Genomic DNA, 45,834 nt, shown 5'->3' with positions numbered 1-45,834 from the left:
AAGTTTGGAGCGGGAAACGAGATTCGAACTCGCGACCCCAACCTTGGCAAGGTTGTGCTCTACCAACTGAGCTATTCCCGCAAAACTTGGAGCGTATTATATATATGTCTCCATTACCGTCAATACTTTTATTCAAAAAATCCAAAAAAAATCATTAGGTTAGCCTACATACCTGCTTTCAGTGCCGGCCACGCAGCGTTCAGATACAAAACCATTGACCAGATCGTTAGAATTACGGAGACGTACAACACAGCGACCCCCGCATAAGCTATAGTCGTTCCTGCGGGCACTGCCAATAAAACAAAAATACCCAGCATTTGGAACGCTGTTTTCCACTTTCCAACAGACGATACTGCAACAGTTGTTCTCTCGCCAACTTGCGCCATCCACTCCCTGAGAGCAGAAATAATAATTTCACGCCCAATAATTACCAGGGCGGGCACGGTCATGAGCCAGGAGCCATGAGCTTCAATCAACAAACCCAGGGCAACGGCAACCATTAACTTATCTGCAACGGGATCTAAAAAAGCACCAAAACGAGTAGTTTGATTCCATTTACGGGCCAAATAACCATCCAGCCAATCAGTCCAGGCTGCCAAAGCGAACAATGCCGCTGAATAATAGAAGTTATACTCAACTGGAAGATAAAAAAAGAGCACTATCAAAGGAATAAGACAAATACGAAGAATCGTGAGTAGATTGGGAAGTTTCATGTACTAACTACTGTTCCGGGTGTAAATGATAATAAATTTGTTCGGCCAGACTGGCACTAATGCCTGGCACTTTTGACAATTCCTGCATACTGGCGTTCAACGCTTCTCTCTGGCCTCCAAAGTATCTCAAAATAGCCTGACGCCGTTTCGGCCCTATACCTGGAATCGATTCGAAACGTGAGCGTTTACGGCTATTATCACGTCTTTGTCTATGACTGGTAACCGCAAACCTATGGGCTTCATCACGCACCTGCTCAATCAAATGCAGCGCTTTTGAGTCTCCCGAAAGATCAAACACCTGATCACTGGTTTCCAAGTAAAGAGTTTCAAACCCTTGTTTTCGGGTCGCACCTTTTGATACAGCCAACAGGGTAACACCTGTCACCTTCAATTCTGCAAAAACCTGCTGCGCCTGAGTCAGCTGCCCCTTGCCGCCATCTAAAACCAAAATATCCGGCTTTTTACCCTCACCACTTTCCAATCTCTTATAACGGCGGGTAAGCGCCTGCTTCATCGCCGCATAATCATCCCCAGGAGTAATACCTTCGATATTAAACTTTCGGTACTCACTCTTAATGGGGCCATCTCTGCCTAATACAACACAAGAAGCCACTGGAGACTCACCAGCGCTATGACTGATATCGAAACACTCCAGTCTCTCTGGAGTAAAATTCAGCCCCAATGTTTCTCTCAGTGCCTTAAAACGCCCTTCCAAAGTGCCTTTGCGGGCCAAATGACTGATCAGAGCCTGCTCTGCATTAGTGGTCGCCAACTGCAGCCAACGTGCCCTGTGAGAGCGAACATTACTACTGAGCTGCGTTTTTTTACAGTAGAGACTGTGAATCGCATCCACCAAAGAGTCCGTATCCTGCAACTGTAGATTACAAATCACTTCTGAGGGTACTTCACGATGATTACCCGCCAAATAATATTGACTGATAAAAGCCAATAATGTCTCAGAATCACTCTCTGACAACTGGTCACTGGGAAAATAATGCCGGGAACCCAACACCCGTCCGGCCCTCACGAACAGCACTGACACAGCCAAACCACCTGGACGAGAGACCAAAGCAAAAACATCTGCGTCTCCCTGCTCACCGTAAACGTACTGCTGTTCCTGTACCTTTCGCAGCTGAATAAGCTGATCGCGCAGATGAGCAGCCAATTCAAACTCTAAACCTGCTGCCGCTGAGTCCATCTGTGACTGAATCTGCTCCAGAAGATCATCGCTACGCCCCTGCAGAAAGAGCTTGGCCTTAGCCACATCCTGCTGATAATCCTCAAGACTAATCAGATCAACACAGGGAGCACTGCAGCGCTCAATCTGATGCTGCAAACATGGACGACTGCGATTATTAAAGAAGTTGTCGTCACACTGCCTGAGACGAAATACCTTATGAATCAGGTTCAGTGTTTCTTTGACAGCCCCAGAATTAGGGTAAGGACCAAAAAACTGCCCCGAACGTTTTTTCTTCCCCCGGGTATACTCAATCAGAGGATAGTCGCCACTGCTGATAAAGATATAAGGGTAGGATTTATCATCCCTCATCAGGATATTAAATGAAGGACGATACTGTTTAATCTGAGTCTGCTCCAGCAGCAGAGCCTCAGTTTCACTGGCAGTGACTGTAAATTCAATACGGGCTATCTGTTGCACCAGAGCCTGAGTTTTCATACTCAGACCACTGCTACGAAAATAGCTACTGACTCGATTTTTTAGATTCTTTGCCTTACCAACATACAGGAGTTCATCCTGCTCATCATACATCCTGTAAACACCTGGATGAGTTGATAGAGTTTTCAGGAAGGCTTTTGCATCAAAACTGGACATGCCTAGATAGATTCAGTATCCAGCATATTATGTCGGATCGCCAGATGGGTTAACTCAACATCACTGGAAATTTTTAACTTATCGAAAATTCGGTAACGGTAGGTATTCACTGTCTTAGGACTCAGAAACAGTTTGTCCGATATTTCATTCACTTTATGGCAGTTAACTACCATCAGAGCAATCTGCAATTCGCGGTCAGACAAAATATCAAAGGGGTTCTGGTTACCCGGCATCATCTGCTTAAGCGCCACCTTCTGAGCCACCTCTGAGCTGATATAGTTCTGGCCACGGCTCACCTGACGGATCGCCTGAACCATTTCAGCAGGATCCGTGCCTTTTGACAGATAGCCTGATGCTCCCACCTCAAGAGAACGCACCGCATAAGTCTCTTCAATCAAAGCGGATAACGCGATCACCTTACATTCCGGATGCATACGTACAATCTTACGGGTAGCCTCCAAACCGCCGATGCCCTGCATCTTAATATCCATAAGAACAACATCAGGCTCGGTTTCACGCACCATCTGCACAGCATCTTCACCACTGGCAGCTTCTCCGACAATATCAATCCAATCTTCATCCGCCAACATTTTAGACACTGCTGCTCGCACAATATGATGATCATCAACAATTAGCAGCTTAACCATGCGGACCTCAACTGGAACAAATATTTTGAAAACATAGGCTTATAGATAACACCCGAATAAATGAACTGCAATGACGTTATCTTATTTTTTGCACACAATCGTGAATAAAAATTAACTACCCGACTTCACTGCATGAATGAAATATATGTTAAGCCATAGCGAAAAGAAAGCTCAACTTAACAATACTTTCTCTTGAACCAGCCAGGCAAGCTCCAAATATTATTGATTACCGATCCCATGCTGGCGCAGTTTGTTAGCGATAGTGGTATGAGAAACCCCCAAACGTTTAGCTAACAGTCGTGAACTAGGGTAATCTGGATAGAGTGTAGCCAGAATCTGCCTTTCGATACGCCCGGTAATCTCCCCCCAGCTTCCAGTCATATCCAATTCACTGCTCATACCTGAGTGCAGGGCTGGTAGACGAATATCAGACGTTGCGATTTTTTTACCATCACTGATGGAAACCGCCTGATAAAGCACATTCTCAAGTTGACGTACATTGCCAGGCCAATGGTAGTTTTTCAGTAAAGCTTCAACCTCACTACTCATTGCAGGCAGCTCACAACCTATCTGCTGACACGCTCTGTCAATAAAGCGCCGACTCAAATCAAGAATGCCTTCTTTACAGCTTCTCAGAGCGGGAATAGAAAGGGTTAACACATTTAAACGATGAAACAAGTCCTCTCTAAAACCACCCTGATCACATAACTCCGACAGGTCTTTCTGAGTCGAACAGATAACACGGACATCCACCTGAATTTCATCATCACTTCCCACCCGACGAAAGCGGCCATCCTGAAGAAAACGTAACAACTTAACCTGTAAGTGCGGGCTCATCTCCCCAACTTCATCCAAGAAAATCGTGCCGCTGTTAGAAAGATCCAGTAATCCCAGCTTACCCTCATTGCGAGCCCCTTCAAATGCCTTCGGCGCATAGCCAAACAGTTCACTCTCAGCCAAATTATCAGGTAAGGCTGCACAATTCAGTACCATAAAAGGCGCTCTGCCACGAGGGCTACTCAGATGACAGGCTCTGGCCAGCATCTCCTTACCTGTGCCCGTTTCTCCTTGAATCAGCAAGGGGGCATCAAGGGGGGCCATTCGCTTAGCTTCCCGAATCAACGTCATCATCTTTGGAGCCTGAATCTGCAATGCATCAAAGCCATAATCTTCCGGTTTCTGGATGGCATATAACTTAGCTCCCAAAGATTCAACCGGATGCAAAGAGATCACAGCACCTGCCGCCTCTTTCCCCAATAGCTTATCTTCCAGATAAATAGGGCTGATATCTGCAAGGTAGACATCCCCACGCACCTCGACCCGCACACCATTAAGGCGAGATTCCAGCTTAGGTAACAATGTTTCCAACTCGAGATTTTTAATGCGTTTGCTTAGAGACATACCGGGCGCTTCATCAACCCTAACACCCAGTACTCGACCCGAAGCCACGTTAGCCACTACAACACGGCCATCACTGTCTACGGAAAGCACGGGAATATCCAATGATTGAAGCAAGATATCCAACTCAAAGTGGCGCCGCTCACTGGGAATCAGGTTGATACGACGTACTTTATAAACACCAGCAATCTTTTCCAATCGGACACGCACGCTTTGCAGCTGCATATTCAGCATACCAGGTGTATACAGATAGATTGCATTAACCTTTTCACCACCTGCTTCTGCCCTTACCACATTAATACGGAATTCAACAAAAACTTCCAGAATATCCCGCATAATACCGACACGATTTTGACAAACGATCTCTAAGCGCATAGGTGTTGATCACTCTTTTTCTCATTGTGTAAATCATTTTATACACTATGACCAAGAAAAACATCTTTTGCTTGCTAAAAGACATTACACATTAGAAAAAACCCATTAATCAAACAATGACAGACAAAAAAACTAAATCATAAGGACAAAAAAGGCATACCACTGTGGATATACCTTTTCTCAGAATAACCGTATTTTATAAAATACAGCTGACACCAGTACCTTTCAGGCCACAATAGCCCCCTGGATTCTTTTCCAGATACTGCTGATGATAGGGTTCTGCAAAGTAGAATTCTTTTGCTAATTCAATTTCCGTGCTGATCTCAGGATAACCCTGAGCAGCCAAGCCAGCCTGAAACTGCCGTTGACTATTTAAAGCAACGGCTTTATCAGCCTCATTAAACAGGTAAATAGCTGAGCGATACTGAGTCCCTACGTCGTTACCCTGGCGCATTCCTTGAGTAGGATCGTGATTTTCCCAGAACATTGCCAGCAACGCTTCCAATGTGACCTGATTGGGATCATAAGCTATAGCAACCACTTCTGCATGCCCGGTTTGTCCGCTACAAACCTCATCGTAGCTGGCATAAGGCGTATAACCACCACTGTAACCAACAGCAGTCAGCAACACCCCTTTTTGTTGCCAGAACAAACGCTCTGCCCCCCAGAAGCACCCCATTCCAACCAGCAGCTTATGAGGGTAATGCTCAAAATCGGCTAGCGGTACAGAGAAGAGGGCATGCTCAACCAGTTGAAACGGATAAGCACCTCGGCCCGGCAGAGCGGCCTCTCTGGTCACCATTTTTGTTTTTTCTATGTGAAACATGAATCAGACTCCAGTATGATTTGCAAAAAATTGAAACGAGATAGTGATATGAGTCTAGTGTTAAATGATCAGACAACCTGCCCATGCCAATCAGGACAAAATTTTGATCGATGTTGCGCCCCTTTTATTTCTGGAGAACAGTTACCTGAGACTCCAGGTCAGTTAATGCGTTCCCGTTATACCGCTTACACACAAACCAATATGGATTATCTGGAACAAACAACGCAACCAGCTATGCGCAGCCGCTATGACTTTGAAGACCTGAAAAAATGGGCACAAGACTCGGAATGGCTAGGCCTTAAGATATACGAAGAAAGTCACGAAGGAGATTCAGGCCGTGTTTGTTTTACGGCCCGTTACCGCCAGAAATCCGGTATTATCAATCACTCGGAAGACTCACAGTTTATCCTTGAAGAAGGGCGCTGGTATTTTGTGCATGGCAAGGAGTACACTCCTCCAGCTGAGAAAAGCCAAGGCCGAAACGATCCTTGTTTATGCGGTAGCGGCAAGAAATTTAAAAAGTGCTGTATGAACCAGTAGTTAGAACTCTGTTATCTTTCAGAAACAAGAAACGGAGCTTATGCTCCGTTATTACTATACAACCTAATCCAACACTCAAACGCTCGCCACCATCAAATACCCATCGCCTTTTACCTGCTATAAAAGCGCATTTACTAATATAGCTTAACGCTTCTTATATAATCTGTGACACGCTTTACACGTTTTAGCCGCCTGATTCACATACATGGCTGCATCTTCACGATTGACATAACGTAATGGCTCAAGCACACTGTTGGAGGCGTTACGATAGCTATTCATCTGCTTAACGAAGTCCGGCCAATGATCCCACACTTGACTGCGCGCTTTGGTTTTCCCTTGGTCAGAACGCTCCTCAAACATTGTTAATAAAGGCTTATTCAATTCGATCAATTTTAGCGCATACTGCCTGGCTTTGCGCTCATCAAAGTTGGGATTGATAACGACTTCATATCGTAACTGCTTAAAAGTGGACTTAATCTCTTCAAACTGGTCCTGGCGCGCCTGTATCTGTTTCTCTCTATCCGATATTTGCACCGCATGAGCGGCACTGAATACCGACAATAATGTTATCGTCAGGAAAAATGACTTTAACACGGTAAAGCTCCTCTTAATCGCTCTATCAGCTAACACGCATCAACTTCAAACCCCAGAGAATAGATGGGTTGATATTGCCCAGCTGCTCTGGCTTTACATCCCCTTTAATAGCATAACGCTTATCACCTGAGTCCCGCATAACAGGGTGCATAAAACGCACACCAAAACGATCTTTAATAGAAGAGACTACAGGCTTACTGGTATCAAGAGACTTACGTTTCACAACAACACCTATCTCACCATTTGCCAACTGGACTGTCGCACCGGGAGGATAAATACCAAGCTCAGATAGCACCAGATTAGTCAAAGAAGCATCAAAGAAACTTCCACGCTGCATAAACAGCTGTTTTAGACTTCTCTGCGGTGTTAACCCTGGTCGGTAAGGGCGACTTGAAACCATCGCGGAATATATATCAGCCAAACCAACGATCTTAGCTTCAGTTAGAATATCTTCATCTATAAGCCCGTTAGGATAACCGCTGCCATCTACTTTCTCGTGGTGTTGCAGCACAATATCCAACCACAACTGATTAGTGATACCTGCAGCTTTCAGCATAAGCACACCTTCTTCAGGGTGCTTCTTAACCCGTTCAGCCTGATCTCGAGTCAGAGGCCCTTTATGCTTTTGTAACGAATCCTGATAACTAATCATTGCCACATTGGCTGTAAGTGCAGCACCAACAATGGCTAATTGATTATCCTGAGGCAGTCCCAGTGAATTAGCGATTATCGTTGAAATAATAGCAACATGCAGAGGGTGCTTAATGGAGTAGTTAAACTTGTTGGACAGGTGAATAGACCCCAGCAAAGCATCAGCATTGAGGTTACATAAGCCCTGAACCTGGGAGGCAGTATCGTAGAGACGTTTCTGTAAACGGCCTTCTTTTAAACTTCCCTCCCCTCCTATCGCGCCAAAGGCTTTCTCAAGCTCATGGCACATCTCCTCTAATTCATTAAAGGGATTGGTATCTTTTGCATACTGATAGGGAGCAGGTAAATCAATGACTATATCTGACGTTGCTTCCACTGAAGAATTGGCCTCTTCCCTTATGCGATAACCTGAAGCTACGATAGAATTCAATCTTGACTGGGATGAAACAACGTTACCCACATCCATCAACAAACGACCAGTCGCATCAAAGACGGTCCAAGGCAGGCTGTCGCCAACCATTAACTCATCTGCGGTGACCTTTACCAGGTCCTCCTTGTCACTTGCGCCCATCTCTGTACCCTATCTTCGTTCACAAATGTTGAGTTTTATCTCAAGCAGTTATAGAAAAAAACATTACCTGTCATTATGTTACCGTGATTTTACCAACTTAACACTAACAAATCCTGACCCAGAGCAGATTAGCCGACTTTATAATACTTTTTATATTTAGGGTTTGTGCGTAAAGCTTTTATCACGTTAAACTCTAGCAAAAGTTACTAGGAATTGAGCAGATGAAAGGTATCCGACTAATCAACCGGGTCAAAATTCTGAATATTCTGGACCGCTTAGATTTCTTTAGCGCCTTTAACCCCGGCGAAAAAAATATGATTGCGGACACACGCAGTCGCTTTGTAGCCGCAGAAAGTGGTGAATATATTATAGAACAAGGTCAAACGGACTGTGCATTTTATATTCTCCTTCATGGCTCAGCCACAGTTTGTCTCGAAGAGAATGGCAAAAAATTGGCCACATTAAAGCCAGGGGATTTTTTTGGAGAGGCCACATTTATGACAGGCGCTCCACGAACAAGCAATGTAATTGCAGAAGAGACCTGTATTCTGTTCCGCTTCGACAAGACGGTAATGAATAAACTTCCCACATCAACTAGAGAGAAAATTAAAGATAAGATTATTGCGAAGCTGGTATACCTGCTAACAGAGAAAAACGAAAGCCAGAAGGCGTAGTTGCCAGCCTTGTATCATCATAGATACTCTCGTCTAATCAGGCTGCATCAATAAACTTAAGACAGGAATGACAGAAAGTCACTCATCATAAAAAAACACCATGCTCGCATTAAGAGCACATCGTTATCATCAGATGAATAATAGTTATACTACTCAGAAATGACTAACCAGCCATAGTCACTCTGCTCGTTTCCCTTCGTTTTATATTCAGCAGACACAACCCCGGTGTAGTCACTTGCAGCAATAAGCTGAAAATATTCACCTAATGGCAAATCACCACTACCAGGCGCTCCTCGACCAGGACAGTCCGCAAACTGTATATGAGCTATTTTGTCACCATGATACCTGATCTGCTGGGCAATTTTTTCTCCCATACGCGCCATATGATAAATATCATACTGCATACCAGCATTAGGGTGAGCAACCTTATGATAGATATCTAACATTTCATCAAAGCGACTATACAGATAACCCGGCATATCTAGATTATTGACCGCCTCAAAGCTCAGCATAATACCTTCAGATAAAAATAACTCCGCAGCATAACGCAGATTATCAATATAACAGCTCAAGCAGGCCTCACGATGAGAATCATCATAAACGTTACCTGCCAGGACATTAATTTTTTCGACCGATAGCGTTTTGCCATATTCTAATGCAAGAGCACAAGCCTTACGAAACTCATCCTGCTGCTCATCATAACAACTTAAGCCTTTACCACCTTGCAACAGATCGCCTGCAGGAACGTTAATCAGATGAACACGCACACCCGCGTTATCGGCAGCACCCTTCAACTCTTGGGCACACCACTCATACGGAAACTGGATCTCGACACCGGAAAAACCATATTCGGCGGCTGCAGAAAAGCGTTCAAGCATAGGTCTATCAGTATATAGCATAGACAAATTGGCGATTAGCTGATTATCCATCATGGTCGTTGGCTGCCTCCGTATAGAGCCTGATAAGTGTCGAAGGATCTTTATCCGCAAACCCCTGACAAGCATGCAAGCGCATCAATTGAGCTGCTAAAGCAGACATAGGAGTGCTTGAAGCCACAATTTTGGAATGCTCAATAGCCATATCCAGATCTTTACTCAGAGTTTTGACATGCCATTTGATGGGATCGAAACGCCGCTCAGCCATCTCTGGAGCCAAAATCTGCAAGGGCTTTGAGTCAGCAAAGCCTCCCGCGAACGCTTCCGCTAATTTCTGACTATTGACACCGGCTTTTTCCGCTAACGCTACGACTTCGGCAATAACCAATGCATTGCAGCCAACTATCATCTGATTGCATATCTTAGTATATTGCCCCGCACCATTAGGCCCCATATAGGTCACTCGCGATGATAGGTGAGCTAAAACTGGCCTGAGCTGATCAACAATCACTTCTTCACCACCGGCCATCATGGCCAAGGTGCCTGCAGCAGCTCCAGCAACACCGCCAGAAACAGGACAATCAACCCAAAAAGCACCTTTCTGTTGAACCTGGCTAGCCAATCTACGAGTAGAAATGGGGTCAATACTGGAGAAATCGACGACAACCTGCCCTTGAGTAAATTCTGGCAACACCTTTGCAACTACCTGCTCGACAGCCATGGTATCGCTCAAACATAAACAGATAACATCACATGAGGAAACAACGTCGTTTACAGAGGCAGCCTGTTTGGCACCGTCATTAACTAAAGGCAAGCACTTTTCAAAACTTCTGTTCCAGACTGTAAGTGAAAAGCCCGCGCCTAACAAACGCGAGGACATTGGCCTACCCATGAGACCAATGCCAATAAAACCTATTGTCTTCATTATTCTTAAACTAAATGATCTAAGGTGTAATCAACGGTAACGGAACTGCCGGTTTCGCTGTATTTCATCCCCCGGCATAACTGCTGAACCAGCTTAATACCACGCCCATGCATCTGCACACTTTCGCCTGCATTCTCCAATACTTTCTTGTGATCAAAGCCTTTACCGCTGTCTTCAATAGTTAGACGCAGAATAAGCTCATCATGCAAACGTATCTTGCGGGCACTGATAACAATATACCCTTGAGTCATAGCAGCCAAGCGCTCGTGACGAGCATTCAGATAGGTTTCAAACGCATCAGGTCCTGTTTTTAGAGAAGAATCCAGCTCGAGTAACCCGTGATCCAGCGCATTGTTTAATAGTTCAGACAAAATAAGGAATAGCTTTTGATTATGAGACTCCACACCTTTGAATTGAGTAATTACACTAAGAAGCATAGGCGTCAGGTCAAGGTTTTTAATCTCTTCGGCTCCCATATGGAAACTGGTCTGCCACTGAATATCATCAGTTTCTTCGATACCAGCCTGAGGAGTTGCTTGCTCCGATCGCGCCTCTATTGCATAGCTACTGATTTGATCCTGGAATGGCATATCAATCAATGCCAAAGTTACATCATCATGAGGCTTCTCATCGCCCAGAAACTCTTCCAAAGCATGCTTAATATCATCCATACGGTTTTCGGGATGGTTCAGGCAAGATAGCAAACGCTCAACACCGAAAAATTCTTGCTCACTATTCTCTGCCTCAATCAATCCATCTGAGAAAACAACAATCTGATTACCAGGCATGTATGGCACAATTTGGCTCTCAACCTCATATTGTGAGCCAGACAATACCCCAAGAGGTAACTGACTGGACTCAAAGGTATCCATCACATTGCCAAAAGAGTCAATACAATAGAATGTCGGCAGACCAGCATTCCAAACTTCAACATAAGACTCCATAGGATCGACCATGACGATACCACAAGCTACAAAACAACCTGTCGGCATGGTTTCCTTGATCCGGCGATTAAGCTCGCGACCTATGGTCGGCAGCTCAAAGCCTTTATAGACCATAGGGTAGAATGTCCCTGAAATTGGAATAGTATTGATTGCAGCGGCTAAACCATGACCGACTGCATCTCCGATCAACAGGTAAAGACGGTTACTGGGCGAGCGCGCTGCACACAGGACATCGCCACTAAACTGCTCTGCAGGTGAGAGCATATATTTAATCAGAGGATCATCCAGCCCCTTACTTTCCGCCATATGCTCCATGATATGACGAGATATACGACGCTCCTCTTCGTCTTTTTCAACATACTCCTGCAATACCTTGTTTTGATTAGCTAACGTATTTTGCATGTCAACAATACGTTTAATAGCCTCTATCTTAGTATTAAGAATAACCTGATTAATTGGCTTAAACAGGTAGTCAGCGCCACCAGACTGATGACCCTTGATATAATATTCTTCGGTAGCAGCGGCTGAGATGAAAATGATTGGCACCCAACGCGGCGAAGCCATCTGCTGAAGTCTCTGGGCTGCCTCAAAACCGTCCATTCCAGGCATCATCACATCCATCAACACCAAATCAGGAGCCTCTATCTCGAATACTTCAAGAGACTGCTCTCCATTCTCCGCGGTGACCACCTCATGCCCGGCTCTTTTCAGCATTGCTTGCAGTAAGACCAGGTTTGCACGAGTGTCATCTACAGCCAAAATACGCATATACTAGTCCTGATCAGGAAATATCAAACAGCTTGTCAAAGTTGGCTATCGCCAGCACATCTTTAGCCAACTGCGAGCAATTTTGCAATCTGATCACTTTATTCAAAGCATCTGCTTTCTCTTTAGGTTGTAGCAGCATCCCCAAAGCAGAACTGTCCAAGTACTCAACCTGGCTCAGATCCAGAGTCAAACTCTTAACTGCACTGTTATCCAACAGTTGCTGGTAGGTTTCGCGAAAAACTTTATGGGCATTAAAATCAAATCGCCCACTCATACGCATCAGGCTCTGATCATGACTAATTGAGGTTTGAATATTCATACACTCTCCATCTTGAAAAAACGCTAGGTGTTCATAATTTCTGCAATCTTTGCTGGCATATTCTGCAAAGACTCAACAAACTCTACTGCACCAATTTTTGCTGCAGCCTTAGGCATACCATACACAACACAACTGCTTTCATCCTGCCCCAGTGTGCGAGCTCCAGCCTCTCTCATACGTTTGAGGCCTTCGGCCCCATCAGCCCCCATTCCAGTCAAAATCACACCAACAAAGTCTTTTGCAAAAGGCAGAGTCGAATCGAACAATACTTCGACTGAAGGCTTGTGTCGGTTAACCAAGGGGCCATTGTCCAGTTCAATTTTTAGCCCACGGCTACAACGAACCACTTTCATATGACGATCACCAGGAGCTATATAGGCACAGCCCGGCTTCAATATATCACCCTCTTCTGCTTCTTTAACGGATAAACGACAGATATCGTTCATTCGCTCCGCAAAGGTTCGGGTAAAACCAGGCGGCATGTGCTGAGTAATAACGATTGGAGGCGTTGTTTCAGGCAGCGGCATCAGGAACGACTTGATCGCCTCCGTTCCTCCTGTTGAAGAACCAATAGCGATATATTTCTGCAGTGCTCTGGGCTTGAAATGAATCTCTTTCTTCGGGGCAGCTGTCGCTCTACCGCTTTGCTTTCTAACCTTAGCTAAGCGAGGCCCTGCTTGAGCCGCAACACGGATTTTTCCGCATATCTCTTCTGTATAAGCTTTAAGCTCTCCGACCACACCAACTTTAGGCTTAGCCACAAAATCGATTGCACCAAGTTCTAATGCCCGTATAGTTGTATCCGACCCCAGCGTTGTCAATGTTGAAATCATAACAACAGGTGTCGGCCTCAGGCGCATCAATTTATCCAGAAAATCCAATCCATGCATTTTCGGCATCTCTACGTCCAATGTAATGACGTCAGGATCAACCTGACGAATAATCTCCCTTGCCTCAATGGGATCATTAGCCAGACCTGTCACCTTCATATCTGGCTGAGAGTCAATAATCTCCCGTAGCAGATTTCTTATTAAGGCTGAGTCATCAACAATTACAACCTCAATCATAATTAAACCCATCTCGTCCTTAGATCAGTCAAACAGTTCAATATCATTAGAGACAGGCTCTGCGCCAATTGTTTGACTATAGCGATTCTCGACCGCCACAATCTCACGATCAATACGCTCATTGTGCAGTCGCTTCATTAAAACTCTCCCAGTGTTTGGAAAGAAAACTACTTTCCTGGGACAGCTATCCATTAAATCTTGTGCAACGATAGGAATCGATTCAAAGCCTAAATAATCGACAACAAACTTAGCATTCCGTTGCCCCACATTACTTGTGGTAATTGACTTGATCACATTACCACCGCCGAACACTTTAGCTTCAAGGTTTTCTCTACTGGCACCACGTTTAAGAATTTCATTGATTAAAATCTCCATGGCATAGCTACCATAACGCGCTGAAGCACTAAGAGGATTATACACATCCGAATTGCCGGGCAACATAAAGTGATTCATGCCCCCAATATTCAAGCGTTTATCCCGGATACAAGCAGAGACACAGGAACCCAGTACAGTACTGATGGCCATATCTGCTGAAGTCACATAAAATTCACCCGGGAGAATTTTAGCAACCTGGCAGTTGAACTGACGATCAAAATAAACTTTTGGCTGTGCCGCTTCATGTAACGTTTCCATAAAATCCGCCTCAACACCCAAGCTGCCGAAATATCATATTTCGCTTTATACTAGCGGGCTTTTGTATAAACCGTATGCCTACGAAGAGTAAAAAGGTCTGATGCTTGAGGAAAGCTCTCCGAGTGTCCCGCAAACAACAAGCCATCATCTTTTATATGAGGCAGAAAATTTGTCAGCACATTACGCTGCGTCGGTTTATCAAAGTAAATCATGACATTGCGACAAAAAATGACATCAAACTGCTCATTAAAAGGCCATCGTTTATCCAACAGATTTAGTTGGAAAAAACGAATCATATCCTGTAACTCTGATTTTACTTTAACCAGTCCTAAATTATCACCTTTTCCACGAAAAAAGAATGCTTTAAGCCTTTGATCTGAAAGCCTTTCTACTCTATCAAAAGAATAGATACCTTTTTCGGCTTTAGCCAGCACCTTTGTGTCTAAATCTGAAGCCCAGATTTCAACCGGAGGACGAAAGCTTTGATAGTGCTCTGCACATGCCATGGCGATGGAATAAGGTTCTTCTCCCGTAGAAGCAGCACAGCACCAGATCTTTACTGGCGTTTTCCTATCCTGAAGAAACTCTTTGAGAATATCAAAATGATGGGCCTCACGAAAAAATGAGGTTAGATTAGTCGTTAAGGAGTTAACAAACTCTTGTTGCTCATCACCCTTGGGATCATTCAGCAGTGCGAGATATTGCTGGAATGTTCTTAGTTTGTTTGCTCTCAATCGACGTGAAAGTCGACTATAAACCATATCCCGCTTAGAAATTGCAAGATTGATACCCGCCCGTTTATATATCAAATCCTTGATTATGAGGAAGTCATCCTCTGTAAAATGAAACTCTCTACTCAATTGATCAGCCTGCATCTCACTCTTCCTAAAAAATAGGCTGCATAAGCAGCCTATTTAACGTCTAAACAAGGTAGTTACTTAGAACTCTTCCCGGTCATCGTCATCCCTTAAACTAGCTGGCTTAGTTGAGCCAGGTGACATGCCTTGATGTGCACTCTTCACAGGAGAAATAACTGGTTCAGATTTAATTTGGCTTTGAGTTGCCACAACCGGAGACTCTATTGCTGCCGAGTAGCTGGCATTAGCGTCCAGCTTAAACAAGCTCACAGAGTTAACCAAGGAGCGCGCTTGCTCTTCAGTAGACTCAGCAGCAGCAGCAGCCTGTTCAACCAAGGCCGCATTCTGCTGAGTCACTTCATCAATCTGGGTAATTGCGGTATTCACTTGCTCAATCCCTGAACGCTGCTCTTCAGAAGCAGCAGAGATCTCAGTCATGATACTGGTTACCTGGCCAATCGCATCCACAATATCTTTCATTGTGGTACCTGCATCATCAACCAACTTGGAACCTTCATCTACAGTATCAACAGAAGTAACAATCAACTCCTTAATCTCTTTCGCAGCACCCGCACTGCGTTTCGCCAGGTTACGGACTTCTGTAGCCACCACTGCAAAACCTCGACCCTGCTCACCAGCCCTTGCAGCTTCAACAGCAGCATTCAATGCCAGAATATTAGTTTGGAAGGCGATACTGTCAATGACACTAATAATCTCTTCTACTTGTTTTGAGTTATCACTGATGGTACGCATTGTACTGACCACCTGGCTAACAACATCACCGCCTTTCTGAGCAATTCTACTCGCGCCCTGAGCCAAACTATTTGCCTGAGAAGCATTCTCAGCATTTTGCTGTACCGTAGAAGTCAATTGCTCCATAGAAGCCGCTGTCTCTTCCAAACTTGAAGCTTGCTCTTCCGTGCGCTGGGATAGATCGCTATTACCCGCAGCAATCTCACTGGATGCTGTGTTAATCGCATCAGATGCTTCCTTAATGCGAGTCACAATACCAGACAGCTGATCAATAGTAGCGTTGGCATCGCCCTTGAGCTGACCAAACATGCCATCAAAATCTTTATCGATTTTCTGAGTCAAATCACCTTGAGACATAGCCCCCAGCACCCGGGCAAGCTCAGATAAACCGTCAGAGGTGGTTTCCATTACATTATTAATGCCGGTTGCCAGCTCCTCAAAGAAGCCGTCCTTACCCTGAGTATTAATGCGGCGGTTAAAGTCACCACGACTTGCACCTTCTACAATATCCGCAATCTCAGCCTGAGCCTGGGTTTCACTTGTCGTGTCAGACCATTCCACCACTGTACCCAAACGCTCATTATTCTCGTTGAAAATTGGGTTAGCAATAAATGCAAAGTGTCGGCCAGCAATGGAAAGCTTGGCATGGTGAGTACCTGTCATACCAGCGACCATACGACGCTGATGAGAGGGATCTTTGTGGAAACCATCAAAGTTCTGACCAATTAGATTATCTACATCAAAATGCGGATAAACCTGCTGAATTTGGCTTTGAGATGCACGGAACATCTCTTTTAATGCCTTATTCACATAGATAAGCTTACCGTCATTATCCGCCATCATCACATTACTGGACACATTATCTAAAGCATTGCGTATACGATGATTAGCTTCTGCAAGCTCAGTCTGCTTTTTCAAAGCTTCTTTTTCTGCGGCTTCTCGGCGCAAAACTTCTGTCATATCCCGCCATTCAACTACAAATCCCTGGCGATTATTCGGCGTACCAATCGGATTAACCTGAAGCGCAAAAGTGCTGTCACCTATTTTCAAAGTGGCGTTATGAGTGTCTTGCAAGCCTGCAAGCATCTTACGTTGCATTTCAGGGTTTTTATGAAAACCATCAATATTCTGACCAATTAGGTTATTTGCATCAAAATGAGGCAGCTCTTTTTGAATCTCGCTCTCATTATGTTTCAGCATTTCCTGAATTGAATCATTAACATAAATAATATTCAGATCAGCATCCGATATCATCACATTGGTATTAACAACATCCAAGCCGCGACGTATGCGTTGCGTTTCCTCCAATATCTGCTTCTGCTCTTCTTTAAACTGAGCCTCTTTAGCCTCCATAGCCAAAGTCTCAGTCATATCTTTCCATTCAACAACAAACCCCTGACGATTATCCCGACCGCCTATGGGGTTAACTTCAAGAGCAAATGAACTGTCACCAATCGCCAAGGTTGTCTTATGAGTCGACTCCAACCCTTTAAGCATCTTGCGCTGCATTTCAGGATTTTTGTGGAAACCATCAATGTTCTGACCGATCAGGTTGCTAGCATCGAAATGAGGCAGCTCTTTCTGAATCTCTGGCTCATTACGCTTAAGCATGACCTGAATAGAATCATTAACATAAATAATGTTCAGATCAGCGTCGGAGATCATCACATTGGTATTAACTACATCTAATCCTTTACGAATACGCTGAGTTTCTTCTAACAGTCGAACTTGCTCATCACGTAACTGAGCTTCTCTTGCCTCACGAACCAGAGTGTCAGTCAAATCTTCCCACTCAACAATGTAACCCTGACGCTCGCCATTACTTCCGATAGGGTGAACTACCAGGGAAAACGTAGTATCTCCAACATTAATTTTGGCCTTGTGGGCATTTCCCAGGCCAGCCAACAGCTTGCGCTGGTAATTTGGGTTGCGATGAAATATGTCAATATTCTTCCCAATTAAATTACCTGCATCAAAGTGCGGAAGATTTGCCTTAATATCAGCTTCACGTTCTCTCAACATGCGCTGGATTGAAGCATTAACATAGATAATGTTAAGTTCAGCATCTGCAATCATTACATTTGTGTTGACCACATCAAGGCCGCGCTTGATACGACTCAAAACTTCCAGCTGACGGGCCTCTTTCTGTCGCTGCTTTTGCTGTTCTTCCAGGTCATGCTGGTATTTTTTCTGCTGGCCATCCTGAGAGTCACTCAGTATTCGAATGACAGCACCAATCTCATTATCAATGACGGGCACAGTATCCGTTGGAGCTTTGCCATCAGCCATCTGCTTAGCCACTGCCATCAACTGATGTACAGGCTGGTCTACTTGATTGAGCACCGAGCGCGCACCCGCAAATAAAACCAATAAAGCTGCAGCTTCCAGAGCCAATGCGATATATATAATGTTTTCGCCCTGACCTAAAACGGTGACAAGAGCACCTGCAGCAACCAGTGCACCTGCTGAAAAGGCTACACTTAGCAGCTTGGAGCGAATCGAAGTTTTATTACTCATTTGCCCGTTCTCCAACTGAACCCGCGTGTTCTATACGAAAATTCTTTTATGCTCATTCCGCTTGCATCCGACTTTTATCAACCAGAGCCATCTCTTCACTGGACATCAGTCTTTCAATATCCACGATAATCAGCATCTGCTCATCAACAGTTGCCAGCCCCAAAATGTACTCAGAATCAAAGTTAGCGGAAAAATCCGGTGGATTCTTAATCTGTTCGCCACCCAAACTAACCACATCTGACACACCATCAACGACGATACCCACCACACGATCAGCAAGATTAAGCACAATCACGATAGTAAACTCATCATAGTGAGCGTCACCTACGTTAAACTTAATCCTTAGATCAATAATCGGCACGATCACACCACGCAGGTTGATCACACCTTTAATGAAGGAAGGCGCATTAGCAATTTTGGTAACTGCACCATACCCCCGAATCTCCTGCACTTTCAGGATATCAACAGCATAGTGCTCTTCGCCCAGAGAAAAAGTCAGGTACTCCTGGCCTAAAAGGCGACCAAACTCATTGCCTTCTTGGCTATCTACAACTTGCTCAGCCATGCTTCCCCCTACGCAAGCACACTCTTTAAATGTTTTTTAGCCCGCTTTTTATGCATGCTAATAATTTCAGCAACATCCAGAATAAGCGCCACACGACCTGTGCCTAATATGGTTGCCCCTGATACACCATCTACCTTGCGATAGTTGGCCTCCAGACTCTTAATTACCACTTGCGATTGCCCAACCAGATCATCTACAAACAGGGCGACTCTTTGACCGTCAGACTCAAGAATCACCATAATTCCCTGTTCAAAATCGGTAAACTGACCAGGCATATTCATCAGGTCACTGAGGCGAATAATTGGCAGATATTCATCTCGAATAGCAATTACCGCACCTTCACCACTCACACTTTTAATATCTGTGTGTTCTGGCTGCATTGAGCCTATAATACTGGTCAGTGGAACAATATAAATCTCATCCCCTAACGCCACTTGCAATCCATCAAGAATGGCAAGAGTCAGCGGCAAACGAATACTAATACGGGTGCCGATACCTTCAATTGACTCAATTTCAAGCCGCCCCCCCAAGGATGTAATATTTCTTTTTACAACATCCATGCCAACCCCGCGACCTGACACATCAGTTACTTCAGCCGCAGTGGAAAAACCTGGTGCAAAAATCAGCTGCCACACATCACCATCGGGCATGGAATCTGATACAGGGATTCCCTTTTCAACCGCTTTAGACATGATGCGTTCACGATTCAGGCCCGCTCCATCATCCTGTACCTCAACAACAATATTACCGCCCTGATGAGATGCTCGAAGCAAAATCGTGCCGGTAGAGTCTTTACTTGCCGCTGTGCGGATATCTGGTGCCTCAATGCCATGATCAAGACTATTTCTGATCAGGTGGGTCAGCGGGTCAGTCAATTTCTCAATCATACTCCGGTCAAGCTCAGTGTTTTCCCCCACCATTTCAAGCTTAACCTTCTTGTTTAATTTACTGGCCAGATCACGCACAACCCGAGGAAAACGACTAAACACCAAACTAATAGGCATCATGCGTATAGACATCACAGAATCCTGAAGATCCCGGGTATTACGCTCCAGTTGCGCCAGTCCATTTGCCATACGCTCATGTAGAATAGGATCAACCTCTGATGCCATCTGTGTCAGCATTGCCTGCGTGATCACCAACTCACCAACCTGATTGATCAACTGATCAACCTTTTCCACACTGACACGGATTGATGACTCGGTATTAGCTGCTTTAGCCGGAGCGGAGGCTTTTCTTGGTAATTTATCTGCAGATGGAGACTTTGCCGTAACCTGCTCCACTTTGGGAGATGGAGTTTTTGCCCCTGCCCCTACAGTTGAACTTTTCTGTTTCGTGCTATCACTCTTGTCATCGATAGCTTCAAAGAAACCATAGCCATCGAACTCGCTGCCTTCTTTCTGAGTAGAGGCTACTGCCCCCCTATCCTGCGTATCAGGGACCGAGGGACCTTCGGATGCCACACTCACTGCATCGTTAATAGAAGCGGCATCTTCCAGCGCGCTTTCGTCATGAGATGGCGTATCATCCTCATCCTCGCTATCAAAGAGGCCAAATCCTGGATCTTCTTTAGCGGCTTCACTTTTATTCTCTTCTACAGAAGCACCCGACTGATCACCATCTACACGATCAAGATCATTGAAAAAGCCATAACCAGGGTCATCTTCTTTGGGGTCTGGTTCATCAAAAAAACCGTATCCAAGATCATCTTCTTTGAGATCAATATCATCAAAGAACCCATAACCCAGATCATCTTCCGTTACCGCCGCAGAATTATCGCCAACGTCTTCAAAAAAGCCAAAGCTACCATCATCCGCAGCCAACTCTTCTTCTATTGAGATGCCTTCCGGTGAAACAAGAAAAGCTAATAACTCTCTTATATCGTCTTTTGCAGACTCAGTCTGGAGGGAAAACAGCCAGTCATCACCGCCATTTTCGGGAGAATCGATGATATTTAGTTCACCTAGCTCACGCAGGGAATCAAATAACATACTGGTATCATCACCAGGGTTGGGAAAACTGATAATAAAAGACTGGTTAATATCAGTCTGACTGGATTCAAGGCCAGAATCACTTGGTGAGACCAGCCCGGCACTGCTTGAATTATCAGCACTCTCGGGGATAGAACGCAACGCTGTTTGGTTAGCTGGCTCCAAAACAGCAGCTTCTTCGCCCTTAGCTTTTGCAAGCTGCACATTTAACTCAGCAAGGACCAACCTGGAAGGTTCAAGGTCAGGTTCACCACCTTCCTGATGCGCTTTAAGCAACCCGTTAAGCACATCGCCAGCCTGAAGGGTGACATCCACCATCTCATCAGTCAGATCTGCTTCACCTTTACGTACCAGGTCAAGTAAGGTTTCCAACTCATGAGTGACATCTGTCATGTCATGGAAGCCAAAAGTACCGCTATTCCCTTTAATGGAGTGAGCAGCACGGAATACGGCATTCAAATCATCCATATCCGGCTGCTGAACATCCATATTCAGCATCAAGCTTTCCATTGTCGCCAGATGCTCGGCAGTTTCTTCAAAGAAAAGCTGATTAAATTGGCTTAAATCAAATGACATGGCAAACCATCCATTTTACTGGGGCCTTGATCAACCCACTACTTTTTTAACAACTTCAAGAAGTTTAGAAGGATCAAACGGCTTAACCAGCCATCCTGTTGCCTTAGCTGCGCGCCCTTTAGCCTTCATATCATCACCAGACTCTGTGGTCAGCATCAGAATTGGTGTACTGCGATACTGAGGCATTGAACGTAGCGATTTGATCAGGGTTAAACCATCCATCTTCGGCATATTTTGATCGGTCAGCACCAGATCAAACTGTGCTGTCTTTGCCTTATTCAGGCCATCTTGACCATCTACGGCTTCAACCACCTCATAGCCAGCACCTTTCAGAGTGAAAGCTACCATCTGACGAATTGAGGCTGCATCATCTACCGTCAGAATTTTTTTGGCCATAAATTCCTCCAACCAAAAATTACATTAAAATCACATTAAAAAAGTTCAATATCTCCAGAGCTCATATTTTCATGAGCCACTGGGTTATGCTTCATACTATTAATTTTTTCACGCGTCTCTTTTAGACGGCCACGAATATGCTCAAGAATTTCATGAGAGCTCTTGGCACTGTCTTCTCGAGTCATATGCCCCAGCTCTTCCATCAAATCATGGATCACTTCCAGTCGAGTATTAGTATGATTCAGTAACTGAGAGGTCATATCCTGAAACTGCAAACCAGTGGTCGCCTGATTAATATTCTCATCAACCTCACTTGCTAGGGCCCTTTGATTTTCAAGCGCCAGAGAGGACTCATGATTAATCTCTTCCAGGCGCCCCATAACGCCCTCTATACGTTTTTTCGACTCACTGGCAAAGCCCATATCGACTGAAGAAATACGCTGAATCGACGTATCAGCACTATTAAAAGATGCATGTAAATCGGACATCAGTGACCGAATCTGATCACTGAAATGGGTCGTTTTCTGGGAGAGAGCCCTTACCTCATCGGCTACAACCGCAAACCCCCTGCCAGCTTCACCAGCTCGCGCGGCTTCAATCGCAGCATTAAGCGCCAGTAAATTTGTTTGATCGGCGATATCATCAATCTCATCCAATAGCTTAACAATACCACCAATTTTTCCAGCCATCTCATCCATGATATCCACCAAACCCATCGCAAACTTACTGGCCTGGACTGCATTATCCATAAAGACCTCAAATGTCTCGGTGGTATCATTAATAAATGTGGAGAAGATAGAATCGACACTCTCACCACCCGCAAGCTGATTAGTAATCCTATTACTCAATTCCTGCTGCTGCTGAGTCTTATTATGCACTTCGGTAAAGTTGACAATCAGCTGACTGATTGCTTCATCGAGTAGGTTTTTAACTTGTTCAATCTCTTCTTTAGACTCTTTAAACTCCACAGCAAGACTGATTGAAAAGTCATTAAAGGTTGCCGAGGTGTCTTTTGCTAACTGCTCAGCAGGGCTACTGAGATTACCAGCGGGACTTTCACCGTTCTGCAAAAGGCCACTAACAAAGTATAAAGCACCAATAAAAGCAAGCAACGCGATGACAAAACAGGCATGGGGATTAAGTTGAAAATAGTTGCCTGCACCCCAGATAACCAGGGCAGCAACCACGCCGGCAAAGATAGCCATTGCAGGAGGTGTAGCAACTCCCTGACTCCTCACTTGACTCATTTAATACTCCTGTACCCGTTCAAGCTCATAACAACAATACTGTGATAAGGTTTAACATTCCCTGGAAAAGCATCCTGAAATCCCTGATCCTAGCCAGTGAATAACGCTAGATTCGTAAACAGCTTTTCCTCAAGCACTCAGCCAGCATAAATAATGCAATAAATATACTGAATTCAGTTACGAAAGTCATTTTATCCTTTGAATCTACAGGATTTTTCATAACTTTACCCTAAGCATATACCCTAATTAGCATATCGCAAAGAAACTTATAAACACCTTAGCAAAACGGTTAAAGATTACCTGACCCAAGATGGATAGGTCAGCTTAATATATGAGCGCATACAACCCAGTCAGGCTTTTATTTTATCTCGCAGCCACTGTTCAGCACTCAAAGACGGTAAGGGTTTACTAAACAACCACCCCTGATACATCTCAGTCCCTTTCTCCCTGAGATAATCGGCCTGCGATTGAGTTTCAACCCCTTCAGCCACAACCTCAAGCTGCATACTTTGGGCGATAGATAAAATCGCATCGACAAGAACACGATCACCTTCAGCTTTATCAAGATCCGAAACGAAGGCTTTATCAATTTTAATGATACTCAACGGCAGCTTCTTCAGATAACTCAGAGAAGAATACCCAGTACCAAAATCGTCAATAGCTATTCTAAATCCCTGCTCCCTTAACAACTCCAGTTTTTGCACTGAGTCTCCGGTAGGGTCCAAAAATAAGGATTCTGTCACTTCAAGAGTAACCGCCTCTGAAGGGAGATCATATTGATGCAAAATATCAATAAAGTGCTCTGTGTGACTATCATCTGTAGATATCTGTTTTGAGGACAAATTAATCGCCATACATAGCTCAGGATATGACTTACGCCATAACGCCAGCTGACGACAAGCCTGCTGAAACACCCAGCTCCCCAAAGGAATAATAAAGCCTGTTTCTTCTGCCAATGGAATAAACTGGTCTGGCGAGATCATACCTTTTTCCGGATGCATCCAACGAACCAAGGCTTCAAACTTCACAGGCAGAGAATCACTATTAACAATAGGCTGGAAAAACAGCTCGAACTCGCCATTAACCAACCCCTGCCTCATATCATTTTGCAACCCCTGACGCTGCTCAACTTCTATTTGCATCTCAGGAGTAAAGTAGCGATAGGTATGCCGACCTGCTGATTTTGCTGCATACATTGCCTGATCTGCATTTTGCAGTATACGCTTTAGCTCTGAGCCATCATCTGGAAAAACAGTAATACCCACACTGGCAGAGATGTGTGCACTGTTCCGCCCCAGACGATATACTTTTGAAAGATTATTAATAATCTTTTCCGCAACCACACCCACATCGTTAATGTGATTGAAGTATGGGATCATCACCGTAAATTCATCACCACCCAAGCGAGCAATAGAATCCGACTCCCTGACTGTTTTCTGCAAACGAGCAGCCACTTCTTTCAGCAGCTCATCACCAGCCTCATGCCCCAAAGTATCATTCACTTCCTTAAAACGATCCAGATCGATAAACATCAACGCACCACGTTGGTTCTGCCTATTTGCGGATGAAATAGCCCTGCTTAAGCGATCATGAAACAGTACCCTATTAGGAATACCCGTCAAGGCATCATAATTGGCCTGATACTGAATCAGCTCCTCTTTTTCCTTACGGTCGGTGATATCGGTAAAGACTGCAACATAGTTCTCAATCTCACCATCATCACTTTTTAATGCGGTGATGGAGAGCCACTCGGCATATAACTCGCCATCGCGCCTTCTGTTCCACACCTCACCCTGCCAGCGACCATATTCCTGCAAGGACACCCACATCTCGCGATAAAAAACACCTGACTGCCGACCAGAGCTAAGAATACTGGGATTCTGTCCCTTCACATCAGCTAATTCATAACCCGTAATACGCGTAAACGCCGGGTTTACCGAGACAATACTGTTCTTAGAATCAGTGACGACAATAGCTTCAGCTGTATTATCAAACACCGAGGCCGCCAGCTTAAGATCCTGATTGGCCAGATATGTCTCTGTAATATCGACCAGATCAACCACAAAGCAGGCTTCATTTTCAAAGTTAATCTTCTGCAAACCTGCAAGAAAAATAACTGTCTGCTGGTTATCACAGCGCTCCAGCGACAATTGATAACTTCTGACATAACCCTGTGCACTCACCTGATCACATAAAGCCTCGTAACTGGCAGCATCTGCAAAAAAATCATAAAACGAGCGCCCGACCAGCTGATCAGGATCCACCCCTAACAAGTGTTTGGAAGATGGATTAGAGAAACGCACTACACCGTCTGAAACACGTACAATCATGATCAGGCTTTGAGCGGCATCCGTTACAGCCGTCAGTTGCGACTCTCTCTGCTTTAGCTGACGCTCAATACGCTTACTGCTGGTGACATCCTGAAAAGTACCAAATACCCTTAACGGCTTACGGGCAGCACTGAGTTCAACCTCCCCCTCACTGTGGACCCAGCGCATCTGACCATCAGGTCGAACAATTCTGAAATCAATCTGATAGCGACCACCAACATTCATAGCGTGAGTGGTAACCTGACGCACCTTAGTCAGATCATCCGTATGAACAAAGTTTAGATAATCACTCTCTTTGAATAACTGATCATTTTTTTCCAAACCAAATAAGCGCAGCGCCTCATCGGACCAAAAGATCTCGTTTGACGGTATATGCCAGGACCAATTGCCGATGCGACCAACTCTTTGCGCCTGATCCAGCATCATTTGTTGTTTTTCTATCAGATTAACCGAATGTAGCTCACGAATTCTTAGCCATTGAATGACCAGAATCACGCTAATTACCAGCCCTGCCAACACATAGACCCAGACACGAGCACTTAGCGCTGATTCAAAGTAATCAAAGGGCGCTGCCGCCAGCTGCCAACGACTTCCCGGTAAATCGACACTATAGACCACATGATCGCGCTCAAATAATGCAGGATCACCATAAAAAACCTGACCGGTAGAAAACTCATACAAATGACGGATACTGACCCGATAATGCTCACTGAGCTGAGGGATTTCAACCTGCTGATACAGCCGTTCCAGCAGGATAGGAAAAGACAACAGACCAAAAACATAGCCGCTATGAGGATCAAAAATGGGAATACGTACAATAAAAGCATCCCCCCCCTGAACAAGCTTAACGGGGCCAGAGAACTGGACCTGCCCAGAGTTCATGGCCTCACGAGCAGATACTGCCTGAGCAGGCAAGTCTAGCAGGTTTAAACCTAATACGGCTTGATTACCCTCTGCAGGATAGACCCGAACCATGGTGTAGCTTTCGTCAGATACACCCAGGTTATTAATCATGGGGTTATTGGATAAAAATAAACGTGCTAACTGTTGAAACTCTTGGTCATCAACCGCTGGATTAGCGGATAGATAGGCCGCGAGCCCTCGGACACTGACGATATTGGAGTGAATATTACTTTCTATACGTGCAGAAATTTCTGAAAGACGGGACCGAATCTCTAACGCTTGCTCCTGCTGTTTTTGCGCTTCCAGGTTGTTCTCCAGATAAACGGCAGCAACAAGCACACCGATTACGGCCAAAAACATAACCATCCAGTTTACAAAGTATGTTCGACTATTCACTAAAAAAACCTTGAGCAACAGCACATTAGCGTAACGACGAGCAATATAACTGATATTACAGATCAATACCCGGCACTTGTGTAAATCTATTGTAAATTCTCACCCCACAATAGTAACCATAGGCTTATTACAGGATAAAATGTCTTATAACAGCGCCCGAAAAAGCGAGACTATCCAAAATGAACCACGTACTTATTGTTGATGACGATCAAACCTTATGCCAGCTCTTAACTGAGTTCCTGGCCATTGAACAATTTGAAGCCTCAAGTGTACACGACGGCGCTCAGGCTTTGCCGCAGATACAACAACACTCTTATGATGCAGTGGTACTCGATATCATGCTACCTAATATCAGCGGCATTGAGCTACTGCAACAAATACGAAAAACCAGTGACATTCCCATACTGATGCTAACAGCCCGTGGGGAGGATATGGATCGTATTCTTGGTTTAGAACTGGGCGCCGATGACTATCTGCCAAAGCCTTGCAACCCACGGGAACTGGTTGCCCGCTTGAAAGCTATTTTGCGTCGAACTAAAAGTCATCTGAATATCTCTTCAAATGCCTCTTTCAGTATTGATCTACCAGAATTAGGCTGCTTTAGCGTGGAGCATCAGGCGCGCCGGGTTCTACTGGCAGGGCAAGAGATAAAACTAACCGCTACAGAGTTCGACTTACTGGAAAGCCTGATAAACCAACCCGATACAACACTAAGCAAACAGGAACTATCCATCCAGGTATTAGGCAAACCCCTAAGCAGCTATGACCGTAGCCTGGACATGCATATCAGCAACCTCAGGAAGAAACTTCCCCCACCGATCGCCGCTGCAATTGATACTATTCGCGGCATTGGCTATCGCTATACGCCCAGTGAGATTCGATAAATGTTACGACTCTTTTTCAGAATATTCTTAATCTGCCTCTCTGCACTGGTAATCATTAGCCTGATGACCACGCTCTGGCGAGACAACCAGATTAACCAACAAGGCCGTAGCTTAAGCTCCCAACACCAGTCTCTCGCTCAGGAAATTTATAACGAGCAAGGCTTACAAGGACTAAAAGACTGGCTAAACGCCAGCAACCAGCACTCACCTTTTAGAATACGTCTGGATCGTGACAGCCCTGCCCACAGCAACGATAAAGAGCATAATGACTCACACAATGAAGTCAGCATGATCGGTAGCAAAATCCGTGACTGGTTATCTTTTAAACCTCACATAAAAAATAATTTTGTCATCAAAACCTTAGAACACGGTGAAATCACCCTATGGGTAGAGCCCCGGCGCCCGCCCAGATTCCACACCCCGCCTCCGAGACCAGATGGACCGATATGGCCTATTTTGGCCACCATGATAATGATCAGCCTCTTGGTCGCACTCTATATCCTCAAGCCGATTAAACGTTTGCACCAGGATATTAAACTCTGGCACGAGAAAAGTTTCGTTGGCGGCATCGACACAAGCATTGCCAAGCGCAAGGACTCACTGGGTACTCTGGGCAAGGAGCTCAATAATCTCAGCACCAACGTGTATGAGCTACTGGAACAACAAAAGCAACTGCTAAGAGATGTGTCTCACGAATTTCGCTCCCCTATGGCTCGAATTAAAGTGGCAACAGCACTATTAAAACATCCCAAAAGCCAGAATAAGGATAAACTAGCAGAACGAATCGACCAGGAAATTGATAGCCTTGATTATTTGGTTGAAGAACTACTCACACTGCAACGCTGGCAAAGACCTGACAACCCAGTACAGAAAGAAGCTATATTTCTGGAACAGATGATCATACAACTGCTAGAGCGACTTCGCTTTGAAGCAGATCAAAGAAGCATCACGCTTAATTTCGTCCATCACAGGGAAGCCAACATGAATAAAGCCACTCTTCTTGGCAGTCGCAAACCTCTGGAACGGGCGCTGGAAAATATCGTACGCAACGGTATACGGTTCTCACCTGATAAGGGCACGCTGAACATTCACTTGGAATACCAGCAGAGTCAGCCTAAAAAGTGGTATATAAGAGTCTCTGACCAGGGGCCAGGCGTTGCAGATAAGGCCGCACTGGAAAAGCTGTTTGACCCGTTCTTCAGATTAGATAACGCTCGCACTCCTGGGGAGGGCAGCTACGGTGTCGGGCTGGCTATTGCCAAGGAAGGTATCAAAATCAATCGCGGTAAAGTTTATGCCAATAACCGAAAACAAGAGCAGATAATTATTGGCCTAGAAGTAGTGATTGAGCTACCGGCAACTGCCCCTTAAATTGTAAAAAGACAACCGAAAAGCAAACCCTTAAAAGCTATTCACTTAACGCATCTGCGATCAAAGAGCCTATACGACTACCATGAATATGTAACTTAACCGAGTCGTGCACCAGGGTATCTCTTAACCAACCAGATTTCGATAACACAACCAGTTTAGTTTTATCTAAAGCTCCGGCTTCGGTTAAATAAGCAATCAACTCTTCAAGCGGGATATCATTAACTTTTTCGTCCAACAACAACAGCTGATAATTACTCTGCAAAGCATGCTCCAGAAAATTCATAGCACTGGATACAAAACAAACATCCTGAGCGATCAGCTCTGGCTCAAGTTCAGGACAACACTCACCGACAGAAGACTCTTTAGCCGCAAACAACACTCTCTTTACGTTTTCTGCCTCACCTTCCAGATAACCTACCGTTTTCCCCATCAAAGACTGAGAGCCATCAGCCTGCACCAGACAAACATAAAAGCAGCTTCCGACGCCTTCTTCACTATCAAAATAGAGCTGCCCTTGCATCAACTCGGTTAAACGCTTACTGATTACCAAACCCATACCAGTTCCTTCAATATCACTGCCTTCCGCATGCAAGCGATTAAATGATTCAAACAAGTGCTCCTGCTCCAGCCGACTGATACCAACCCCTGTATCCTTGACAGACAACCGACACTTGCCATCTTCAAGGAGCACATCGATGATAACCTGACCTTTATTCTTATTGTATTTAATAGCATTAGAGAGAAGATTCAGAAGCACCTGACGCAAGCGCATATCATCTGCTCTAACATAAGTATTAGGAATATCTGCTAATCTATTCTGCAGCTCTATTCCAGCCCTCTGAGCCACGGGCTCAATCACTTTACAACACTCGTTGACCAGCTGGACCAGGTCCACTGACCCGATATCCAACTCCACCCGACCCGACTCAATACGCTCCAAATCAAGCACCTCATTAATCAGAGACATAAGATGCTGGCCAGCCTTATCTATCTCAAGCACAAACTCACAGGCCTCAGGATTCGAGGACACCTGATCCTCAAGCAATCGGGCAAAGCCCAGAATAGCATTCATAGGAGTCCTGAGTTCGTGACTCATGCGGGAGAGAAATTCGGTCTTGGCCTGACCGGCCTTTTCTGCTGCTGTCTTGGCGCTTAATAACTGATGCTGGGCCGACTCAATTGCCGCATCATTCTGCAAAGCAATGATCAAATTAGAACAAGTTGTCAACATCGGTCGTAAAAAATCTACCTGTTCATCCCGATACCCCCCTTCTCTATTAGCCAAACCTATCATACCAATCATGTCATCCCCCTTCATAAGAGGCACACCCAAATAAGCATTGAGAGGAGGATGACCAGGGGGCAAGCCTCCTGCTCTATCATCAACTGCTGGCGCATTACTGATCACAATCTCAGCCGTTTTCAAAGTGTAGCCAAACAGGGTATCCAGATTAAAGAATTCAAAGCCATCTTCAGCTCGCTCTTGGAACAGTTTCTGAGTTTCCTCATTCCACGAGATATCGGTAATCGCAAAGGTACGCAGATAAGTTTGACCATCAGGAGTCAAACACACCTCACCAATAAAACCGTATTCGCTATCGGTTAAAGAGATAATTTCATCCAATATATTCTGAAAAATCTCCCGCTTACCGACATGAGCAAAGTAGCGCAGCTGAGTGGTATAAATAGAGGCCAACAAACGGTGATGCTTACGTAGATTTTCCTGAGCCTCAATGCGCTCAGTCACATCAGAGTAGACCCCCAGCACACCAACCGGATTGTTCGCTGAGTTTTTAATAGGCAAGCGGCTGATTTCGATATGTCGCTCCCGGCCGTCGTTCATATAATATAAGCCATGCTCACTTAGCTTCTCCTGCTGGGTTTCAAGTACCCAATGGTCCAGAGTATCAATTAGCGAAGCCTGTTTCCTATTCTGGTAAATTTCATAATCAGTCTTGCCCAGAATCTGATCTTCAGGCAAACCGATGTCCTGAGCAAAACGGCTATTAATACCCGCAATTTTAAGCGAACTATCTTTCCAGTACACACCTGACGGAATGGTATTTAGCACCATTGACAACATGTTACGCGCATTCTCTAATGCTGCAGCATTATGTTTCTGTTCAGTAATCCTCTGAATATGACCAATGATACGCTTTGTAACTTCACTATCCATAATGGGCGTGCCTTGTATCAGCAACCAATCAGCCTTATCAAAGCCCTCCTCCCCAGAGCCACTTAATCCCGAGCTTTCTCTATCAACCCCTTTAATCTTAACGCTCTCTTTTAAACGGCACTCACAACTAAAAGAGCGATTCTCAGCAATAGCATCATCCATTTCCTGCCGCAGAGCGACGCCATCCTCTTCCTCCAGGTGACTAAAAAAGAACGCCATTGATACCTGACCAGAATCAACCGATACGCCCAGTAATGACAATGCCATATCCGTCGCCAACACCAGGTCAGTTTTTAGCGACCATTCCCACGTGCCGATATGAGCAAATGCCTGACTCAACTCCAGTCGATGACGAATAGCACGAATCTCTTCTTCGTTCTTTTTCTGTTTACTGATATCACGCAAAACAACCGTATAAAAAGAGTTTTTACCTGAATTGGTTCGACTGCTGGAAACCGCTACCGGAAAATAAGAACCATCACAACGAATACCAATAGCTTCAAAGGACTGACCGTAATGGCGGGATAGCACCCCGCCTGCTTCACCTTCAACATTCTTCACTTTCAGAATATCCGACAGCGGAATTCCCAAATAATCCTGGGCTCCACGACCAAAGATTCTCCCTACAGCAGGGTTTAATGACTGAATAATGCCATTGCTGTCTACAGCAAAAATGCCATCCCATGCGGTATCAATAATTGCTCTGTAGCGTACTTCGCGCTCTTCAATCTGAACTGTTTTATCACGGTGTAACTCCTCTAACCGCTGCGTTAATTCTTTACGCGCCTGACGATCCTGACGACTGCGAATTGATGACTGATAAACAATAAATGAAAAGAAACTGACTATAAGAAAAAACACCACGCTGGTAAAAGCGATGAATACTGTACGAAGTTGATCAATAAATTGCTTGCCTTCAGCCGCACTCTGCTCAACAGCTAAACCAATATTCAGTTGGGAGTCCCATAGCCATGCACCTATTACAGCTTCTCCCTGATATCCGGTATAACTTTCTTTCACTCGAACTCCTGACCTGTGAGCCAGGGCCTCATGAGCCAGATAAGTTAACGGCTGAATATCTTCACCCCCGTGCTTGTAGGAACGTCTGATATAAACCCTAATATCACCCGTGCGATTAGGGTTTAACATCAAGGCATCGCTGTTAAATATGTAACTCTCACCGGTCAATCCAAATGAAGCCTTTGTTAGAATATCCAGAAACCCCTGCTCTGGATTGAGTTCCAGAATAAGCACGGCAATCGATCGCTCTTGCCCTCGCCCAATACCTGCAGCAATAAATTGCTGTAGTTGATTATGCTTGTTATTGATGAAACGTGGCGCAGTAACCGACGCACCTCCCCTCCAGGCCACTTTCAAGGCCTCTTTATCGACAGCCAAAGGAGTAACCTGACCAATGCTCGACGGTTGATTACTGGCTAAAACCTCATTCCCTGCGCCTAATAGGTAGTAAGCTTTTATCCCAGGATTGGATATCACCGGCCTTAAATAATCATCCAGGCTATAGCGGGCTAGTTTGACGCTGGTTTCATTAGTATTGCGAACAATCGGTAGACTTATCCTCAACAGTTCAGGTTGACTTACCCAAGAAGCAATAACTGACTTTTTAGCCCTGTTCCAGGACAGAATAGATTGATGCACTGCTCCTAAACGCCCCTGGAAATCACTCTGTAAACGTGTGTGATACTGCTCCTCTAGTTGATAAAAGCTGAGCATGGCAACTATCAAAATCAATGCACTTATCGGAAACAGCATTAATAAATGCCTGCTCCATTGTAAAAAGGGTTGTCTGAACAAGTTGAGTATCCTTTAATGGTAAACTCTGCTTACAGGGACACTAGAGTATCAATACAAATATATACACTGCATCTAAAAAGTGATAACAGATTTTACTAATAGCACTATCCTGACGACCTGGAAAATCTAACAATAACAGCAGATTGCACCTGTACTGCACAAGCGACGATCAAGGCTATATATACTGCAATGCACAAGCACTTATCCTTCACCTGCATCAGACACAGAGCACCCGAGGCCAAACATCGTCAAATTCAGCAATAGCGTAATTTGATGTTAATTTTCTATATTTTTTATTTCCAGCTGAGTGCAAAGCATGGCTATAATGGGAGCATAAAAACAAGTAAAGCTGAACGTAATCAATAGATTGCGGTCGAACGCCCCTCCTAATAACGAACGACTAACAGATTGAAAAATAAGGCAACATGGATATAACAGGAGTTTCCCTTGCTGAATAACCTGATTTGGATCCCCTTGCTGCCCTTGTTGGGAACGCTGGTACCCCTATTTGCATCTAGGTTCAGCCGTAGCGCTTGTGCTTTTCTAACTGCAGGCCTGCCCGCATTGGCATTAATCCTTGTGTTTCAGAATACTTCAGCCGTTTTTGACGGTGAGGCTCTATTCACAAGCTACGAATGGATACCCATTATCGGTCTGGAACTTGCTTTCAGATTGGATGGTTTGGCGCTGCTGTTCGCCATCCTGATTCTGGGTATCGGCCTTCTGGTGATTCTGTACGCCAGATATTATTTGTCTGAGAAAGACTCTATAGGCCGTTTCTACAGTTATCTGATCCTGTTTATGTTTGCCATGCTCGGCGTGGTGATGTCGGATAATCTGCTGCAGATGTGGATGTTCTGGGAACTGACCAGTATCAGCTCTTTTCTGCTGATCAGTTTCTGGGGGCACAAGACGGAAGCCCGTAAAGGTGCCCGGATGGCATTGACTATCACAGGTGCAGGTGGCTTAGCTCTGCTGGGCGGCATCCTGCTGATTGGTGAAGTCGTAGGCAGCTATAACCTCTACGATGTACTGAACAGCGGTGACCTGATTCGTGAACACACCCTCTACCCGGTTATTCTGGTACTGGTGCTGGCAGGTGCGTTTACTAAATCCGCTCAATTCCCGTTCCACTTTTGGCTGCCCCATGCAATGGCGGCACCAACCCCTGTCAGCTCCTATCTGCACTCTGCCACCATGGTAAAGGCAGGTATTTTCCTTATGGCACGCCTGTATCCGGTATTGTCCGGTACAGAGCTGTGGTTCCTGATTGTGAGCCTGACAGGTCTGGCGACGCTATTATTGGGTGCTTATACCGCACTATTCAAACATGACCTGAAGGGCCTGCTGGCCTACTCTACCGTGAGTCACTTAGGCCTGATCACCCTGTTATTGGGTATGGGCACAGAGTTGGCTGCCGTTGCAGCAATTTTCCATATCATTAACCACGCTACCTTTAAAGCCTCTCTGTTTATGGCGGCAGGTATTATTGATCATGAATCCGGCTCCCGGGATATGCGTCAGTTAAACGGTTTGTGGAAATATATGCCCCATACGGCCACGCTGGCGATGGTCGCTGCCTCATCGATGGCTGGCATCCCTCTACTAAACGGTTTCTTGTCAAAAGAGATGTTCTTTGCCGAAACCCTGCACCAGGACTCTCTGGGTTCACTATCGTGGATGGTTCCGGTTTTAGCAACTCTTGGCGGCGTGTTCTCGGTAGCCTACTCCACTCGCTTTATCCACGATGTATTCTTTAACGGTGAACCGATCAATCTACCCAAAACCCCCCATGAGCCACCGCGCTATATGAAGGTTCCGGTAGAGATTCTGGTTGCCCTGTGCCTACTTGTGGGTGTTTTCCCGAGCCTGGTCATTGGTGATCTGCTCTACACAGCCTCCAGTGCGGCACTGAACGGCACACCACCTGAATACAGCCTGGCAATTTGGCACGGTTTTAACTTCCCTCTGCTGATGAGCTTCCTCGCTCTGGCCGGTGGTTTGATCGTTTATTACAACCGTAAGGAGCTGTTCCAATTCCAGGCCCAGTTCCCCGATAGCGACCCTAAACTGGTCTTTGAAGCAGTTGTTCAGCTACTACAGCGTCAGGCCACCACATTTATGGCTCTGGTCGAAAACGGCTCACTGCAACGTTACAGCTATATGATGCTCAGCATGTCCTTTGCCATGATGGCCTGGCCGTTACTGGATCTGAACGCCACTACGGGTTTACGACCGGAACTACCGGTGGATGCAATCTCCATTACGGGCGCGGTTCTGCTAACTATTGGTGCTATTGCCACTGTGGTTTGGCACCGTGAACGTATGGCGGCACTGCTGGCACTGTCCATTGTAGGCCTGATCGTTTCTCTGATGTTTGCCAAATTCTCAGCACCAGATCTGGCGCTGACTCAGCTGTCGGTAGAGGTTGTAACAGTGATCCTGCTGATGCTGGCACTGTTCTTCCTACCTCAGCAAACGCCAAAAGAATCCTCACCTCGTCGCGTGGTACGGGACCTGGGTATCGCGGCAATGATCGGCGGTGTAATCGGTACTATCTGTTACGCGCTGATGACTCGTCCATTGGATACCATTTCCACCTTCTTCCTGGAGAACAGTAAAACCGGAGGTGGTGGTACCAACGTGGTAAACGTTATTCTGGTGGATTTCCGTGGCTTCGATACCCTGGGTGAGATCACCGTATTGGGTATTGCCGCACTGGGTATCTTTAAACTGATCGCCCGCATGCGCTTGTATATGCCAGCCAGTGATGAATCCGGTCGCCCATGGACGCTGGACAGTCACCCCATGATGCTGGCGGTGGTATCGCAGAGTCTGCTGCCATTGGCACTGCTGGTTTCCGCTTACATCTTCCTGCGGGGACACAATATGCCGGGCGGCGGCTTTATCGCCGGTCTGATTACTGCCGTGGCCATTATCCAGCAATATATTGCACACGGTGTTAATTGGGTTAAACCACGTATGAAGATCGATTATCAAATATTGATTGGTAGCGGTATTTTTATCGCCGCACTGACTGGTCTCGGTAGCTGGGCATTTGATCGTCCGTTCCTGACCTCATGGTTTGACCACTTCCATCTGCCTCTGGTGGGTGAGTTTGAGTTGGCCAGCGCCATGATGTTTGATCTCGGTGTTTACCTGACCGTAATTGGTGCCACCATGTTGATTCTGGCTAACCTGGGTAAACTGACAACCAGTGAACGCCCTGTCGCTATGGAAGAGGATGACTAAAATGGAAGGAATTTACGCATTTTGTGTTGGCCTTCTAACGGCCTGCGGCATTTTCCTGGCACTACGGGGACGCACCTTCCCCGTAGTGATCGGACTCACGTTACTTTCTTACGCTGTGAACCTGTTCCTGTTTGCCAGCGGACGCTTAAAAGTCAATGCGGCCGCGGTATTGGGACAATCCGAGCAATACAGTGATCCTCTGCCTCAGGCATTGGTACTGACCGCGATTGTAATTGGTTTTGCAATGACAGCCTTTGTGGTCATTCTGGCCATGCGTAGCCGTGCCGACTTGGGTAACGACCATGTGGATGGTCGTCTGCCTAACGTGCAAGCACAAGCACGCTTACGTAACAGGAAGTTAAGGAAGTAATCATGCATCTACCGATTTTACCCATACTGATACCTCTGATTACGGGTGCGTTGCTGCTGCTGCCACCCTTTCATACCACCATTGCCCGACAACGGCTATTGGCACTGATCTCAGCTTTCGCTCAGATTATTGTTGCCTTTGGCCTGTTGAGCGTTGCAGACCAACAGGGCACCCAAATGTACGTCCTAGGTGATTGGCAGCCGCCGTTTGGCATTGTGCTGGTGGCGGATCGCATCTCCACATTGATGGTACTGCTAACCTGTATTCTGTTTACCGGCGCTCTGCTTTACGCCTGTGCGGGTCAGGATAAAGGTGGTCAGTACTTCCATCCGCTGTTTATGTTCCAGGTGATGGGCATCAATGGCGCCTTCCTGACCGGTGATGTGTTTAACCTGTTTGTATTCTTCGAAGTACTGCTAATCGCTTCCTATGCGCTACTGGTTCATGGGGGTGGTAAGCAGAAAACCCAATCTGCGGTCCACTATGTGATCCTGAATCTAATCGGTTCCAGCCTGTTCCTATTTGGCTTGGGTATCCTTTATGGCACCTTGGGCTCTCTTAATATCGCGGATATGGCCGTACGTGTACGTGAACTGGAAGGCGCGGAAGCCATTCTGGCAAAAACCGGCGGCCTGCTACTGCTACTGGTATTTGGCCTGAAGGCCGCTCTACTACCATTGCATTTCTGGCTGCCTAAGACCTACTCTTCGGCCAGTGCCCCGGTGGCTGCATTATTTGCCATTATGACCAAAGTGGGCGTGTACAGCATCTTACGTGTGCATACCCTGATCTTTGGCCCTGAATCTGGGGAGCTTGCGGACATTGCCTTGCCATGGCTATGGCCGCTGTCACTGCTGACTCTAGCGATTGGTACCATTGGCGTTCTGGCCAGCCCTGGTCTTAAACTTCTGACCGCCAACATGGTCGTTGTCTCAGCCGGTACACTTCTGATCGCCATGGCTTTGCAGTCCGAAGTTGCCACCAGCGCAGCCCTCTATTACATCCTGCACAGCACATTGATTGCCGGAGCTATGTTCCTGCTGGCCGACCTGATTGCCCGTCAACGGGGTAAAGCCGAGGATCGTTTTGTAAAAGCCCGTGCAGTGGCTCAACCACGTTTACTCGGCATCGCCTTTTTCCTGTGTGCTTTGAGCATCGTAGGTATGCCGCCATTATCTGGCTTTGTTGGCAAGGTGATGCTGCTTCAAGCTGCTGAAGAAGCCTTTGATAAGTTCTGGATATGGCCTCTGATACTGATCAGCGGTCTGGTCTCTCTGGTAGCACTGTCCCGGGCGGGCACTACTATTTTCTGGCGCACCACCGCTCCGTCAGGTTCAGATGAGCGAGTCCATCTGTTTGAGCTGATGGGCGTTGGCTTGCTACTGCTAGGCTCCCCGATTCTGGTGATCTTCGGTGGTGAAGTGACCGCAATCACCTCGGAAGCCGCGGCACAGCTGTTTAACTTCAGCCAATCCGTTGATGCGTTGTTACCACAGCAGAATATGGGAGGCCAATAATGACGCAACGTAAAGGAAAATCCCGATTCCTACCTATGCCGATTCATAGCCTACTGCTGTTTGTAGTATGGCTGCTATTGAACAATACCCTGGCCTTTGGTCATATCGTGCTGGGTGCTTTTTTGGCGATCACTATACCTATGTTGGTCACAAGCCTGGCGCCAGAGCAACCGTCGATTAAAAAACCTGGCCTGGCATTTCGTTACTTCATGCTGGTGATGTGGGACATTCTCACCGCCAACTTTGAAGTGGCGCGCAAGGTACTCAGCCCAATGAATAAGCTAAGCCCAGGCATGGTCGCAGTACCATTGGATATCAAGTCCGAGCTGGGCATTACGCTGTTTGCCAGCACCATCTCTTTGACGCCTGGTACCGTGAGTGCCGAAATATCAGAAGATAAGCAATGGCTTTATGTACACGCCCTGGATATCGACGATGAGCAAGCCCTGATCGACGAGATGAAACAGCGTTATGAGGCACCACTGAAGGAGATTCTGGGATGTTAAGTTTCGCGATCACTGTCGTGGCCGTTTTAATCTCAGCGGCTCTGTTTATCAATTTGTGGCGTCTGATTATTGGCCCTACTGTACAGGACAGGATTCTTGCGCTGGATACTATGTATATCAACAGTATCGCCCTAATCGTACTTTATGGCCTGCATGAGGGCACATCACTTTACTTTGAGGCAGCCCTGTTAATTGCCATGCTGGGTTTTGTCAGTACCTCAGCGCTGTGCAAGTACATACTACGTGGCGATATTATCGAATAAGGTGCACTATGGATTACATTATCGAAGCTATCGTAGCTTGCTTTCTGCTATTAGGTGGCGTGTTTATGTTTATCGGTTCGGTAGGCCTGGTTCGCCTGCCTGATCTATACACACGACTACACGCGCCAACTAAAGCGACTACTCTGGGCATCGCCTGTATTTTGCTGGCATCAACCATTATGTTCAGCATCAAAAATGGCACCCTATCTGTTCATGAATGGCTAATCACTCTGTTTCTACTGATCACTGCGCCGGTTACGGCCAATATGATCGCTAAAACAGCACTACACCATGAAATCAAGATGCTTAAACGCTCCAAAGGTCACGACCTGATGGAACCCGCACGCCATCGTGCAGCCCCCTGTCAGAAAAAAGAACAAGAGTAACTCTCTATTTCTTTTACTGTTACCACCAACTCACAAAAAACCGGCTCAGGCCGGTTTTTTGTTATCAGCAGTATTACACTTATTACAATACAGCCTGACAGCCGATACTTATTCATTTGGAACAGATAGAGTAGCAAATAATCGGGGCACCTAGACCAAAGGGTCTAATTAGTGCAAAATCAAACGTTTGATTTAGTTAAAACTTTCATATTCGGGTGACAGAATGAGCAAACAAAAAGTGGTGATTAGCGGTGCCGGTCTCTGGAACCCTGAACATACTATCAGCAATGAAGAATTGGTCGACAGCTACAACCAGTTTGCTGAGCTGTACAATCAGCAACACGCCGCAGAAATTGAAGCAGGTGAACTGGAAGCAAAGCCTTTCTCCAGTGCCGAATTTATCGAAAAAGCTTCAGGCATCAAGTCGCGCTACTCGTATAGTAAAGAGGGGGTTTTAGACCCGACCCGTATGCGTCCTCAGCTGACCGAACGCTCTGACGAAGAGCTGTCCCATCAGGCAGAGATGGCTCTGGCCGCAGCAGAAAAAGCACTGACCGAAGCCAATAAATCTCCAGAAGAGATTGATGCGGTGATTGTATCTTGCGCTTATACACAGCGCTCCTACCCTGCCATTGCTATTGAAGTACAAGCTGCACTGAATATTAAAGGTTTTGCCTTTGATATGTTGGTCGCTTGTTCTGCCGCAACTTTTGCCCTGCACCGTGCCTATGAGATGGTTGCCGCAGGCACAGCAAAAGCAGTGCTGGTGATCAACCCAGAACTGACGTCTCCCCAGGTCAATTATAAGGATCGAGATAGCCACTTTATCTTTGGCGATGTGGCCACAGCAACGATTATCGAACAGGCTGAAACCTGCCAATCCGAGCACAGCTACGAGATTCTGGGTATCAAAGCGCAGACCCAATACTCCAACAATATTCGTTCAAACTTTGGTTACCTGTCCCATGTAACGGATGTTGATCCTTACTCTGCGGACAAGCTGTTCCATCAAAATGGCCGCAAGGTCTTTAAAGAAGTGTGTCCAATGGCGGCAGAGCACCTGACCAACCACGTGACCGAAACAGGCCTGAGCAATGAACAGATCACTCGCTGGTGGTTACATCAGGCCAATATCAATATGAATGTTTTGATTGGTAAAAAACTGATGGGCCGGATGCCAACACAGCAGGAGGCGCCAATCGTGCTGGATGAGTACGCTAATACAGCCTCAGCAGGCTCCCTGATCGCATTTAACCTGCATCATAAAGATCTACAAGCCGGTGATTACGGAGTGATCTGCTCCTTTGGCGCGGGTTACTCTATCGGCAGTTTAGTCATTCAGAAACGTTAATCTTTTATATTAAAGGTCAACACTTTTATCTTACAGCTCAGTAACTTCACGGGCCTATTTTCTGGAGACTCTCTTTATGTTGCGCTATTTGGACCCCGCAGAACACTATTTCTGGCTACTGGACCAAGTCTCCAGTATGAACTTCGCTGTAATGGCCGAGCTTGATCAACCCCAAGATATTAATAACCTGCACAATGCACTGAATTATCTGCAAAAAGAACAGAATATCTTCCAGTTAGCCATCAATCGCGATAATCAGGGTCAACTGTTTTTACAGACACATCCACACAGTATCCAAGTGGAGCAGTTCACAACCCGTGATAACTGGCAGCAAGTCATCGGTAAAGCGTTGGCCCAGCGTTTTAACTTTGAACAACCACTGATCAGAGCCCTCTACATCCAACATCTGGATAGTACTCAAGCGAAACAGAGATCCTGTGTGGCGCTGGTATTTAACCATGCTATCGCCGATGGCCGCACCGGAGCCGAGCTATTAAAGCAGTGGCTGGATATTTCGGCTGACCACCTCCCAACTCATTTTGACACAGGAAGCAGTGATCAAGCCCCTATTGCGGCACTACATAAAAAACTGCCTGCTAAACTAAATATTATTGGGCAGGATGAAGAAATTACACGTCGTCTTGAACAGAAAAAAACAGAGATTCGCCGCTATGGACGTCCGCAACAGCTACCGACATTAAACCCCGTATCGTCAACCAAATCAGAAAGTAGCTCACCGCAAATTCTTAGCTTTGAGTTAACACCAGATCAAAGCTCTCGTATAAAACAAGCTTGTAAGCAACATCAAGTGAGAATTCATAGTGCCCTGACAGCCGTGCAACTGATGGCAATTTATCAGCACGAACTGAATCAGAATAACAAGCAAAATACCGGAAACGACAATTCTAAAGATGTAACACTTTGTCTAACCAGCCCGGTCGATATGCGTCGTTACTTTGACGATGAACAGCCTGCACTAGGTATGCACACCACGCTACTGTCTTCTGTTTACCGGCTTACACCAGAGAGCGATTTCTGGTCTCTGGCGCAGCAGGCGGATAAAGAACTACACCAACAACTACAGCGTGATGATGCCGCTTTCTTTTATCAGTTTATCCGTCCTGAACTGATCCCCTGTACAGATGAAGTTATGGCAGAGTTTAGTACAGCAACCTTACGCTCAGCACCACAAACGCTGATCAGTAATCTTGGTATTGTTACACCCAGTGCCAATTCAGATGTACAACGTATTAGCTTTGCCCTCTGCCCAATGCCATTTCAACCACTGTTTACTGCTGTGACTCACTACAAAGGCAAACTCCATCTCAATATTACCTACGATAGAAGCAGACTGGATGATCAGAGCGCACAACAAGTGGCAGAGGGTATCTTGCAGCAACTGATACAGCTCTAAATTGCTCCAAAACCTTTAACCCACAAAATCAAAACTAAAACCTGACTACAAATACTGAGCACAGATACAAGATAAAAATATTGGGCATAAAAAAACCGGAGCCATTGGTCTCCGGTTTTTTTATTGACTTATTTCATGCGGCTTAAGCCGCTGGCTGACTCACTCTTCTTCGAAGAAGAATTTCTCAGCACCAAACGCAGGCTTCAGATGGTGCAGCCAAGTGGCTTTTTCATCATACTGAGCAAAGAAAGGACGCTGAACCCAATCAGGATTACGGCCCTGAATAAAACGCAGAACAAAGACCTTCTCGCCGTTGACCTCGGCAACTCCCTGAATCTCAACCTTACCCGGCATCGCACTCATAGAAGGACCACGGGCCGTACGCGCAATACCACTCACCTGCTTCATCGCATCACGGTACGTTGACCAAGCCTGCGCCAGCGGAACTTCAAAGTAGTGCTGCGCACCCGTATCACGCTCAACAAACATATAGTAAGGCTGAATCCCCATCTCAACCTGAGTCTGCCACATCTTCGCCCAATCATCAGCAGAAGTATTGATGTGGTTCAGCAAAGGCCCCTGGCTACGAATCTGAGCACCTGTCGCACGGATACGCTTCACTGCCTGACGATGAATATCCGTTTCCATCTCACGCCAGTGATTATAGTGCGCCATAAACGCCAAGGTTTTACCCGCCGCGATCACTTCTTCAAATAGCGCCATCAGATCATCAGCATCGGCATCAGTCACAAAACGATAAGGCCAGAAGGTCAGTGCCTTGGAACCGATACGAATGGTACGGATATGATCAAACTCAGGTGACAGCAGCGGTTCCAGGTAAGCACGCAGGTTCTTGGTCTTCATAACCATAGGATCACCACCTGTGATCAGAACATCCGTCACTTCCTTATGTTCACGCAGGTAATCCTGCAGTTGACCAGATTCTTTCGCCGCAATCTTCAGCGAGTTATCACCGACAAACTGTGCCCAACGGAAACAGAACGTACAGTAGCTGTGACACACCTGACCAGAGCTCGGGAAGAACAGTACAGTTTCATTATACTTATGCTGAATACCCTGAACCGGCTCACCGTTTACCTTAGGGATATTGTGCTCCAACTGGCCCGCTGGATGAGGGTTTAACGCCTCACGCACTTCAGCAATCGCTTGCTTAAGAGCCTCTTTATCCCCAGTGTCTTTAGCTTGTTTAACCAAGTCAAAGTGCTCCGGCTTCAACATACCCCGCTGAGGGAATGTCAGTTGAAACAGAGGATCTTCAACTGGATTGTTCCAATCGATCAGTTCATCGATCACATACTGATTTACCCTGAAAGGCAGCACTTCTGCAACAACTTCCATTTCATCTCTAATTGATTCTGGCAGCTTGTTCAGCTGTTCAATCTTTGATAGATGACGAGCGGTATATACCTTGAATTTTGGTGCGAGATCGGCGTTAACAGCCTGTGTAGTATCGATAATTTCCTGACTTGTCATAGGCCCACTTTAAGCTAATTATGGTCTGTTTTAAAAACTTTTAGGGACCTATTATACAAGAAAACACCCAATCAGATAGCACCATAAACATTAGATGGCGAAACATATAGCAAAACACACATAATTATTGGAAAAAAAATGTGACACTGATATATCTTTGTAAGGATGTGCAACAGCTTCACCAGACATAATAGAAGTAGTTGATTTTCGTCAGAAAAGTGTCTATTCAATTAACAAATCCAGTGCCTTTATCTTAAAATATGGGCAGATTTGTTCTCCCAGCTAGCACGGCAATTTATGAAAAAATTATTATTAGTAGAAGACAGCAAACTCTTCGCCAAAGCGTTAAAGCGCCAGCTGGCAGAAAATAACCTATATGATGTTTATCATGCAGACTGTTATGCCGAAGCTGTAAGGCTCTTAAACGAGCACGATTTCTTTGTTGCGATAACCGACTTAGTGCTGCCTGATGCTTGCCGGGGCGAGATCGTTCATACCGTGATAGGTAAAGGTGTACCAACCATTCCACTGACGAGTTCTATGAACGAAGCGATGCAACAGCAGATTTCTGTTCTGCCCATAGTAGACTATGTCGTCAAAAGCGGGATCAGTGACCTCTACTATGCCGTGCGTCTGGCCGAACTCCTCTTAATCACAGACCATATGCAAGTCCTGATTGTGGATGACTCAAGATCAAGCCTTTCCTCTATTGGCGCTTTACTGCAGCCACTCATCTTCAACATACACACAGCCGCTTCTGGCGAAGAAGCTCTAGAACTATTGAAAGCTCATCCAGAAATCTCTTTCATTGTTACCGATTATGAAATGCCCGAGATGAATGGGCTGGACCTGGTACGTGAAGTTCGTCGAACCAGAGATGCCTTGGAATTGCCAATTATCGCAGTGACTGCCCACCGTGACCCCGTGCTGGGTGCCAGCTTCTTAAAAACAGGTGTGAATGACTTCCTGATCAAACCCTTCTCACGGGAAGAGTTTATCAGCCGTATCGTCACACTGATCAGCAGTCGGGAACGCTTTAAACAGATTGATCGTTACGCTGAAACAATCGACAATTATGTAATTAGCTCCAGCACCGATGAGAATGGCATTATTCGTTCAGTAAGTAAGGCATTTTGTGATATTTCAGGTTACAGCAGGGAAGAATTAATCGGAAAAAACCACAATATTGTACGTCATCCAGATATGCCAAATGAGATTTACGATGATCTTTGGCAGACTATCAAGAGTGGGCAAGCCTGGAGTGGTGAAATAAAAAACTCAAAAAGAGATGGCGGCTTTTACTGGGTTGATGTCAACATTGACCCTAAATTTGATCAACAAGGCAATATCACAGGCTATACCGCTGTACGCCAGGATATTACCAGTAAGAAGCATATCGAAGAGCTTTCTGTTACCGACCCAATGACGGGGTTATACAACCGTCGCCACTTTAATCGTCAGTTTGACCAAAGTTCTCAACAAGCATTCGAAGCCCAGCAACAACTGGCCTTCCTTATCTTTGATGTAGATAAATTTAAGCAGTATAACGACAACTACGGCCATCAGGCTGGCGATGAAGTGCTTACTTCTATTGGTAATGCTATGAAAACCATCGCCAAAAAGCATGCTGCCTTTGCTTACCGTTTGGGCGGAGAAGAGTTTGCGCTCCTCTTCACCTGTACAGATATGAAACAAGCAACCCAATGCGCTGAAGATATGCGCCAGGCGATTGAGCAACTGGGCATCCCCCACGATTACAACGAAGCGGCCAAAGTAGTCACGGCTTCCTTCGGCCTTTATCTCTCCTCCGGTAGCTCAGAACTGGAAACTTGCTACCAAAAAGGTGATGAGCTGCTCTACCAGGCGAAAGAAGGTGGCCGTAACCGTGTTATCTGCGAGCAAAATAACAGCTAAAAAATCTAGCAGCCTGTCGGACTATTAGCCCATTTCATCCAGATCTAGGATAATAGCCCTTTTCAGGTTCCAGCAGGATATATCATGAGTCGCTTTCGTACCATCGATCGTCAAACGCCTTATCTACTTCCTCCATCTATTGATGACTGGCTGCCTGAAGATCATTTAGCTCGCTTTATTGTAGAGGTTGTCGATAGTCTGGATTTGCAAGCCATCCAGGGAGCATATCGCGGGAGAGG

Annotated in this window: 35 protein-coding genes, 1 tRNA gene and 1 pseudogene; 14 read left to right on the top strand and 23 right to left on the bottom strand. The window is 45.7% G+C overall.

Annotated features, from left to right (window positions below):
• Positions 1–5: 5 nt before the first annotated feature.
• From H579_RS0121220 to msrA, 6 genes are all read right to left on the bottom strand, one after another.
• A tRNA-Gly gene (locus H579_RS0121220) sits at positions 6–81 on the bottom strand.
• A gap of 83 nt (positions 82–164) precedes the next feature.
• Positions 165–713 carry a CDP-diacylglycerol--glycerol-3-phosphate 3-phosphatidyltransferase gene (pgsA, locus tag H579_RS0121215; RefSeq protein WP_028302328.1) on the bottom strand — a complete coding sequence of 183 codons (549 nt, stop codon included), beginning with the start codon at positions 711–713 and terminating at the stop codon, positions 165–167.
• A gap of 7 nt (positions 714–720) precedes the next feature.
• On the bottom strand, positions 721–2,544 hold the full coding sequence (gene uvrC / locus H579_RS0121210; protein ID WP_028302327.1) for an excinuclease ABC subunit UvrC: 1,824 nt from the start codon (positions 2,542–2,544) through the stop codon (positions 721–723).
• A 2-nt stretch (positions 2,545–2,546) separates the two neighbouring features.
• Positions 2,547–3,191, bottom strand: coding sequence for a UvrY/SirA/GacA family response regulator transcription factor (gene uvrY / locus H579_RS0121205; protein ID WP_028302326.1), 645 nt, complete (start codon positions 3,189–3,191; stop codon positions 2,547–2,549).
• Between the two features lie 219 nt (positions 3,192–3,410).
• Entirely contained in the window at positions 3,411–4,964 is a 1,554-nt protein-coding gene (locus H579_RS0121200) for a sigma-54-dependent transcriptional regulator (RefSeq protein ID WP_028302325.1), read from the bottom strand.
• Between the two features lie 196 nt (positions 4,965–5,160).
• Complete coding sequence (msrA, locus tag H579_RS0121195; RefSeq protein WP_028302324.1) at positions 5,161–5,790, bottom strand: peptide-methionine (S)-S-oxide reductase MsrA; 630 nt, start codon at positions 5,788–5,790, stop codon at positions 5,161–5,163.
• A gap of 48 nt (positions 5,791–5,838) precedes the next feature.
• On the opposite strand from msrA, the gene H579_RS0121190 reads away from it, so the two are divergent.
• Complete coding sequence (locus tag H579_RS0121190) at positions 5,839–6,330, top strand: YchJ family protein (RefSeq protein ID WP_028302323.1); 492 nt, start codon at positions 5,839–5,841, stop codon at positions 6,328–6,330.
• A gap of 144 nt (positions 6,331–6,474) precedes the next feature.
• On the opposite strand, the gene H579_RS0121185 is transcribed toward H579_RS0121190, so the two are convergent.
• Both H579_RS0121185 and H579_RS0121180 read right to left on the bottom strand, forming a co-directional pair.
• Positions 6,475–6,924 (bottom strand): c-type cytochrome, encoded by a 450-nt coding sequence (locus H579_RS0121185; RefSeq protein WP_028302322.1) that lies wholly within the window; start codon positions 6,922–6,924, stop codon positions 6,475–6,477.
• A 25-nt stretch (positions 6,925–6,949) separates the two neighbouring features.
• Entirely contained in the window at positions 6,950–8,146 is a 1,197-nt protein-coding gene (locus tag H579_RS0121180) for an HD-GYP domain-containing protein (RefSeq protein WP_028302321.1), read from the bottom strand.
• Positions 8,147–8,367: 221 nt separating this feature from the next.
• On the opposite strand from H579_RS0121180, the gene H579_RS0121175 reads away from it, so the two are divergent.
• Positions 8,368–8,820: a cyclic nucleotide-binding domain-containing protein gene (locus H579_RS0121175; RefSeq protein ID WP_028302320.1), complete on the top strand. Its 453-nt coding sequence runs from the start codon at positions 8,368–8,370 to the stop codon at positions 8,818–8,820.
• A 149-nt stretch (positions 8,821–8,969) separates the two neighbouring features.
• Here H579_RS0121175 and H579_RS0121170 read toward each other — a convergent pair whose 3' ends face one another.
• The 13 genes from H579_RS0121170 to H579_RS28215 form a co-directional block, all read right to left on the bottom strand.
• Positions 8,970–9,698: a hydroxypyruvate isomerase family protein gene (locus H579_RS0121170; protein ID WP_157834681.1), complete on the bottom strand. Its 729-nt coding sequence runs from the start codon at positions 9,696–9,698 to the stop codon at positions 8,970–8,972.
• 43 nt (positions 9,699–9,741) lie between these two features.
• Complete coding sequence (locus H579_RS0121165) at positions 9,742–10,620, bottom strand: NAD(P)-dependent oxidoreductase (protein ID WP_028302318.1); 879 nt, start codon at positions 10,618–10,620, stop codon at positions 9,742–9,744.
• Positions 10,621–10,625: 5 nt separating this feature from the next.
• Positions 10,626–12,332: an ATP-binding SpoIIE family protein phosphatase gene (locus H579_RS0121160; RefSeq protein WP_028302317.1), complete on the bottom strand. Its 1,707-nt coding sequence runs from the start codon at positions 12,330–12,332 to the stop codon at positions 10,626–10,628.
• A 13-nt stretch (positions 12,333–12,345) separates the two neighbouring features.
• Positions 12,346–12,651, bottom strand: coding sequence for an STAS domain-containing protein (locus tag H579_RS0121155; RefSeq protein ID WP_028302316.1), 306 nt, complete (start codon positions 12,649–12,651; stop codon positions 12,346–12,348).
• Between the two features lie 23 nt (positions 12,652–12,674).
• Positions 12,675–13,730, bottom strand: a complete 1,056-nt coding sequence (locus H579_RS0121150; RefSeq protein ID WP_028302315.1) for a protein-glutamate methylesterase/protein-glutamine glutaminase — start codon at positions 13,728–13,730, stop codon at positions 12,675–12,677.
• A 12-nt stretch (positions 13,731–13,742) separates the two neighbouring features.
• Positions 13,743–14,351: a chemoreceptor glutamine deamidase CheD gene (cheD, locus tag H579_RS0121145; RefSeq protein ID WP_028302314.1), complete on the bottom strand. Its 609-nt coding sequence runs from the start codon at positions 14,349–14,351 to the stop codon at positions 13,743–13,745.
• 50 nt (positions 14,352–14,401) lie between these two features.
• Positions 14,402–15,226 carry a CheR family methyltransferase gene (locus tag H579_RS0121140; RefSeq protein WP_036567110.1) on the bottom strand — a complete coding sequence of 275 codons (825 nt, stop codon included), beginning with the start codon at positions 15,224–15,226 and terminating at the stop codon, positions 14,402–14,404.
• A gap of 63 nt (positions 15,227–15,289) precedes the next feature.
• A complete protein-coding gene (locus H579_RS29965) occupies positions 15,290–18,478 on the bottom strand; it encodes a methyl-accepting chemotaxis protein (RefSeq protein ID WP_051228144.1) in 3,189 nt (1,062 codons plus the stop codon).
• A 52-nt stretch (positions 18,479–18,530) separates the two neighbouring features.
• The gene (locus tag H579_RS26940) at positions 18,531–19,043 is read right to left on the bottom strand and encodes a chemotaxis protein CheW (protein WP_051228142.1); all 513 of its coding nucleotides are present in this window, start codon (positions 19,041–19,043) and stop codon (positions 18,531–18,533) included.
• An 8-nt stretch (positions 19,044–19,051) separates the two neighbouring features.
• Positions 19,052–21,610 (bottom strand): chemotaxis protein CheW, encoded by a 2,559-nt coding sequence (locus H579_RS0121125; protein ID WP_028302312.1) that lies wholly within the window; start codon positions 21,608–21,610, stop codon positions 19,052–19,054.
• A 30-nt stretch (positions 21,611–21,640) separates the two neighbouring features.
• A complete protein-coding gene (locus H579_RS0121120) occupies positions 21,641–22,006 on the bottom strand; it encodes a response regulator (RefSeq protein ID WP_028302311.1) in 366 nt (121 codons plus the stop codon).
• A 35-nt stretch (positions 22,007–22,041) separates the two neighbouring features.
• A complete protein-coding gene (locus H579_RS30185; protein ID WP_245583336.1) occupies positions 22,042–22,722 on the bottom strand; it encodes a methyl-accepting chemotaxis protein in 681 nt (226 codons plus the stop codon).
• Positions 22,723–23,603: 881 nt separating this feature from the next.
• Positions 23,604–26,846, bottom strand: coding sequence for an EAL domain-containing protein (locus H579_RS28215; protein WP_051228140.1), 3,243 nt, complete (start codon positions 26,844–26,846; stop codon positions 23,604–23,606).
• A gap of 215 nt (positions 26,847–27,061) precedes the next feature.
• Between H579_RS28215 and H579_RS0121105 the strand changes: the two genes are divergently transcribed.
• Together H579_RS0121105 and H579_RS0121100 are read left to right on the top strand one after the other, a co-directional pair.
• Positions 27,062–27,766 (top strand): response regulator transcription factor, encoded by a 705-nt coding sequence (locus H579_RS0121105; protein ID WP_028302309.1) that lies wholly within the window; start codon positions 27,062–27,064, stop codon positions 27,764–27,766.
• A gap of 63 nt (positions 27,767–27,829) precedes the next feature.
• Positions 27,830–29,137, top strand: coding sequence for a sensor histidine kinase (locus tag H579_RS0121100; RefSeq protein WP_169449732.1), 1,308 nt, complete (start codon positions 27,830–27,832; stop codon positions 29,135–29,137).
• A gap of 37 nt (positions 29,138–29,174) precedes the next feature.
• Here the strand turns inward: H579_RS0121100 and H579_RS0121095 are convergent, their stop codons facing one another.
• Positions 29,175–33,086, bottom strand: coding sequence for a PAS domain S-box protein (locus tag H579_RS0121095; protein WP_028302307.1), 3,912 nt, complete (start codon positions 33,084–33,086; stop codon positions 29,175–29,177).
• Positions 33,087–33,578: 492 nt separating this feature from the next.
• Here H579_RS0121095 and H579_RS0121090 point away from each other — a divergent pair, with 492 nt between their 5' ends.
• The 8 genes from H579_RS0121090 (at position 33,579) to H579_RS0121055 (ending at position 42,187) form a co-directional block, all read left to right on the top strand.
• Positions 33,579–36,380, top strand: coding sequence for a monovalent cation/H+ antiporter subunit A (locus tag H579_RS0121090; protein WP_028302306.1), 2,802 nt, complete (start codon positions 33,579–33,581; stop codon positions 36,378–36,380).
• A gap of 1 nt (position 36,381) precedes the next feature.
• The gene (locus tag H579_RS0121085) at positions 36,382–36,750 is read left to right on the top strand and encodes a Na+/H+ antiporter subunit C (protein ID WP_028302305.1); all 369 of its coding nucleotides are present in this window, start codon (positions 36,382–36,384) and stop codon (positions 36,748–36,750) included.
• Positions 36,750–38,267 (top strand): monovalent cation/H+ antiporter subunit D, encoded by a 1,518-nt coding sequence (locus H579_RS0121080; RefSeq protein WP_028302304.1) that lies wholly within the window; start codon positions 36,750–36,752, stop codon positions 38,265–38,267. Before H579_RS0121085 ends, H579_RS0121080 begins: the two co-directional genes overlap by 1 nt.
• Entirely contained in the window at positions 38,267–38,773 is a 507-nt protein-coding gene (locus H579_RS0121075; protein WP_028302303.1) for a Na+/H+ antiporter subunit E, read from the top strand. The genes H579_RS0121080 and H579_RS0121075 overlap by 1 nt, the downstream gene beginning before the upstream one ends.
• Complete coding sequence (locus H579_RS0121070) at positions 38,767–39,036, top strand: K+/H+ antiporter subunit F (protein ID WP_028302302.1); 270 nt, start codon at positions 38,767–38,769, stop codon at positions 39,034–39,036. Before H579_RS0121075 ends, H579_RS0121070 begins: the two co-directional genes overlap by 7 nt.
• Before the next feature lie 8 nt (positions 39,037–39,044).
• Positions 39,045–39,422, top strand: coding sequence for a Na+/H+ antiporter subunit G (locus H579_RS0121065; RefSeq protein ID WP_028302301.1), 378 nt, complete (start codon positions 39,045–39,047; stop codon positions 39,420–39,422).
• 223 nt (positions 39,423–39,645) lie between these two features.
• Positions 39,646–40,773 carry a beta-ketoacyl-ACP synthase III gene (locus H579_RS0121060; protein WP_028302300.1) on the top strand — a complete coding sequence of 376 codons (1,128 nt, stop codon included), beginning with the start codon at positions 39,646–39,648 and terminating at the stop codon, positions 40,771–40,773.
• Positions 40,774–40,849: 76 nt separating this feature from the next.
• A complete protein-coding gene (locus tag H579_RS0121055) occupies positions 40,850–42,187 on the top strand; it encodes a hypothetical protein (RefSeq protein WP_028302299.1) in 1,338 nt (445 codons plus the stop codon).
• Between the two features lie 159 nt (positions 42,188–42,346).
• On the opposite strand, the gene H579_RS0121050 is transcribed toward H579_RS0121055, so the two are convergent.
• Positions 42,347–43,681, bottom strand: a complete 1,335-nt coding sequence (locus H579_RS0121050) for a KamA family radical SAM protein (RefSeq protein WP_028302298.1) — start codon at positions 43,679–43,681, stop codon at positions 42,347–42,349.
• Positions 43,682–43,978: 297 nt separating this feature from the next.
• Here H579_RS0121050 and H579_RS28210 point away from each other — a divergent pair, with 297 nt between their 5' ends.
• Together H579_RS28210 and H579_RS28995 are read left to right on the top strand one after the other, a co-directional pair.
• Entirely contained in the window at positions 43,979–45,595 is a 1,617-nt protein-coding gene (locus H579_RS28210; RefSeq protein ID WP_051228138.1) for a diguanylate cyclase domain-containing protein, read from the top strand.
• Positions 45,596–45,679: 84 nt separating this feature from the next.
• Positions 45,680–45,834: pseudogene (locus H579_RS28995) on the top strand (IS5/IS1182 family transposase); the annotation flags it as partial.

Source organism: Oceanospirillum beijerinckii DSM 7166, assembly GCF_000422425.1.
GTDB classification, from domain to species: Bacteria; Pseudomonadota; Gammaproteobacteria; order Pseudomonadales; family Halomonadaceae; genus Oceanospirillum; species Oceanospirillum beijerinckii.
This window is presented reverse-complemented; position numbering and strand designations above follow the sequence as displayed.

Coding starts and splice junctions, on each gene's coding strand:
- pgsA (WP_028302328.1), bottom strand. CDS start 713: ATGAAACTTCCCAATCTACTCACGATTCTTCGTATTTGTCTTATTCCT.
- uvrC (WP_028302327.1), bottom strand. CDS start 2,544: ATGTCCAGTTTTGATGCAAAAGCCTTCCTGAAAACTCTATCAACTCAT.
- uvrY (WP_028302326.1), bottom strand. CDS start 3,191: ATGGTTAAGCTGCTAATTGTTGATGATCATCATATTGTGCGAGCAGCA.
- H579_RS0121200 (WP_028302325.1), bottom strand. CDS start 4,964: ATGCGCTTAGAGATCGTTTGTCAAAATCGTGTCGGTATTATGCGGGAT.
- msrA (WP_028302324.1), bottom strand. CDS start 5,790: ATGTTTCACATAGAAAAAACAAAAATGGTGACCAGAGAGGCCGCTCTG.
- H579_RS0121190 (WP_028302323.1), top strand. CDS start 5,839: ATGAGTCTAGTGTTAAATGATCAGACAACCTGCCCATGCCAATCAGGA.
- H579_RS0121180 (WP_028302321.1), bottom strand. CDS start 8,146: ATGGGCGCAAGTGACAAGGAGGACCTGGTAAAGGTCACCGCAGATGAG.
- H579_RS0121175 (WP_028302320.1), top strand. CDS start 8,368: ATGAAAGGTATCCGACTAATCAACCGGGTCAAAATTCTGAATATTCTG.
- H579_RS0121170 (WP_157834681.1), bottom strand. CDS start 9,698: ATGCTTGAACGCTTTTCTGCAGCCGCCGAATATGGTTTTTCCGGTGTC.
- H579_RS0121165 (WP_028302318.1), bottom strand. CDS start 10,620: ATGAAGACAATAGGTTTTATTGGCATTGGTCTCATGGGTAGGCCAATG.
- H579_RS0121160 (WP_028302317.1), bottom strand. CDS start 12,332: ATGCGTATTTTGGCTGTAGATGACACTCGTGCAAACCTGGTCTTACTG.
- H579_RS0121155 (WP_028302316.1), bottom strand. CDS start 12,651: ATGAATATTCAAACCTCAATTAGTCATGATCAGAGCCTGATGCGTATG.
- H579_RS0121150 (WP_028302315.1), bottom strand. CDS start 13,730: ATGGGTTTAATTATGATTGAGGTTGTAATTGTTGATGACTCAGCCTTA.
- cheD (WP_028302314.1), bottom strand. CDS start 14,351: ATGGAAACGTTACATGAAGCGGCACAGCCAAAAGTTTATTTTGATCGT.
- H579_RS0121140 (WP_036567110.1), bottom strand. CDS start 15,226: ATGCAGGCTGATCAATTGAGTAGAGAGTTTCATTTTACAGAGGATGAC.
- H579_RS29965 (WP_051228144.1), bottom strand. CDS start 18,478: ATGAGTAATAAAACTTCGATTCGCTCCAAGCTGCTAAGTGTAGCCTTT.
- H579_RS26940 (WP_051228142.1), bottom strand. CDS start 19,043: ATGGCTGAGCAAGTTGTAGATAGCCAAGAAGGCAATGAGTTTGGTCGC.
- H579_RS0121125 (WP_028302312.1), bottom strand. CDS start 21,610: ATGTCATTTGATTTAAGCCAATTTAATCAGCTTTTCTTTGAAGAAACT.
- H579_RS0121120 (WP_028302311.1), bottom strand. CDS start 22,006: ATGGCCAAAAAAATTCTGACGGTAGATGATGCAGCCTCAATTCGTCAG.
- H579_RS30185 (WP_245583336.1), bottom strand. CDS start 22,722: ATGGGTTTGGTGGATATCATGGATGAGATGGCTGGAAAAATTGGTGGT.
- H579_RS28215 (WP_051228140.1), bottom strand. CDS start 26,846: ATGTTTTTGGCCGTAATCGGTGTGCTTGTTGCTGCCGTTTATCTGGAG.
- H579_RS0121105 (WP_028302309.1), top strand. CDS start 27,062: ATGAACCACGTACTTATTGTTGATGACGATCAAACCTTATGCCAGCTC.
- H579_RS0121100 (WP_169449732.1), top strand. CDS start 27,830: ATGACCACGCTCTGGCGAGACAACCAGATTAACCAACAAGGCCGTAGC.
- H579_RS0121095 (WP_028302307.1), bottom strand. CDS start 33,086: ATGCTGTTTCCGATAAGTGCATTGATTTTGATAGTTGCCATGCTCAGC.
- H579_RS0121085 (WP_028302305.1), top strand. CDS start 36,382: ATGGAAGGAATTTACGCATTTTGTGTTGGCCTTCTAACGGCCTGCGGC.
- H579_RS0121075 (WP_028302303.1), top strand. CDS start 38,267: ATGACGCAACGTAAAGGAAAATCCCGATTCCTACCTATGCCGATTCAT.
- H579_RS0121070 (WP_028302302.1), top strand. CDS start 38,767: ATGTTAAGTTTCGCGATCACTGTCGTGGCCGTTTTAATCTCAGCGGCT.
- H579_RS0121065 (WP_028302301.1), top strand. CDS start 39,045: ATGGATTACATTATCGAAGCTATCGTAGCTTGCTTTCTGCTATTAGGT.
- H579_RS0121060 (WP_028302300.1), top strand. CDS start 39,646: ATGAGCAAACAAAAAGTGGTGATTAGCGGTGCCGGTCTCTGGAACCCT.
- H579_RS0121055 (WP_028302299.1), top strand. CDS start 40,850: ATGTTGCGCTATTTGGACCCCGCAGAACACTATTTCTGGCTACTGGAC.
- H579_RS0121050 (WP_028302298.1), bottom strand. CDS start 43,681: ATGACAAGTCAGGAAATTATCGATACTACACAGGCTGTTAACGCCGAT.
- H579_RS28210 (WP_051228138.1), top strand. CDS start 43,979: ATGAAAAAATTATTATTAGTAGAAGACAGCAAACTCTTCGCCAAAGCG.